Source organism: Paenibacillus sp. FSL R7-0216, from assembly GCF_037969915.1.
GTDB classification, from domain to species: domain Bacteria; phylum Bacillota; class Bacilli; order Paenibacillales; family Paenibacillaceae; genus Fontibacillus; species Fontibacillus rhizolycopersici.
In genome coordinates this window covers 105,001-157,500 of sequence record NZ_CP150222.1, presented here as the reverse complement: position 1 = coordinate 157,500, position 52,500 = coordinate 105,001, and the positions used below count along the sequence as shown (strand labels likewise).

47 protein-coding genes, 1 tRNA gene, 3 rRNA genes, 1 other RNA gene and 2 riboswitches (2 of these 54 cut by a window edge) are annotated in these 52,500 nt (G+C 51.8%); of the genes, 13 read left to right on the top strand and 39 right to left on the bottom strand.

The genetic code is table 11. The features are described 5' to 3' along the window. The 7 genes from MKZ15_RS00720 to ffs all read right to left on the bottom strand — a co-directional run. Nucleotides 1-320: ribosomal RNA gene (locus MKZ15_RS00720) — 16S ribosomal RNA — on the bottom strand; it reaches 1,233 nt to the left of the window's first position. 259 nt (nucleotides 321-579) lie between these two features. After that, a complete protein-coding gene (locus tag MKZ15_RS00715) occupies nucleotides 580-843 on the bottom strand; it encodes a pro-sigmaK processing inhibitor BofA family protein (RefSeq protein WP_339819040.1) in 264 nt (87 codons plus the stop codon). A 25-nt stretch (nucleotides 844-868) separates the two neighbouring features. Further along, entirely contained in the window at nucleotides 869-1,156 is a 288-nt protein-coding gene (locus MKZ15_RS00710) for a DUF2508 family protein (RefSeq protein WP_155608691.1), read from the bottom strand. 148 nt (nucleotides 1,157-1,304) lie between these two features. Then, a complete protein-coding gene (gene recR, locus MKZ15_RS00705; RefSeq protein WP_155608690.1) occupies nucleotides 1,305-1,904 on the bottom strand; it encodes a recombination mediator RecR in 600 nt (199 codons plus the stop codon). Nucleotides 1,905-1,931: 27 nt separating this feature from the next. Then, nucleotides 1,932-2,243 (bottom strand): YbaB/EbfC family nucleoid-associated protein, encoded by a 312-nt coding sequence (locus MKZ15_RS00700; RefSeq protein ID WP_193418760.1) that lies wholly within the window; start codon nucleotides 2,241-2,243, stop codon nucleotides 1,932-1,934. Nucleotides 2,244-2,342: 99 nt separating this feature from the next. After that, nucleotides 2,343-4,097 (bottom strand): DNA polymerase III subunit gamma/tau, encoded by a 1,755-nt coding sequence (gene dnaX, locus MKZ15_RS00695; RefSeq protein ID WP_339819038.1) that lies wholly within the window; start codon nucleotides 4,095-4,097, stop codon nucleotides 2,343-2,345. A 126-nt stretch (nucleotides 4,098-4,223) separates the two neighbouring features. Further along, an RNA gene (gene ffs, locus MKZ15_RS00690) (signal recognition particle sRNA large type) lies at nucleotides 4,224-4,490 on the bottom strand. Between the two features lie 171 nt (nucleotides 4,491-4,661). Here ffs and MKZ15_RS00685 point away from each other — a divergent pair. Beyond that, nucleotides 4,662-5,918, top strand: a complete 1,257-nt coding sequence (locus MKZ15_RS00685; RefSeq protein WP_213624154.1) for a stalk domain-containing protein — start codon at nucleotides 4,662-4,664, stop codon at nucleotides 5,916-5,918. 339 nt (nucleotides 5,919-6,257) lie between these two features. Here MKZ15_RS00685 and MKZ15_RS00680 read toward each other — a convergent pair whose 3' ends face one another. The 9 genes from MKZ15_RS00680 to rpoE form a co-directional block, all read right to left on the bottom strand. Further along, nucleotides 6,258-6,929, bottom strand: coding sequence for a hypothetical protein (locus MKZ15_RS00680; RefSeq protein WP_339819035.1), 672 nt, complete (start codon nucleotides 6,927-6,929; stop codon nucleotides 6,258-6,260). Between the two features lie 122 nt (nucleotides 6,930-7,051). Beyond that, on the bottom strand, nucleotides 7,052-7,249 hold the full coding sequence (gene rpmE / locus MKZ15_RS00675; RefSeq protein WP_155608687.1) for a 50S ribosomal protein L31: 198 nt from the start codon (nucleotides 7,247-7,249) through the stop codon (nucleotides 7,052-7,054). 101 nt (nucleotides 7,250-7,350) lie between these two features. Further along, the gene (locus tag MKZ15_RS00670; RefSeq protein WP_339819032.1) at nucleotides 7,351-8,619 is read right to left on the bottom strand and encodes a radical SAM protein; all 1,269 of its coding nucleotides are present in this window, start codon (nucleotides 8,617-8,619) and stop codon (nucleotides 7,351-7,353) included. A gap of 51 nt (nucleotides 8,620-8,670) precedes the next feature. Then, entirely contained in the window at nucleotides 8,671-10,038 is a 1,368-nt protein-coding gene (gene rho / locus MKZ15_RS00665; RefSeq protein ID WP_193418749.1) for a transcription termination factor Rho, read from the bottom strand. Between the two features lie 113 nt (nucleotides 10,039-10,151). Beyond that, a complete protein-coding gene (locus tag MKZ15_RS00660; RefSeq protein ID WP_155608684.1) occupies nucleotides 10,152-11,408 on the bottom strand; it encodes a UDP-N-acetylglucosamine 1-carboxyvinyltransferase in 1,257 nt (418 codons plus the stop codon). A 196-nt stretch (nucleotides 11,409-11,604) separates the two neighbouring features. Beyond that, complete coding sequence (fba, locus tag MKZ15_RS00655; protein ID WP_155608683.1) at nucleotides 11,605-12,459, bottom strand: class II fructose-1,6-bisphosphate aldolase; 855 nt, start codon at nucleotides 12,457-12,459, stop codon at nucleotides 11,605-11,607. A gap of 218 nt (nucleotides 12,460-12,677) precedes the next feature. Continuing rightward, nucleotides 12,678-13,055: a response regulator gene (locus MKZ15_RS00650; protein WP_059040443.1), complete on the bottom strand. Its 378-nt coding sequence runs from the start codon at nucleotides 13,053-13,055 to the stop codon at nucleotides 12,678-12,680. A 162-nt stretch (nucleotides 13,056-13,217) separates the two neighbouring features. Further along, entirely contained in the window at nucleotides 13,218-14,819 is a 1,602-nt protein-coding gene (locus MKZ15_RS00645; protein WP_193418747.1) for a CTP synthase, read from the bottom strand. A 339-nt stretch (nucleotides 14,820-15,158) separates the two neighbouring features. Then, on the bottom strand, nucleotides 15,159-15,725 hold the full coding sequence (gene rpoE / locus MKZ15_RS00640; RefSeq protein WP_193418745.1) for a DNA-directed RNA polymerase subunit delta: 567 nt from the start codon (nucleotides 15,723-15,725) through the stop codon (nucleotides 15,159-15,161). Between the two features lie 426 nt (nucleotides 15,726-16,151). Between rpoE and MKZ15_RS00635 the strand changes: the two genes are divergently transcribed. Beyond that, nucleotides 16,152-17,303, top strand: coding sequence for a S8 family peptidase (locus MKZ15_RS00635; RefSeq protein WP_155608682.1), 1,152 nt, complete (start codon nucleotides 16,152-16,154; stop codon nucleotides 17,301-17,303). Between the two features lie 111 nt (nucleotides 17,304-17,414). On the opposite strand, the gene argS is transcribed toward MKZ15_RS00635, so the two are convergent. From argS to speE, 4 genes are all read right to left on the bottom strand, one after another. Next, entirely contained in the window at nucleotides 17,415-19,094 is a 1,680-nt protein-coding gene (gene argS / locus MKZ15_RS00630; RefSeq protein WP_339819026.1) for an arginine--tRNA ligase, read from the bottom strand. Further along, nucleotides 19,095-19,514 carry a DUF1934 domain-containing protein gene (locus tag MKZ15_RS00625; RefSeq protein WP_193418741.1) on the bottom strand — a complete coding sequence of 140 codons (420 nt, stop codon included), beginning with the start codon at nucleotides 19,512-19,514 and terminating at the stop codon, nucleotides 19,095-19,097. A 158-nt stretch (nucleotides 19,515-19,672) separates the two neighbouring features. Beyond that, a complete protein-coding gene (locus MKZ15_RS00620) occupies nucleotides 19,673-20,599 on the bottom strand; it encodes a hypothetical protein (protein ID WP_339819022.1) in 927 nt (308 codons plus the stop codon). A gap of 179 nt (nucleotides 20,600-20,778) precedes the next feature. Then, complete coding sequence (gene speE / locus MKZ15_RS00615; protein WP_339819019.1) at nucleotides 20,779-21,606, bottom strand: polyamine aminopropyltransferase; 828 nt, start codon at nucleotides 21,604-21,606, stop codon at nucleotides 20,779-20,781. A gap of 209 nt (nucleotides 21,607-21,815) precedes the next feature. Here speE and MKZ15_RS00610 point away from each other — a divergent pair, with 209 nt between their 5' ends. Beyond that, complete coding sequence (locus MKZ15_RS00610; protein WP_339819017.1) at nucleotides 21,816-23,891, top strand: PBP1A family penicillin-binding protein; 2,076 nt, start codon at nucleotides 21,816-21,818, stop codon at nucleotides 23,889-23,891. Between the two features lie 90 nt (nucleotides 23,892-23,981). Continuing rightward, complete coding sequence (locus MKZ15_RS00605; protein ID WP_213624160.1) at nucleotides 23,982-24,692, top strand: DNA-3-methyladenine glycosylase; 711 nt, start codon at nucleotides 23,982-23,984, stop codon at nucleotides 24,690-24,692. 120 nt (nucleotides 24,693-24,812) lie between these two features. On the opposite strand, the gene MKZ15_RS00600 is transcribed toward MKZ15_RS00605, so the two are convergent. Further along, a complete protein-coding gene (locus MKZ15_RS00600) occupies nucleotides 24,813-25,325 on the bottom strand; it encodes a YwhD family protein (RefSeq protein ID WP_155608676.1) in 513 nt (170 codons plus the stop codon). Nucleotides 25,326-25,715: 390 nt separating this feature from the next. On the opposite strand from MKZ15_RS00600, the gene MKZ15_RS00595 reads away from it, so the two are divergent. The 6 genes from MKZ15_RS00595 to MKZ15_RS00570 all read left to right on the top strand — a co-directional run bounded on the left by MKZ15_RS00595 (nucleotide 25,716) and on the right by MKZ15_RS00570 (nucleotide 31,826). Further along, entirely contained in the window at nucleotides 25,716-27,716 is a 2,001-nt protein-coding gene (locus MKZ15_RS00595) for a M1 family metallopeptidase (RefSeq protein WP_193418734.1), read from the top strand. Nucleotides 27,717-27,769: 53 nt separating this feature from the next. After that, complete coding sequence (locus tag MKZ15_RS00590) at nucleotides 27,770-28,600, top strand: hypothetical protein (protein WP_339819009.1); 831 nt, start codon at nucleotides 27,770-27,772, stop codon at nucleotides 28,598-28,600. Between the two features lie 220 nt (nucleotides 28,601-28,820). Further along, a riboswitch (cyclic di-AMP (ydaO/yuaA leader) is annotated at nucleotides 28,821-28,957 on the top strand. A 4-nt stretch (nucleotides 28,958-28,961) separates the two neighbouring features. Beyond that, nucleotides 28,962-29,453, top strand: a complete 492-nt coding sequence (locus MKZ15_RS00585; protein ID WP_155608673.1) for a C40 family peptidase — start codon at nucleotides 28,962-28,964, stop codon at nucleotides 29,451-29,453. A gap of 240 nt (nucleotides 29,454-29,693) precedes the next feature. Next, a riboswitch (cyclic di-AMP (ydaO/yuaA leader) is annotated at nucleotides 29,694-30,048 on the top strand. 4 nt (nucleotides 30,049-30,052) lie between these two features. Further along, on the top strand, nucleotides 30,053-30,544 hold the full coding sequence (locus MKZ15_RS00580) for a C40 family peptidase (RefSeq protein WP_193418733.1): 492 nt from the start codon (nucleotides 30,053-30,055) through the stop codon (nucleotides 30,542-30,544). A gap of 260 nt (nucleotides 30,545-30,804) precedes the next feature. Continuing rightward, nucleotides 30,805-31,302: a GNAT family N-acetyltransferase gene (locus MKZ15_RS00575; protein WP_193418731.1), complete on the top strand. Its 498-nt coding sequence runs from the start codon at nucleotides 30,805-30,807 to the stop codon at nucleotides 31,300-31,302. A gap of 164 nt (nucleotides 31,303-31,466) precedes the next feature. After that, nucleotides 31,467-31,826: a cytochrome c gene (locus MKZ15_RS00570; protein ID WP_155608670.1), complete on the top strand. Its 360-nt coding sequence runs from the start codon at nucleotides 31,467-31,469 to the stop codon at nucleotides 31,824-31,826. 93 nt (nucleotides 31,827-31,919) lie between these two features. Here the strand turns inward: MKZ15_RS00570 and MKZ15_RS00565 are convergent, their stop codons facing one another. Together MKZ15_RS00565 and MKZ15_RS00560 are read right to left on the bottom strand one after the other, a co-directional pair. Then, complete coding sequence (locus MKZ15_RS00565; protein WP_155608669.1) at nucleotides 31,920-32,213, bottom strand: 4a-hydroxytetrahydrobiopterin dehydratase; 294 nt, start codon at nucleotides 32,211-32,213, stop codon at nucleotides 31,920-31,922. Nucleotides 32,214-32,384: 171 nt separating this feature from the next. Further along, nucleotides 32,385-32,678 carry a hypothetical protein gene (locus MKZ15_RS00560; RefSeq protein ID WP_193418729.1) on the bottom strand — a complete coding sequence of 98 codons (294 nt, stop codon included), beginning with the start codon at nucleotides 32,676-32,678 and terminating at the stop codon, nucleotides 32,385-32,387. A gap of 190 nt (nucleotides 32,679-32,868) precedes the next feature. Between MKZ15_RS00560 and motA the strand changes: the two genes are divergently transcribed. Then, nucleotides 32,869-33,672, top strand: a complete 804-nt coding sequence (gene motA, locus MKZ15_RS00555; protein WP_155608668.1) for a flagellar motor stator protein MotA — start codon at nucleotides 32,869-32,871, stop codon at nucleotides 33,670-33,672. After that, on the top strand, nucleotides 33,656-34,462 hold the full coding sequence (gene motB, locus MKZ15_RS00550) for a flagellar motor protein MotB (protein WP_193418727.1): 807 nt from the start codon (nucleotides 33,656-33,658) through the stop codon (nucleotides 34,460-34,462). The genes motA and motB overlap by 17 nt, the downstream gene beginning before the upstream one ends. Nucleotides 34,463-34,520: 58 nt before the next feature. Here motB and rluF read toward each other — a convergent pair whose 3' ends face one another. Together rluF and MKZ15_RS00540 are read right to left on the bottom strand one after the other, a co-directional pair. Beyond that, nucleotides 34,521-35,225 carry a 23S rRNA pseudouridine(2604) synthase RluF gene (gene rluF, locus MKZ15_RS00545; protein ID WP_339819005.1) on the bottom strand — a complete coding sequence of 235 codons (705 nt, stop codon included), beginning with the start codon at nucleotides 35,223-35,225 and terminating at the stop codon, nucleotides 34,521-34,523. A 41-nt stretch (nucleotides 35,226-35,266) separates the two neighbouring features. Beyond that, nucleotides 35,267-37,165 carry an ATP-binding protein gene (locus MKZ15_RS00540; protein ID WP_339819003.1) on the bottom strand — a complete coding sequence of 633 codons (1,899 nt, stop codon included), beginning with the start codon at nucleotides 37,163-37,165 and terminating at the stop codon, nucleotides 35,267-35,269. Between the two features lie 355 nt (nucleotides 37,166-37,520). Between MKZ15_RS00540 and tadA the strand changes: the two genes are divergently transcribed. Then, nucleotides 37,521-38,018: a tRNA adenosine(34) deaminase TadA gene (gene tadA / locus MKZ15_RS00535; protein WP_213624164.1), complete on the top strand. Its 498-nt coding sequence runs from the start codon at nucleotides 37,521-37,523 to the stop codon at nucleotides 38,016-38,018. 95 nt (nucleotides 38,019-38,113) lie between these two features. On the opposite strand, the gene MKZ15_RS00530 is transcribed toward tadA, so the two are convergent. The 14 genes from MKZ15_RS00530 to MKZ15_RS00465 all read right to left on the bottom strand — a co-directional run. Then, nucleotides 38,114-39,187 carry a hypothetical protein gene (locus MKZ15_RS00530; RefSeq protein WP_213624165.1) on the bottom strand — a complete coding sequence of 358 codons (1,074 nt, stop codon included), beginning with the start codon at nucleotides 39,185-39,187 and terminating at the stop codon, nucleotides 38,114-38,116. A gap of 105 nt (nucleotides 39,188-39,292) precedes the next feature. Next, nucleotides 39,293-40,108 (bottom strand): YitT family protein, encoded by an 816-nt coding sequence (locus MKZ15_RS00525; protein ID WP_239484092.1) that lies wholly within the window; start codon nucleotides 40,106-40,108, stop codon nucleotides 39,293-39,295. Nucleotides 40,109-40,422: 314 nt separating this feature from the next. After that, the gene (locus tag MKZ15_RS00520; RefSeq protein ID WP_155608663.1) at nucleotides 40,423-40,578 is read right to left on the bottom strand and encodes a small acid-soluble spore protein P; all 156 of its coding nucleotides are present in this window, start codon (nucleotides 40,576-40,578) and stop codon (nucleotides 40,423-40,425) included. A 296-nt stretch (nucleotides 40,579-40,874) separates the two neighbouring features. Next, nucleotides 40,875-40,963: transfer RNA gene (locus MKZ15_RS00515), tRNA-Ser, on the bottom strand. 62 nt (nucleotides 40,964-41,025) lie between these two features. After that, on the bottom strand, nucleotides 41,026-42,312 hold the full coding sequence (gene serS / locus MKZ15_RS00510) for a serine--tRNA ligase (protein WP_193418717.1): 1,287 nt from the start codon (nucleotides 42,310-42,312) through the stop codon (nucleotides 41,026-41,028). A gap of 141 nt (nucleotides 42,313-42,453) precedes the next feature. Further along, nucleotides 42,454-43,032, bottom strand: a complete 579-nt coding sequence (gene pdxT, locus MKZ15_RS00505; protein WP_155608661.1) for a pyridoxal 5'-phosphate synthase glutaminase subunit PdxT — start codon at nucleotides 43,030-43,032, stop codon at nucleotides 42,454-42,456. A 158-nt stretch (nucleotides 43,033-43,190) separates the two neighbouring features. Continuing rightward, nucleotides 43,191-44,072 (bottom strand): pyridoxal 5'-phosphate synthase lyase subunit PdxS, encoded by an 882-nt coding sequence (pdxS, locus tag MKZ15_RS00500; protein ID WP_339819000.1) that lies wholly within the window; start codon nucleotides 44,070-44,072, stop codon nucleotides 43,191-43,193. Between the two features lie 88 nt (nucleotides 44,073-44,160). After that, nucleotides 44,161-45,570 (bottom strand): D-alanyl-D-alanine carboxypeptidase family protein, encoded by a 1,410-nt coding sequence (locus MKZ15_RS00495; protein WP_239484093.1) that lies wholly within the window; start codon nucleotides 45,568-45,570, stop codon nucleotides 44,161-44,163. Between the two features lie 148 nt (nucleotides 45,571-45,718). Further along, nucleotides 45,719-47,176 carry an IMP dehydrogenase gene (gene guaB / locus MKZ15_RS00490; protein WP_193418712.1) on the bottom strand — a complete coding sequence of 486 codons (1,458 nt, stop codon included), beginning with the start codon at nucleotides 47,174-47,176 and terminating at the stop codon, nucleotides 45,719-45,721. Nucleotides 47,177-47,547: 371 nt separating this feature from the next. Further along, the gene (clpP, locus tag MKZ15_RS00485; RefSeq protein ID WP_155608658.1) at nucleotides 47,548-48,138 is read right to left on the bottom strand and encodes an ATP-dependent Clp endopeptidase proteolytic subunit ClpP; all 591 of its coding nucleotides are present in this window, start codon (nucleotides 48,136-48,138) and stop codon (nucleotides 47,548-47,550) included. An 18-nt stretch (nucleotides 48,139-48,156) separates the two neighbouring features. Next, nucleotides 48,157-48,978, bottom strand: coding sequence for an RNA polymerase sigma factor (locus tag MKZ15_RS00480; protein WP_339818998.1), 822 nt, complete (start codon nucleotides 48,976-48,978; stop codon nucleotides 48,157-48,159). A gap of 218 nt (nucleotides 48,979-49,196) precedes the next feature. Beyond that, nucleotides 49,197-50,030, bottom strand: coding sequence for an MBL fold metallo-hydrolase (locus tag MKZ15_RS00475; RefSeq protein WP_213624175.1), 834 nt, complete (start codon nucleotides 50,028-50,030; stop codon nucleotides 49,197-49,199). Between the two features lie 187 nt (nucleotides 50,031-50,217). Further along, a 5S ribosomal RNA gene (rrf, locus tag MKZ15_RS00470) occupies nucleotides 50,218-50,334 on the bottom strand. A 58-nt stretch (nucleotides 50,335-50,392) separates the two neighbouring features. Next, a 23S ribosomal RNA gene (locus MKZ15_RS00465) occupies nucleotides 50,393-52,500 on the bottom strand (it continues 819 nt past the right edge of the window).

The window sequence follows — 52,500 nt, the reverse complement described above, 5'->3', positions numbered from 1 at the left end:
CCGTTCACCCTCTCAGGTCGGCTACGCATCGTCGCCTTGGTGAGCCGTTACCCCACCAACTAGCTAATGCGCCGCAGGCCCATCCGTAAGTGACAGATTGCTCCGCCTTTCCCAAGCTCCCCATGCGAGGAACTTGCGTATCCGGTATTAGCTACCGTTTCCGGTAGTTATCCCAGTCTTACGGGCAGGTTGCCTACGTGTTACTCACCCGTCCGCCGCTAAGTCAATCAGGAGCAAGCTCCCGATTAACTCCGCTCGACTTGCATGTATTAGGCACGCCGCCAGCGTTCGTCCTGAGCCAGGATCAAACTCTCCAATAAAGTGTTTGACTTGCTCATTGAAACAAACTGACGAGATTTAAAATCTCATTGTATTACTCACTCGTTGTTCAGTTTTCAAAGATCAAACCATCTGTATTTCGTTATCGCTTCGTTTCAGCAGCGACCTTTATAATATATCACGCTGCCCATTCTTTAGTCAAGGACTTTTTGATTGTCATCATCTGGAAGACCTTGTCCAGCTTGTCCTGCCGGAGAAGCGAATTATAATGTACCATAGATGATCTGGCCGAGTCAACCGTCAAATCATAGTTAATTTAAGTCCCACCAACAGGGCGACACCAGGCAAGCCAAGCACGACTACTGTGCTTAAAGTGACCGGATTCAACGGAATGTACACTTCGGTTATTAACCCGGAGAAATTGATCACATAAATGCCCAGCGCCGCCAGTACGATATGGAGCCCGAACCGCGACAGCCAAACCAATCCGAGTTTACGCGAGAACAAAATGTATAACAGCAGCGCCAGCGACATGACAAGGATGCCGATCAGCACAAGCTTCATCTTTTTCCCCTCCTATATGAAATGTTCATGAGCCTTCCCCATAATAGGACCCGTTCCGAAAAGCATCCCAATCCACCTGCGCCTGCTTAGCCGCCTTGAGTTGGATTTGGTACCTTCGCTCTGCCGCCTCCAAGGTATAGATCGCTACATCTACCTCATCGTGCCCTACCGCTTCCTGAAAAGCGATCCGTGCTCGTTCCCACTCCCTCAGCGCATTGATCACTTCCGCATACAATTCCCGTTTGTAATCCATCGCCTCGTTTCCGCGAGCCTGGTTTAAGCGGCCTTCGCCCCAGCGTTTCAATATCTTCAAGCTTGATCGCCTCCCCATCCGGTTTATTTCATGTGTATCGGGGAGAGGACAAACTTAGAACCGTGACGGTCAGAAAACAAAAAGAACTTCAGGCCCCAAGCGAAAGCCCGGACCTAAAGTTCTTCAGTACCAAACGATAAGTAAAAATCTAATTTAGTTCTCGGCGCCCTTCCAGCGCCTTGGATAACGTCACTTCATCCGCGTACTCCAGGTCGCCGCCAACCGGCAGCCCATGAGCGATTCGGGTGACGCGAATATCGAAGGGCTTCACGAGACGAGAAATATACATGGCCGTCGCCTCCCCTTCGATGTTCGGATTGGTCGCCAAAATCAGCTCTTTCACCCGCTCGTCGCTCAACCGGTTTAGCAGCTCCTTGAGCCGAATATCATCCGGTCCCAAGCCTTCCATCGGCGAAATTGCCCCCTGCAGCACATGATAGTATCCATCGAATTCCTTCGTCCGCTCCATCGCCACCAAATCTCTGGATTCCTGTACGACACAAATGACGGATGCGTCACGGGTCTTATCCTGACATATCCGGCAAGGATCCGTATCCGTGATGTTGCAGCAGACGGAGCAATAATGAAGGTTACGCTTCACGCTAACCAGCGCTTTAGCGAAATCGATGACGTCATCTTCCTTCATGCGTAGCACGTGAAAAGCTAGTCTCGCCGCCGTCTTCGGCCCAATACCGGGCAAATGGGTAAATGCATCGATCAGCTTCGCGATCGGTTCGGGATAATACAATGGGGCCTTCTCCTTCAGTTTGTAAAATTAGAATAGGCCTGGAATTTTCATTCCGCCCGTAAACTTGCCCATGTCCTGGTTTGCCAACTCTTCGGCTTTCGTCAAAGCGTCATTCACTGCAGTAAGCACCAAATCTTGCAGCATTTCCACGTCGTCCGGATCCACCGCTTCTGGTTTAATGGTAAGTGCCAGTACCTTCTTATGACCATTCACCTCTACGGTTACCACGCCGCCGCCCGCGGTGCCTTCTACCGTTTTGCTGGCGAGTTCCTCCTGTGCTTTGAGCATTTGCTCCTGCATTTTTTTCACTTGCTTCATCATTTGGTTCATATTGTTCACGCTCGTTCACTTCTCCTTTAATTGGTCTGCATGTACATCATGCGATATATAGAAAAAACATAACCACGATTTTACGGTCTATACCTGGCCGATGGTTAGTTATTCCTTGATAACGACCAGGTCATCCCCGAAGATACTTAACGCTTCGTCCACCCAAGGTTCTTTCCCAGACCCGCCATCCTCTGGCAGAGGCTCCAGTTCGAGCGGTTCGCCGCCGGGCCGTTCTCCAGCACCTTGCAACGCATCGGTCCAATCCTTCAGCATCATGGTCACCAAATGGTACGGTTTGCCCAATTGGCGTTCCATTACCGTTTCAATGACCTGCTTATTGGCTGGCTTCTCCGTAGTCTCACGGTGGATATCGTTTTTGAACGCGACTAACACATTCTCCTCCGAAACCGATACGGGCTCGCCATTTACAAACCAGGCATGGATTGTAATCTTGGCGTCCTTGACAGCCTGAAGTACTTGGTTCCATTTTTGCTGGATATCCAGAAATTCCGGGCTATTGCGCGCAGCGAGATAATGATCCATCCCGGCTGGGATTTTTGCCTTCGAGGCCACACGTGGAGCGGCACTCCGCGAAGGCCGACTTCCTCCGGCCGCTGAACCTCCTGAGGCATTGACTCCTGCGGCAAGCCCGCCCTGCAGCGCCCGTTCCAGTTTCGCTTCCAATTCGCCAAGCTGACGCCGGAGCTGATGGACCTCGGATGCATCGGCAGACGCTCCTGTGCCGCGAGCCCCCGTCGGCTGCTCTTCGGCGCCCTCTCCTCCAAACGTACAGATCTTCAGCAAAGCGACCTCAAACAGCGTTTGTGGTTGGACCGCGTATTTCATTTCCGTCTGATAGTGATTTAACGTATCGATGATGCGGAATAACTGCGATTTTGTAAAAGCTTCAGCAATCTCCGCAAAATCCTGCGGATCCAACACGCGCTCCGTCAACTTGTCCGCCTGCGGTACCATTTTGACCATCAACAAATCGCGGAAATAGTATAGAAGGTTCTCCATACACTTATCCGCGCTTTTACCTTCCTGCATAAAGCCGTCGATCATCTGCAACATCCCGCCGATGTCACCGGCCAGCAAGGTTTTGGCCAGCTCTGCAAACTGCCGAGAGGCGATGCCGCCGGTCATGTCCAGCACCTGTTGGTACGAGACCTTACGACCCGAGAATGATGCGATCTGATCCAATACGCTTAACGCATCGCGCATCCCGCCGTCAGACAATCTGGCGATATAATCGATCGCTTCCTTCTCCGCTTCGATGCCCTCTTGTTCGCAGATCATCCGCAGTCGTTCACTTTGTTCTTCCAGTGATACCCGGCGGAAATCAAAGCGCTGACAACGCGAGATGACGGTTGCCGGCAAACGGTGCGGTTCGGTAGTCGCTAATATAAACATCACATGCGGAGGCGGTTCCTCCAATGTTTTTAGCAGCGCGTTGAAAGCTTCCGTGGTCAGCATGTGGACTTCATCGATAATATAAACCTTCTGCCGCACTTCCGTAGGGGCATATTTGACTTTCTCCCGCAGGTCGCGGATTTCCTCAACCCCCCGGTTGGAAGCGGCGTCAATCTCAAGTACGTCCATGACGGCGCCAGCTGTAATCCTCCGGCACGCATCGCATTCATTACACGGTTCAGCTGCAGGACCCTTTTCGCAGTTTACGGCTTTGGCCAAAATCTTCGCGGCACTGGTCTTCCCGGTTCCCCGCGGACCGCTGAACAGATAGGCATGCGACAGCCGCTGTTCGCGGATCGCATTCTGCAACGTGCGGATGATATGCTGCTGCCCCACCATGTCTTGAAACGACTGCGGCCGCCAAGCCCGGTACAGCGCAATATGCTCCATTATGCGGCACCTCTTTCTTTCCTCAAACGACGGTTGTCGTTTCCTTATTATACTATAGCCTTTTGGTCTATGTACAAAAAAACACCCCTGTCCGCAGACAAAGATGTATTTCTTATCGTATATTCACCGTGCACCTGTTATTGATCATTGCGATCCGAGCGGCACCTTTACGGCATGACTCGGGACAGGCTGCCCTCCGGCACAGGAGTAATACTGCTTATGGCTGCTTCCTTCCGGACCTGACCAGGTTCGCAGGTACTCCTTGCGGAGGACCCGTCCGTCAACATCTGCCGTAAAGACCGGCCTCACATCGACAAGACCTCTAACAGGACTTCAACCTCGCTACAGCGGATTGCGAGTTACAGGGCACCGCTACCTCCCCATCTAGCACGGTGAAACTAAGTATATCTTATGCCTGTACAAATTGCAACCGGAGGGAAGAAGTTGGCTGAGGTGCCTTGTCTATGCCTTGGCTGTCACTGATTTATGCCTTACCTCTCCATGCAACTCTAGCTTTATTTTGATATATTAATAGAATAAGAGAACATAAGAGAGGAGAAACACATGAAACCTATCGGGAAAATCTTGCTGGCCACTACCCTTTTGGCTGGAGGCCTGTTCGGAATGCAGCCTTCTCACTCTGAGGCGGCGTCATCCGTACGGATTCTGCTGGACGGATATCCGTTGGCCTTTTCTGGCGAACCTATGATCGTGAGTGGCACGACGCTGGTTCCGTTCCGCTCCATATCCGAAGCGCTCGGGATTACCGTCACTTGGAATCAGGCCTCTAAAACGATCACCGCTGTCAAAGGTACAGGAGCCGAAGCAATCCATGTGCAACTAACGCTGAACAGCAAAACGGCGAAGGTGAACAACGCTTCCATCCCATTGGCGGTTGCCCCTCGGTCCGTAGGCGGCAATACGCTGATTCCGCTCAGCTTCTTCAGTCAGCAGTTCGGAGCTCAGGTTGGATGGGACCAAACATCCAAGACCGTATCCATCGCCTCTCCGCAGGAGCGGATGTATACGCTGGGCTTCTACGCCATTTCCTCCTACTCGGACGTAGGAGCGGTTCCTGGTCTGGACGCCGTTGCTTTCGGCTGGAGTCGCATCGATGAGAATGGGCAGTTCACGCAAACCGGCGATGTCTTCCGACTACCGCAGTCCGCTGGCGATGTAACCCCGGACAGTCTCGTGAATGACGCAGCTGCCGCTCGAACCTTGCCTTATTTGATGGTCTACTCCAGCGACGTGAAAGGGGAGCTAACCCGGATCATTGAAGATCCTGCCCTGCGCCAGCAGGCGATCACCGACATGGTCAGTGCGGCGACAGAGAAAGCATTCCAAGGCATCATGCTTGATTTCGAAGGGCTCGGCTTAACGACGGACAAAGCGACTACGCGTCAAGCTTTTAACGCCTTCGTGAAGGAATTGTCTAAGCAAGCTCGGGCAGCCGGCCTCAAGTTGTCCTTGGCCCTCCACCCATTGAATTCGTCTTATCAGGGCTATGACTATAAGACCCTGGGGGCGCTGGCGGACGAAATCGTGATCATGGCTTACGATTACCTCCCGGGAGACAACAGCGGTCGGCCGCAGCCGGTGGATAAAGTAGATGAAGCGATACGTTTGGCCCTAAAAGAGACCAGCGCCAGCAAACTGATCCTCGGGCTCAACCTGGACAGCGAGGACCAAACGACCGTCAAGACGCTGACCGGTCTGGCGAAACGTTATGATCTGAAGGGCATCGCTTTATGGCGGCTGGGTATCATCAAGAGTGAGGAGTGGACCAGCCTCAAGCAAAGCGTGGAGTTTAAGAAATAATGGCTTGTTGAATAAGCAGGTTGGATCGAGGGCTGACAGATGTCGGTTATCGTCTCCGACCTGTTTTTATTTGATACGCGCCTCATCTCGACAGTCTGAAATGTAAAAGTGCAGTTTATTTCGCCAAATCGGCATATAGTTGCCGTTTCAAATGCAAAAGTACAGTCTAATTTCGCCTGTTGCTGCGAGTTTTCCAATTAACAGCCTTTTTGAACTGCACTTTTACATTCCAACAAGCAAAATATTCAATTTTAGCTCGAATCAACTGCACTTTTACACTTGGCGATTGGCATCGAGCGGTATTAGGAGTCCGTCGGGGTCGATGGGGCACTTCTCCGTCTACCAATTAAACGCATCCCAATCCCGCCGTACCACGTCATACATCAACACCCGGCCCGAATTCCCGCTGGAATGCGCATGCAGCCAGCCTTGCTGGCACAACTGCTGTAAATACCGCACCGCAGTCCGATGATTTACGCCAAGCTGCCTTTCTACGTCCTTCGGGCGAATAGATTTTCCTATTTGCACTGCTTGCAGCAACGTAGACTTCAACGCGATCTTAGCCAGATCACATTGTCCAGATACCTCAAACCGACTCATTAACATCCGAAGCAGCATAATGCAAATTTCAGGCTGTCGCTCCACATCGTCATAAGACAAAGAAATCACCCGGTAACCCAGAGCTTGCTGAAAAATTTCTCTGTTCAACTCCCGGCTATACATCGTGCGATCCATGTCGCGAACATGCGGTCCGAATCCTTTGATCTCAATGACGAGCTTCACGACTTCCGTTAACCAAGCGAAGTCCGCAAAATATGGCCGCCCCCGCCAATCCGCGATTTCATACTCCGGATGCAGGTTATCCAGACTCCCACGCAAAGGCCACCATACATTTCGTAAAAACAGCTGCTCGCCATGCCCATGCCCTCGATCCAAACGGTCTTTTCGTTCGCGGGAACGACGGTTGCGATGCGTGTCCAACCACAACCGATGCACCTGATCAAACTCCATATGTACGCCGCCTCCCTAAAACCGAACTTATATAATCACGTCAGTAAATAAGAAAAAAACGCCTCCGCCCATCATCAGATAGGCAAAGACGTTCTTCGTCATTTCGCTTGTGTAAGGGTATCTTAGATACCGTATTTCTTTTTGAATCTATCCACACGTCCACCAGCATCCAGGAATTTCTGCTTCCCTGTGAAGAATGGATGGCAGTTGGAGCAAATTTCAACGCGCAGGTCTTGTTTTACGGAACCTGTTTCGAACGTGTTGCCGCAAGCGCAAGTTACCGTAGTCACGTGATATTTCGGTTGAACTGCTTCTTTCATCACTTTCACCTCTTTCCGCCCTGAGCCTCAGTCGTGCCCAGAGTTGTAATGACACACAATCGCATTATAGCACGGGCCAACCTTTCACGCAATTGCCTGTTTTATCCTCGCACTTTGACCCGGGCCAATTCAGCCGGCGGTACATGCGTGTACGATCCGATCACAACATCCGGAAGCTCCTCCTGAAAAATCTCGATCGCCTGCTTCATGCCGAGAATCTCGCCCTTCGCCTTCGGAATCAACTCCAGATAGCTTTCAGGGTCGATGTTCAGGTTGCGCAGCTGAATCAGCTTTATCTTGCTGCGACGAGCAAATTCAATCATCGCTTCCACTTCTTCCTCACGGTCTGTTACCCCGGGGAAGATCAGATAGTTGATTGAGGTATATACCCCTTGATCCGCAGCATACTTCAACGACTTCTCTACATTCGCCAATGTATAGCCACGTGGTTTGTAGTAGGCGTTGTAATGATCATCCAGCGCGCTGATCGTACTAACTCGCATCAAATCCAAGCCCGCATCGACGATCCCGCGAATATGATCGGATAACCCCGCGTTGGTATTGATATTAATATACCCCATATCGGTCCGGCGTCTGACTTCGCGAATCGACTCAATGATGAGCTTGGCCTGCGTGGACGGTTCCCCTTCACAGCCTTGGCCGAAGCTGATGATCGACTCCGGCGTGGTCAAATGCTCCATCATGATCTCCACCAGCTCTTCAACGCGCGGACGGAAGTTCATGCGCGTCTGCGGGGAGACGAATCCGCTATCGTCCGGCTGTTCAGAAATGCAACCGAAGCAACCCGCGTTACAGGAATAGGAGACAGGGACCGCCCCTTCCCAGCGATTCAGAAACGTATTGGAAGCCGTTAGACACTCATAACCCAACGCGCAGTTGGATAAATGCTCGTATAGCCGATTCTCCGGATAACGGGAAGTATAGGTTTTCACTTGATTCTTCAGTTCAAGAGGATCGCAATTCATCGGATTCCACTTCTCGGGGTCGTCTGACAAGCGCGCCGTCACATATAACTGACCGTCTTTCCAGACAACCGCGGAATATCCGAACAAAGGGAGTTTATAATCCTTGTCGGTCTTCACATACCCCGGCAGACAAAGACGGGTATAGCCTTGCGGAAGCAAAGCTCCAACCGCCTGGACATTCCCGGGGAGCGGCTTCATTTCGCCAGTCTCCGGATCCATGCCGATCGGCCGGGTGGATGGTAAACCCACCAACGTCGCCCCTTCCGGAAGTGGAATCAGCTCATCCTCCATGATCTCCACGATCATATCCGCGCTGCGGGCTAAACCGTATAGCGAAGAGTGATCATAAACCTGTCCTTGTTCATCTGCATACACTAAGTACATGTTGTTCTCCTCTTTGTATTCATCGCGGAAGCAATGCTTCCCGATACACTTTTAGACTGTGGAATTATGCGGGGTCCCGGCGTTCGAAGAAGTCGAACTAGTCCGCGCAGAGGCGGAGCTTGATGAACGAACCGGACGACGTGCTCCGCCGTTACCGCCACCCGAAGGCGTGTTGCCGGAAACGTCAAAAGATGCCAGGAATTCAGCGTTGGTCTTGCAGTCACGCAGTTTCTTCAGGAACCCTTCGACAAAGTCGTAAGAGTCGTTCATATTCTTGCGAATCGACCAGATCGTATCCAGTTCTTCCTTGCTGAGCAGCACTTCCTCGCGGCGCGTGCCGGAGCGACGAATGTCGATGGCCGGGAAAATCCGGCGTTCCGCCAGCTTTCGATCCAGGTGCAGCTCCATGTTGCCGGTGCCTTTAAATTCTTCATAAATAATATCGTCCATCCGAGAACCGGTATCCACCAAAGCCGTTGCCAAAATCGTCAAGCTGCCGCCCTCTTCCACATTCCGGGCTGAACCAAAGAAACGCTTGGGACGATGGAAGGCAGCCGGATCGATCCCCCCGCTCAGCGTCCGCCCTGACGGTGGAACAACCAAGTTATAGGCGCGGGCAAGACGCGTAATGCTATCCAGCAAAATAACGACGTCCTTCTTGTGCTCCACCAATCGCAAAGCGCGCTGCAACACAAGTTCCGCAACTTTGATATGGTTCTCCGGCAGCTCGTCGAACGTAGAAGCAATCACTTCACCTTTGACGGAGCGCTGCATATCCGTTACTTCTTCCGGACGTTCATCAATCAACAATACGAATAACTCAATTTCGGGATTGTTGGTGGAGATGCTGTTGGCGATTTCCTTAAGCAGCAAGGTCTTCCCTGCTTTCGGCGGCGCCACGATCAAGCCACGCTGGCCAAGTCCGACCGGGGCAAGCAAATCCATAATACGAGTGGATAAGTGATTTGGGGAAGTTTCGAGCGCTAATTTGGTCTGCGGATATAATGGAGTCAACGCTGGGAAATGCAGACGTTCGGCCGCGATAGCCGGATTCTCGCCGTTAACGGCGTTCACTTGCAGGAGGCCAAAGTACCTTTCATTTTCTTTAGGCGTTCGGCATTTCCCGGAAACGAGATCCCCGGTACGCAGATCAAACTTGCGGATTTGCGAAGCGGAAATATAAATATCTTCCGTACTAGGCAAATAATTAATCGGTCTTAGGAATCCGTACCCTTCCGGCAAAATCTCGAGCACGCCTTCCATAAACATCAGACCGCTTTGTTCAGCCTGTGCCCTTAAAATAGCGAAAATCAATTCTTTCTTCTTTAATTGGCCGTAATAAGGGATCTGATACTGCTTCGCCAGCTTGTACAGCTCGGTAAGCTTCATCCCTTCCAGATCGGCGATTTGAAGATCCATATTAAAATAACCACCTATTCAATTTTATTGAAATCTATGAAGTCATGGCATAATGATAGACTTATTCGCCTAGTATGCCCTATCTTTGGCAACTTATGCGACGGAGAGGAAAGTTATTCTTCCGTTTCTCGCCAAACATCCGCGCCTAAAGCGCGCAAATTCGGAACCAGATGGTCATAACCCCGATCAATCAGCTCCACGCCGAAAACCTCGGTAATTCCCTCTGGAACAGTTAATCCGGCTACAACCAGCGCCGCCCCGGCACGCAAATCCGCCGCTTTGACCTTGGCTGCATTAAGCGGTCCGCCTTCAATGATGGCCGAACGGCCTTCCACGCGGATTTTCGCCCCCATCCGCACCAGCTCCGGCACATGCTTAAACCGGTTGCTGTACACAAAATCGCTAAGTACGCTGATCCCCTTCGCCTGGGTGAGCAGACTCGTCATCGGCGACTGTATATCCGTAGGAAACCCGGGATAGACTAACGCCTTGACATCGACATGATGGTAGTCTGGGCGTCCGATCACTCGAATGCTCTCATCAAGCTCTTCAACTTGGGCACCCATTTCCAGCAGTTTTGCCGTCAACGCCTCCAAGTGTTTAGGAATTACGCCATCGATTAAGACATCGCCCCGCGTCGCCGCGGCAGCTATCATATAAGTCCCCGCCTGGATCCGGTCGGGAATAATGGAATGGCGGCAGCCTTTCAGCTCGCTAACACCCTCTATCCGGATCGTCTCCGTGCCGGCCCCTTTAATCACGGCCCCCATGGAATTTAACAAAGTGGCCACATCTATAATTTCAGGCTCTTTCGCCGCATTTTCGATAATTGTAGCGCCTTTGGCTCTTGTCGCCGCCAGCATAATATTAATTGTCGCTCCAACGCTGCTGACGTCCAGGTAAACCTTCGCGCCATGCAGCTCTTTCGCATGCAAATGAATGGCTCCGTGCTCATTGGTTACGGTCGCCCCTAATGCTTCAAACCCTTTGATATGCTGATCAATCGGACGAGGCTCAAAGTTACATCCTCCCGGCAAGCCGATCGTAGCTTCTTTGAAACGCCCTAACATAGCCCCCATCATATAATAGGAAGCCCGTAACTTCTTTACCGGCCCATTGGGCATCGGAATCGAACGAATATGGGTGGGATCGATGCGCATTTGACTACCATCCCACATGACGCGAGCACCCAGCTCCTCCAAAATCTCCGAGTATACCGCCACGTCGCTCAAAATCGGCAAGTTATCCAGAACCACTTCGGATTCTGCCAAGATCGCAGCCGGAATTAGCGCGATTGCGCTGTTTTTTGCACCGCTGATCGAAACGCTTCCGCTCAGCGGACGTCCGCCACGGATCATTAATTTCTCCATAAGTCCAGGATCCCCCTACGTATTTGCGTCGGTACACAAGCCCATGATTTTTAGCGGCAGAAATGGAAAGACACCGTCTAAGCGGTGTACTCTCCAAGTCACCTTATTCAGCTGGACGGTCCAATCCCTTGTCCGCCCTATGGTTTGCGCCGCCCCCATCCTAGCGGAGTACGGCGCAAACGCTTGGCGTTGATCCTTAAGCCTTGTTGTTGGAACCAAACTCGCGGATTTTACCAACCACCGTAGACTTGATCGCGTCGCGACCAGGAACGATGTATTTACGTGGATCGTAAGCGTCTGGTTTAGCAGCCAATACATCACGAACCGCTTTGGTGAACGCAATTTGGTTCTCTGTGTTCACGTTGATTTTGGAAGTACCCAGCGAAATCGCTTTGGTGATATCATGCGTTGGAATGCCTGTCCCGCCATGAAGCACAAGCGGAAGCTTAACGGCATCGCGGATTTGTTCCATTTCTTTGAAGCCGAGGTTCGGCTCGCCGTGGTAAGGACCATGCACGGAGCCCAAAGCAGGTGCCAGGGTATCGATGCCGGTTTCTTTGACGATACGAACGCACTCGTCCAGGTTAGCGTATTGGATGCCGCCGATGACATCGTCTTCTTGACCGCCGACCGTGCCAACTTCAGCTTCAACCGAAACGCCTTTGGCATGAGCGTATTCAACAACTTGCTTCGTCATGGCGATGTTCTCGTCGATCGGATGATGGGATCCGTCGATCATAACGGAAGTAAAGCCAGCGTCGATCGCTTCTTTACATTTATCAAAGCTCGAACCGTGGTCGAGGTGAATTGCAACGGGTACTGTAATTTTCATGTCATGCAGCAAGCCTTCCACCATTTTAACAACGGTGTAGAAACCGCCCATATGGCGGGCAGCGCCTTCAGAAACGCCCAGAATTACCGGGGATTTCTCTTCTTCAGCTGCAGCCAGAATGGCTTGCGTCCATTCCAGGTTGTTGATGTTGTACTGGCCTACGGCATATTTGCCGGCAAGGGCTTTGTTCAACATGTCAGTCATCGATACTAATGGCATGGGTTTCAATCCTCCTAAGGATGTGGGATTTTATCTTATTTAGCCGACATTCACACACTTTCTTATTATACCACAACCTGTCAAAAATACTATTCATGCTTTCCTTTCGTTTGTGAACGCCTTGTGCTTATTTATTCCAGAAAAAGAGACCTTCTTTAGGAGACCGCGTGATTCCACGCCGCTCTTCTAAAGAAGGCCTTCTTTTCATCGCGGTCCGCCTAAAGGCGAGCTCCGCCCTTAAGCTGCATGTTGACCGCTGCGCGCATTTCATCAATGTCGAAGGGTTTCGTAAAATGCATCAGAGCTCCAAGATCTGTGGCTTCCTTGATCATATCGAGCTCGCCGTAGGCCGTCATCATGATGACCTTGATCTCCGGATTGGCCTCCTTGATATGTTTAAGGATTTCCAAACCATCCATGCCCGGGATTTTCATGTCGAGAAGCACCAAATCCGGCGAGTCGCTGCGGACGATTTCCAAAGCCATTTTGCCGTTGGCCGCCTGAAACGTTTTATACCCTTCGCTGCTGAACACTTCCATCAATAAAATGCGGATTCCGTTCTGATCGTCGACAATTAACACTTTCTTCTCTTCCACCGAAAAGCCCTCCTACAAGTCCACCCTGTAATCCTGGTCATACCTAAATACTTCGCTCCCGATTTGCAAAACCCTTCTCCACTGGAAAAAAGAGCCTTAAAAAATCAGTTGACCCATAATTGACAGAGTGTCCCCGGGCTGGCACTTGCGGTCAATCCGTGTTTAGGACAAATGCGCGATGGAGGCCTTCACGAACTCGCGGAACAGCGGCTGCGGACGGTTTGGCCGAGAAGTGAACTCTGGATGGAATTGCACCGCCAGGAACCAAGGATGGTCCGGAAGCTCCACGATTTCCACCAACCGCCCATCCGGCGAGGTTCCGGAAATACGCAAGCCGACGCGTTCCAGCGTCTCGCGATACGTATTGTTGAACTCATACCGATGACGATGGCGCTCGTACACCAGCTCGTCGTCATAACATTGCATGGCGAGCGATCCCGGTGCTAGCTTACAAGGATACAATCCCAGCCGCATCGTACCGCCGAGATCCTCGATATCCTTCTGCTCTGGCAACAGGTCGATCACCGGATATTCGGTGGACGGATTGATTTCCGAGCTGTTGGCGCCTTGAAGCCCAGCCAACGAACGAGCAGACTCGATCACGGCCACCTGCATCCCCAGGCAAATGCCAAAAAACGGAATCTTGTTTTCGCGGGCGTAACGGATCGTCGTAATTTTGCCCTCGATGCCGCGGTCGCCGAAGCCACCCGGAACGAGAATCCCGCCTACACCTTGCAGCAGCTCAGCCACGTTCTCGTCCGTTACTTCCTCCGCGTTCACCCAACGGACCTTCACGTCCGCATTGGCGTCAAAGCCGGCGTGGGACAACGATTCCACCACGCTAAGATAAGCGTCATGCAGCGCCACGTATTTACCGACGATGGCGATTTCCACCGTTTTCTCCAGCTTGTTGATCCGCTCTACGAGACCTTCCCATTCGCGCATATCCGGAGCCGGCGTCGTCAGTTTAAGGTGGTTAACGACAATCTCGTCGAGCCCTTCGTCGCGCAGGTTGAGCGGCACTTCGTACAGCGTGTCTGCGTCGCGGCATTCCACAACGGCGCTAGGATCAACGTCGCAGAACTGGGCGATTTTCCCCTTGATATCGTCCGAAAGCTCATGCTCCGTACGGCAGACAATGACGTTCGGCTGAATCCCGATGCTGCGCAGCTCCTTGACGCTGTGCTGGGTCGGCTTGGTTTTCACTTCGCCGGCGGCTTTGATATATGGAATCAGCGTCACGTGAATATACATCACGTTCTCGCGTCCGATGTCACTCTTGATTTGGCGAATCGCTTCCAGGAACGGCAAGCTTTCGATATCACCGACGGTCCCGCCGATTTCGGTGATGACGACGTCCGAGCCTGCTTCACGTCCGGCGCGGAAGACACGCTCTTTAATCTCGTTCGTAATATGGGGGATGACTTGAACCGTTCCGCCGAGATACTCGCCCCGACGTTCCTTGCCGATGACCGAGGAATAAATTTTCCCCGTGGTCACATTGCTGTTCTTCGAAAGATTAATATCGATAAAACGTTCATAATGGCCCAGATCCAAATCGGTCTCAGCGCCATCGTCCGTGACGAATACTTCCCCGTGCTGATACGGGCTCATCGTGCCCGGATCGACGTTGATGTATGGATCGAATTTCTGGATCGTTACCTTCAAACCCCTGTTCTTAAGCAGCCTTCCCAGCGAAGCCGCCGTAATGCCCTTCCCCAGTGAGGATACGACCCCGCCTGTCACGAAAATGTATTTTGCCACAGCCTAAAACCTCCTAAAGTAGTACGTGTTCATGAAAATGGGATCCCAGAAATCCAGGCAACTTAGATCATTAGCGTAACCTATTATCCGGTAAAACATAGCCAAAAAGGCTATAAAAAAACAAAAAAAGTGACACCCGAATAGGTCGGGGCACTTTCAAAAAAATGCATATGTTATAGGTTTGAATCATAAGCCCATGCAATAGTTTACCCGTTACCCCTGTTCGTGTCAAGTCAAGTCGAGAGGCATTCTCTGAACAAAATAAGACATAAAAAAGGACGGCTCAGGCCGTCCTCCAATTTGGTGCTCATAACTGCGAGTTCTCCGTCCAGAGGCAAATTAATCCTCGTCGCTGTCCTCGAAATCCTCCTCAGCGTCGAGTTCTTCCTCTTCTTCGGCGAGTTCATCCTCGTCCTCGAGTTCCTCGTCAGGCAGCAATTCCTCGTCTTCAACTTCTTCCACGTCGTCATCGTCGTCATCCGGGAACAGCTCGTCTTCGGTGTCCTCGTCGATCGCATCGTAATCCTCTTCGTCGTCGGAAACGTACGTATCTTCTTCTTCCACAAAATCATCGTCCAGATCATCGTCGTCGTCATTGATGATGCGCGGACGTTTGGAATTGCCGACCGGATCTTCCGAACGCTCGATTGGATACCAGCGCTTCAAGCCCCACAGGTTGGTGCCGACGCAGGCAAACCGTCCATCGATATTTATTTCCGTATAAAGCTGCGCAATCGCTCCGTTAATTTGCTCTTCCGTCATTCCGCGAAGCTGAGCAACCTCATTCATAAGGTCGCGGTAATAGTACGGCGTATTTGCCGCTTTCAAGATCATAAAGGCCAAATCGACCATCGGGATTTCTTGGACCTTCTCCGGGTCGATTTTCAAATTCAAAGGGGTACTCACGTTACGGACACTTCCTCTCACGCAAATAGTTCACTATAAAGTAAAGATGAAACCTTCTCCTTAAGGCCGGTTTCCTTCACTAACATATCCATATCACACAATAGTAAAACCTATTTGGACCCAAATTGCAAGTTTTAAAAACACACCAAAGCCCCGCCTGCCAAAAGGGAAGGAGCGGAGAACCCCCGGTTCTCCGCTCCTTGACTGTATCCTTCCCCAAAGAAGGCCCCGGCCTTCTCCTGGGTTGGCGAAAGCCGCAAGGCCTTCTCTTCATCCTATGTCCAGATTTGCACTTTGACACGCCGTATTGACGTCAAATACGGCAAGCTGGGCCCATTTCCGCAAAACAGGGCCGCTTCCCCATTCAATGAAAAAGGGAACCTCATACTATACTTCAACACGCTTCGTAGGAGGGGCTACTTATACATGGACTACTCTGGATTCCTCAGGTATTTGAACGATCATGTCGACGCCTCCGGAAAAAGCGGTCGTATCATCATCCGCTTTGCGCACCCGGCTGATTTCGCCGAATGCGTACGGCAATTGTTCAAGTACAAGCGCCAGCATCCCGCGCTGCGGCACGTCCGATCATCATCGCTACTGCAGGCGCTCATCTGCCCCCTTGGTTTGAGGGGGGAAGCCGCCCGCTCCCGCTTTGGCCTTAGGATCGAAGAAGACAGCCTCGTCAGCGTCCATAGCCCAGCCGCGGCTAATAAAGGGCAAACTACCGCAATTCCTTGGGGGGTACGGCGAATTGGTGCCCCGGAAACCTGGTCCATGTCCACTGGCTATCGGGTACGCGTTGGCGTCATCGATACAGGGGCCGATTTCAGTCACCCGGATTTACGCCATTCCCTGGCCCGAGGGATCAATCTGCTGAATCGAATCAGTCTACCGTACGACGATAACGGGCACGGCACCCATATCGCCGGAACCATCGCCGCTTCCGGCGGATCGCAGGGGATGATGGGGGTTGCCCCCCGGTCCTTAATTTTTCCGGTGAAGGCGTTTGACCATAACGGCTCCGCCTTTGTTTCCGATATCATTATGGGCATCGACTGGTGCGTACGCAACCGGATGCACATCGTTAATATGAGCTTCGGCATGAAGAGCAACAGCGCCTCGCTGCAAAACATCATTCGAAAAGCTCATAACGCAGGGATCGTTGTCGTCGCCTCCTCGGGGAACGACAAAAAGGGCCGCGGCGCCGATTACCCGGCGCGCTACCCTCAAACGATTTCCGTAGGTGCGACCAGCAAGGACGGCAAAATCGCCTCCTTCAGCAACCACGGTCCCAACATCGATATTTACGCCCCCGGCGAGAAAATCAGCTCTTCCTGGCTGGGCGGCGGCTACCGCGAAATGAGCGGCACCTCCATGGCGACTTCGCACGTCAGCGGTGCGGTTGCCCTGCTGCTTGCCATGAAGCCGGACATGAAGCCGGCTGAAATCAAACGGCGCCTGCGACGCACCGCCAAGCCATTAACCAGCACAGCGGCCAGAACCAAAGGCGGCGGCGCCGGCGAGCTCAGCGCGGCGCGCCTGTTGCGTTCCAAACCGGGGCGCAGCAGCAGCTAGGTGTGTAGAACGCCGTATCGGTGTTGTCGTCTTCGACGCTGCTTGCATGATTATCCCTTTGGTTAAGGGAGCCAGGTAAAGCGTCCAGGCAATGCTTCTAGATCCCGAAAGTTACATCTTGTCCGGAGCAGACACGCCGATCAGGCGGAGCACATTCGCGAGCGCGGTGCGCACCCCGCCGAGGAGTACGAGACGCGTTGCCGTTTGATCCGCGTCTTCCGTAATGACGCGCTCCGCCCGGTAATAGCTGTGGAACAGCGCCGCCAGTTCATACACGTAACGAACCAGACGGTGCGGCGCGTAGTTCTCTGCGGCCACGCCGATCTCTTCTGGCAGCTCGCCAAGCTTCCGCAGCAGATCGTATTCGTGCTCGGCGGTCAGCTTGCCGAGGTCCACGCTCTCCGCGGCCGGCACCTGGATCCCCTGCTCTTCCGCCTGGCGGAAGATGCTGCAGATCCGTGCATGCGCATATTGCACGTAATACACGGGGTTTTCGTTCGAAGTCGAAATGGCCAGGTCCATATCAAAGTCCAGATGCGAATCCATGCTGCGCATCGTAAAGAAATAGCGGATCGGGTCGACGCCGACCTCGTCCATCAAGTCCACCATCGTAACCGCTTTGCCGGTCCGCTTGGACATTTTCACCTTCTCGCCGTCCTGGAACAGGCTGACCATCTGTGCGATCAAAACGGTCAGCTTCTCCGGATCCTTGCCAATCGCCTGCATCGCCGCCTTCACCCGAGGAATATACCCATGGTGATCGGCGCCCCAGATGTTAATGATCCGGTCAAAGCCGCGGTCATACTTGTTGCGATGATAAGCAATGTCCGGCGTCAAATACGTATACGATCCGTCATTTTTCACCAATACGCGGTCTTTGTCGTCTCCGTATTCCGTAGTCTTCAACCAAGTCGCTCCGTCCAGCTCATAGGTCTGCCCTTTATCGCGCAGCTCGGTCAGCGAAGCCTCCACTTGACCGTCTTGGTACAGGGAGGTTTCACTGAACCAGACGTCGAAGCCAACCCGGAAGCGCTCCAAGTCGCGTTGGATCTTGGCAAGCTCTTTATCCAGTCCGAATTTGCGCAGGAACACCGTCCGCTCTTCCTCCGGCATGCTAAGCAGCTTATCGCCTTGCTCGGCGACGAGCTCCTTGGCGAACCCTTTGATGTCCTCGCCATGGTATCCGTCTTCCGGCATCTCCACATCCTGTCCAAGCTCCTGACGGTAGCGGGCTTCGATCGATTTGATCATATTGACGATCTGGTTTCCGGCGTCATTGATATAATATTCGCGCGTTACGTCGTAACCGGCAAAATCCAGCACATTGCAGAGCGCATCGCCCACAGCCGCACCCCGGGCATGCCCTAGGTGAAGGCTGCCCGTCGGATTGGCGCTGACGAACTCGACCTGCACCTTTTCCCCATTTCCCAGTCCGGTACGGCCATAGTTCTCACCTTCGCGGTACACTTGCAGCAAAATTGGATAGAGATAGCCCTTGCTTAACGTAAAATTGATGAAGCCCGGGCCGGCGATCTCCGCCTTCTCAATCCCAGCCTGCCCGTGATCCAACTTGCCGAGGATTTCCTCGGCGATTTGGCGCGGGTTCTTCTTCGCGATCCGCGACAGCTGCATGGCCGCATTCGTGGCGAAATCGCCGTGGGCCTTGTCCTTTGGCACTTCCAGCACGATAGCCGGAATTTCCTCCCGCTGCGCCAGACCTGCGGATACAATCGCATCCAAAATCGCTTCCTTCAGCGCCTGGTTCATTTGTTCCAACGGATTGTGTGGCATTTAAACGTCCTCCTGTATATGTAAACTGAGTTCAAAACGTCCCGATAATTCTTCGAACACGTATAAATCGTATTCCCATACCACGTGACCAACCTTGCCATCCCATCTCGACTCCAGCTTCACGGTATCGGTGGAGAGGTTAAACTGGGTGAAGGGGGAGCGGTAAAATCCCGGCAGGCGGCATCCGCTGCGGAAGGTTTGCTCGGCCTCCACGCCGCCGTGGCGCATGATTTTCAGTTCGTCGCCGGATAATTTGATCATCGTGCGCGTCTTGGCGCCATCCGGCCCTGGATCAGGCTCTTCATACCGAATATACACGGACTCGCCCCGGGAAGCGGCATTTCCCCGCAGGTGCTGTGCGGTTTCTTCCGTTCCCTGTCGGCTCGTCAGCACGAGGCTCACCGGCTTTGTTTCCGGCATAGGGCAAATCTCCTTCCGACTTCGATCCTTACTGTACTACTATAGCCAGTTCGTCCCGGCAATTCAATACATACGCGGCACAGCGCGCCTCGCTATCAAAAAGAAGCCGCTGCTTCAGCGGCTTCCTTCTCCTGATCCGGCTTCGCCTATCCATGAGCCTATAAGGGCTGGCTTAACGCGAGGTATTTGACTTTGCCATCTGCAAAATACACATGAAACCGAAAATAATCGCCAACTTTGTAGCTCCAACGGCTGACCAGCTTCAGTGCCTCCGGCCCCAGCTTCGCTGTCACGCCGTCCGTGCCGATCCCCGTCTTCACACCGTCCGCGGCCTGATGCTCCGACCTTGTAAAGACAATCATCCGATTTAAAGCGAGTACTCCGTCCTTAAACAAACGCGCCTGTTTCACCTGACCGGTGCCATCGTCGTAAAAGGGTTTCGTCCAGACCATATCCTCAGGTTTGGCCTTATCCAGTTGCTGCTCCCAGCCATTGAAATCGAGTCCGTCCACCAGGGCATCCTCCGCCGCAAGCGGGTCCGGATCTACGGTACCCGCTTGCTCCTGTTCAACCCTCGCACGCTCCAGCAGGGTATCCAGCGAGGCCAACTCCTCCCGCTCGTGGAACAGCCCCTGCATCAACAGCAGAACTTGGTCGTCGGCGTAGTAGTACTTCCCTTGGTACTCAAAGGCATTGCCGGTTAAATCATAGGTCAGCTCATAGTTAGTATCCGCCAGCTTGAATTGCAGAACGATCGGCTTCCGGGAGGCTGCCGGAATCGGATTCGCAAGCGCGCTCTTCATATCTGTATAACGAAGAGATTGCAGGAGGACAAACTGCCGTTCCGTCGGAACGTTGGCGTGCAGCCCGTTCCCGCCCGCCGTAATCGCCAGAACCTCCTCTTCCTTAAAGGGAAGATGATCCAGCAAATACGGAGATTTGGCAGCCGCCTCGATATTCGTTTCCTCGGCAGCTTCCCCCTGTTCCGCCGCCGGCGCTTGAACCGGTGCGTTCGTCGAAACTTCGGATGGAGCGTCAGGGCGGCCGTAAAAAATCCAACCCGCCACCATAACCACAATAATCATCGTAAGGCCCGCTAGCATACTCCGGGCCGGGTTATTCGTTTTGATAACAATCCCGCCCTATCCCATGAGAAAGTAGTGACATAAATCATACTACCATACTTTAATCCGGTCATTTATAGTTCGTACGGCATATTTTATTTCACCAACACAAGCAGGAAGTCCCGAATTAGTCCCCTCCTTTACTTCACGAGATCTTCCACGAATTTAGGCAGCACGAAGGCCGCCTTATGGATTCGCGGCGTATAGTATTTCGTGTCCAACTCGGGAATCTTCGTCTCATCCACTTGGAGCGGATCATGGACCTTGCTCCCCATCGTGAACGTCCACAGCCCGCTGGGATAAGTCGGAATATTGGCGCCGTAAACGCGGACGATCGGGAAGATTTCCTTGACGTCCTTATTTACTTTTTGGATCAGATCCGCTTTAAACCAAGGGTTGTCGGTTTGCGCCACGAAGATGCCGTCGTCCTTCAGCGCTTCGTAAATTCCTTGATAGAACCCGCGCTCGAATAATGGCGCCGCCGGGCCCACCGGCTCGGTTGAATCGACCATGATAACGTCGTATTGATCTTTGCTTTCAATAATATGCATGTAGCCGTCAGCCACCTGCACGTCCACCCGCGGATTGTCCAGCTCTCCGGCGATTTCCGGCAGATACTTCTTGGAATACTCGATGACCTTGCCGTCGATTTCCACCAATACCGCTTGCTCCACTTCTGGATGCTTGATCACTTCGCGAATGACGCCACCATCCCCGCCGCCAACCACGAGCACGCGCTTCGGACTTGGATGGGTGAATAGCGCCGGATGCGCCACCATTTCGTGGTACACAAACTCATCCCTGATCGTCGTCATAACCATGCCGTCCAGGACGAGCATGCGGCCGAATTCCTCTGTGTCCAGCATCGCCAAATCCTGGAATTCAGTTTGTTCGGTGACCAGGGTTTCGCGTATTTTTGCGGTAATCCCAAATACGGGCGTTTGTTTCTCCGTAAACCATAATTCCATTCTCTCAACCTTCTTTCATAAAGATCGTTGTATTTTCCGCCAAAACTTCATTCCCTATATTGTACCAAACGAAAAAATAATAACACATCTCCCGGGAAATCGGTGCCTCTGCCGCTCCTGGCGTGAATGATCTCTCCCAAACTTTCCCATACTAAAACAAAGATAACCGCAGCACGGATTTGTTTTAGGATTGGAAAGGAGAGTCCCTCGTGCAGAAACTCGTTCGCAGTGACCGACATCAACATAAGCGTAAACCTCGCCGTCCGTGGCTTCTGCTGTTTAAGCTTACCCTCGGCGCCGGATTACTTGGCCTATGCGCCGCCGGCATCCTGTTGCTTTACTTGTGGCAGGCTGAGCTACCGCTCGCCGATTCAGACCGGAACTCGCAGCTGATCAACAGCAAAGGAGAGACGATCGCCGTGTTCTCCGATGGCGGGAAGAACCGGGAAAGCGTTGAGTTGTCGAACATCTCACCCTGGCTCGTTAAGGCGACGCTGGCGACGGAGGACCGGCAGTTTTACAATCATTTCGGTTTCGATATGAAGGGGATGGCCCGGGCCGCTCTCGTGAACCTCAAGGAAATGGGTACCGTTCAGGGAGCTAGTACCTTAACCCAGCAGCTGGCACGAAATTTATACCTCTCGCATGAACGGACCTGGTCGCGGAAGATCAAGGAAGCGATGTACACCGCTCAGCTGGAAATGAAATATTCCAAAGACGACATTCTACGTATGTACTTGAACGAAATCTACTACGGGCACGGCGCGTATGGGATTGAAGCCGCGTCTCAGATGTATTTCGGCAAGCCGGCCAAGGATCTAAGTCTTGCGGAAAGCGCGCTCCTGGCCGGAGTTCCGAAAGGCCCCACCTATTATTCGCCGTTCAATCATATGAAGAACGCCAAGGACCGTCAGCGGACCGTGTTGTCCGCAATGGTCACCACCGGCGAGATCACGCAGCAGGAAGCCGACCAGGCGTACGAAGCCCTGCTGAAATTCCAATCGCCGAAGCAGCAAAGCCCAACCGATAAGGCCCCGTATTTCCGCGATTATATTCGGAATGTGGTGGTCGGAGAACTCGGCTTCGACGAGACGTTGCTCGAACACGGCGGGCTCAACATCTATACGACGCTGGATCCCGATGCACAGCAGGCGGCGGAGACGGCGGTCGCCTCGGAGCTTGGGAGCGCCCCAGAGTTGGAAGCGGCCCTGATCTCTATCGATCCGCGCAACGGCTACGTCAAAGCGATGGTCGGCGGCGCGAATTATAGGGAGAGTCAATACAACCATGTCTTTGCCGGGGCTCGCCAGCCCGGATCCAGCTTTAAGCCGATCATGTATCTAACGGCGCTCTCTTCGAGAAAAATGACCAGCGCCAGCAAGTTCAGCAGCCAGCCGACCTTGTTCCACTATGACGACAACCGTAAAACTTATAGCCCCAAGAACTTTGGCGACAAGTATTTGGGCGATATCGATATGCGCCAGGCGATCGCGGCCTCGGATAATATCTATGCCGTCAATACGATTTTAACGGTTGGGGCGGAGCAGGTCATCGAGATGGGACGAAAAATGGGCATAACCAGCTCGCTACAACCCGTGCCTTCGCTGGCACTTGGCACATCGCCGGTCAGTCCGTTCGAGATGGCTACGGCGTTCGCCGTCATCAGCAATCAAGGCCGCAGCGTCAAGCCGGTGGCGGTGCTGAAAATCACCGATGCCAGCGGACGCGTGTTATATGAAGCCAAGCCAGCCAAAAACGAGCAGGTCGTCGAGCCCTCCGCTGCCTACGTGCTGACGCATCTGATGGAAAGCGTGTTTGAAACCGGGGGCACGGGCAACCGCGTCTCGAACGAAATTAAACGACCTGTCGCCGGTAAGACCGGAACGACCAGCACGGACGCCTGGCTCGTCGGCTTTACGCCGGAGCTGTCGACGGCGGTTTGGGTCGGCTACGACAAAGGCAAAACGCTGGGCACAACCGAATCGCGGAAAGCTGCGCCGATCTTCGCCAAGTACACGGAGAAGGCGCTGGAAAAGGTACCACCGAAGATTTTTCCGATCCCCGATGGGGTGGTCAGTGTGTATATTGATCCGGAAACGGGGCTGCTGGCCACGAAGGATTGCCCGGATAAGAAGCTGGAAGTGTTCGTTCAAGGGACCGAGCCAACGGAATTCTGCACCGCACATGGGGAGGGTGAATCCGAACCGCTTCCGCCTCCAGCCGAGGAGGAGAAGAAGGAAAGCCATTCCTGGTGGAACGACTTGAAGCGTTGGTGGATGGACTAAAAGGGCTGGGGTTGGACAACTTATGCAATAGTTCTTACGATAAAGGAAGCGAACCGGAGTAGAAATATGGTGAAGGAGACTTCCTTATCTATGGACCCTATCTTGGAACAGATCAAACCGGGGGCGCCGCTGCCCCCGGCTTTTTATCGAATGACGGCCCTGGAGGCCGCCCCCCTTCTACTTGGGCAGACGCTCGTTCGCCGCACGGAAGAAGGCGATATCCGCTGCCGTATCGTGGAAACCGAAAGCTACGGCGGCGTGGAGGATAAGGGGAGTCACGCTCATGGCGGACGCCGGACGGCGCGGACGGAGATCATGTTTGGCTCTGGCGGGACAGCCTATATTTATCTGATTTACGGCATGTATAACTGCCTGAATGTCGTGACCGGCACGGAGGGGGATCCGCAGGCCGTGCTGATTCGGGCCGTAGAGCCCTTATCCCCGGCGGACGAAGCGGAAATGCGGCGCTATCGCGGCACCGCTGCCCGTAAGCCGATTGACCTGTCCGGCGGACCCGGCAAGCTGTGCCGGGCGCTGGACATCACCAAGACATTGAACGGCTTGCCGCTCGATCAGCCCGGAGGACCGCTTTGGTTGGAAGGCGGACCGGAGTCGGGTGGATCGGGTGCGGAGGAGGTCATCGTGCAGGCTCCGCGAATCGGTATTGCCTATGCGGAAGAGTATGCGGCGAAGCCGTGGCGATTTTATTTTCGCGGCAACCCTTATGTGTCGGCCATCGACAAGCAAGCCGAAGTTTGGCAGCTTCAAGAAACGGAAGCAACCACCGACCGTAGCCTTTAACAGGTTTGAGGTTCGCAAATCGTTGTATTTCGTGCAACCTTTCCACCCCACTACCTAAAAAAGAGCCCCCTCCGGCATCAAATCGGAGGGGCTCTTCTATTAGGAGCTTCATCTATTCCGTTACGCTTCCAATGCCGCCTTTAACTCTTCCGGCGAGCGGTCCCACCATTCGGCGTTGGTCTCGATCAGCAGCCGCTTCAGCCCAGCCTTCTGCTCGTCGCCTAACCCGTCCAAGACCACTCTGCGCTTCAGCGCGTAATCCATTTTATTCACATGGTCGGCGAGAATTTTCCAGCCGCGGCGCGCTTCCGTGTCGATCCACATCTCACAGGCCGTCATCCCACCGTAAAATTGCCCTTCCGGGCCGCGGTCCACCGCCACCCAAATGATCCAGACCTGCCGACCATTCGGAACGTCCTCGCGGTTCGTTGAGAACTTAATGCCTTTCTCCACCTTACTTTTGGCGTGCATCGCCCCAACATCGATGTACACCTCATCCCCATCGATAATAACCGGAGACATGCTGTTCAAATCGATCGAGCCCGCTCCAAACCCTTTATGTTTGCTCTTCTCCTCATTGCTGATAATATTGAGGGCAAAAATCTTTTTACCCGATTTTGGTGTCTGATCCATAATTCCCTCCATTTTCCCGCGAACCTGCCGCCTCATCATCCAAGGCCCGGTTGAGTCCAAGATTCGATGTCGATCAGGCCTCTAGAAACCACATCGTGAAACAAAGCGACTTTAGGATAATCCCTACCCTTAATTCAAAGTTCAAAAAGTTGGCTTTTCAGCACCGAGAAGGTTGGATGAAACTAGGGACCGAGTAGCGCAGCGTAGGCAAAACCTACGTGAGCAACGGAGGGCCCGGTTGAGTCCAAGATTCGATGTCGATTAGGCCTCTAGAAACCGCATCGTGATCAAAAGACGACTTTTTGAACTACCTCTCAATTTTAGCTAATAATCTTCCAATTGCAAACATATACATGCTGTAGATGCTTGTCAACGGGAGGTATCCATTGTATGACCCGACGTACTATTGTCTACAGCATTTCCATCCTTGCCTTGTGCCTCACCCTCGGAGCCGCCTGGCTGACCCTGCGAGGAGGCGGGGATTCGCTGACTTCCTTCGTCCTGGCTAAGGCGGGGCCCAAAGCGGTCCAAAAAACCGGACAAACCCCTGCGTCGCCACAGGTCGAAAGCATTCAACAACCGACCGCCGAAGTGCTCAGCAATCGGGTCGCCGAATATCACATCGACGTCACGCTAAACGAGAAGGACGGTACGTTGACCGGCTCGGAGACGTTGACCTGGACCCATCCCGGCAAAAAAACGATTAACGAAGTGTATTTGCATCTGTACCCTAATGCGTTTTCTTCCGAAGATACGACCTTTATGAAGGAATCGGGCGGGAAGCTCCGGGGCGACATTATGCCCAAGGACGGTTGGGGATCCATGGAGATCACCGAGCTGCGGACGACCGACGGCATCTCCCTGCTTCATCGGATTCAATACGTCCAGCCCGACGATGGCAACTCGAAGGACAAAACCTTGGCCAAGGTGCGCTTACCTGTGTCGGTCCAAGGCGGCGAAAGCCTGACGCTGCGGATGAAGTTTACCGTAAAGCTGCCCAAAATATTCGCCCGAATGGGTGTGGCTGACGATTTTGTCATGGCGGGACAATGGTTTCCAAAGATCAGCGTGTACGAGCCGGTGGGTACCCGGGGGCGGACGTCGGAAGGTTGGAACCTCCACCAGTATCACGGAAATTCGGAATTTTACTCCGATTTCGGGATTTTTAGCGTAAGAATCAACGTCCCTGAAACGTACAACGTGGCGGCAACCGGCTTTCAGACCAAAAAAGCGGTGTTAAAGGACGGGCGGAAGACCGTACAGTTCTACGCCGACGACGTTCACGATTTCGCCTGGTCGGCTTCACCGAATTTCATCTATGCGGAAGAGCCGTTCTCATCCGCGGAGGTTCCGGGCGTGCGGATTAAGCTATATCTTGATCCCACCCACAAGGACCTGAAAGAACGTTACTTCTATGCCGCCAAGGTGGCGCTGGCCAACTACAGCAAATGGTATGGCCGCTACCCTTACTCCACGCTGACGGTCGTCGTACCGCCGGCCAACGGCAACGGTGCAGGCGGCATGGAATATCCGACCCTGGTGACGGCGTTCGGAGCTGCCAGTGATTCTCCCAGCTACGACGAGCTGGAGCGGACGGTCATCCATGAAATCGCCCACCAGTTTTTCTACGGGATGATCGCCAACAATGAGTTCGAGGAAGCCTGGCTAGACGAGGCCTTTGCATCCTATGCAGAGGATAAGCTGATGGAACAGGAATTCGGGATCGCCCCGAATCTTCCGATCCAATCCGCCTTGATTACCTCCCCGGCTTCGCTGACTCAAAACGCCTGGAAGTACGGCTCCGGTGACGGTTACGCCAAAAACGCGTATTATCGCGGCAAACTGATCCTGCTTGATATCGAGCGGCAAGTCGGCAGTAAGACCATGAAGCGGATTCTGAGCACCTATAGTCATAAATACCGGTTCAAGCACCCGACAACGGCTGACTTCCAGCGGGTCGTTGAGCAAGTGACCAGCCGGAGCTGGAAGTCTTATTTTCAACAATACGTCTATGACGGAAAAATGGCTGATTTTGCGGTAGACCGAATTCAAGTCACTCCGGTCGTCCAGGAGGAGAACCGCCTGTACGAATCGAGTGTAATCTTCTCACGCAAAGGGGCGACGCATCCGAAGGTCCCACTGCTGTTCACTTTCACAGACGGACACACCACTCGCAAGCAATGGAACGGAGAAGACGCCCGCATTGAGATCAAGCTGCAATATAAAGCGCCGTTGGCCTGGGTCCAAATCGATCCGGATTACACTTTAACGGTGGAGAATATGCACATCAACAACTACTTAAAAGCGGAAGTTCCGAATTCCACGCTATCCCGCTCCAACATGAGCGTCACCAAGCTGCTTGAGGCGATTCTCGGAACGTTTCTGTGGTAAGGCTGGCTCGATGAGTAAAGTTTTGTTAATTCACCTCTAAAGGAGGGAAAGAAATGAGTTTCGTTCGTTTGGGGTGGACCGCCCTAAAAAGCCAATTTCCCTCAGTCATCATCTTGTTCCTGTATCAACTGTTATGGGGATTGTTCCTCTACCGATTGGTCGATACGGCGGTGACGGCACTGTTGCAAAGATACCCTGACCCGCCGCCCACCGCGCTGTCGCGAATTCTGTTCCTGTTGGAGGGGCAGATCAATTTATGGAGCAATCCGGATGTCCGGCTGTATTGCTGGCTGTTGGCGGGGATGGCGGTGCTGCGCATGATTTTAACCCCTTTGATTCAGGCCGGAATATTCTACGGTTTTATCCCGTCCGAAAGTCGGAGCCCGGGCTTCCCACTCTTCCGGGGAATGAAAGAATTCGGCAGGCCGGTAATCCTGTTTTATGCGCTGGAGCTTATGTTAACGTTGCTACCGGCCTTCTGGATTGTGCCGAAGCTAATATCCCTTTGGCCAGGACTGGCGGGGGTTGAAACACCCACCACAACCTGGCTGGTCGGGCTCGGCTTAATTCTAGGCTGGTTTATCTATGGCTGGCTCATCCGACAATGCCTGCTGTTTGCCCAATTCGGCTATTTGTTCAAAGCTGGCGTCTGGAACTCCCTGCTGATGTGCTTTCGGAGCCTCCTGCAAGCCGTCTCGATCTCTGCCATTCTCGGGTCTTTCGGACTAATTCTCTTCTTCCTGTTCGGGACAGCTTCTTGGTTTTGGACCGGTATGCTTGCCCTCATTCTGCAGCAGACGTATCCTCTTTTTCGCAGCGCATTCAAAGTCTGGAAGTTGGCCTCTCAATTTCACCTTTGGCAGTCAAAAACACAAAAAAGTTAAAATTTTTTTACTCCCCCAACCCCCAGAAAAATCAAGGCCTTCGCCAATTGGCGGAGGCCTTGAGTCCTATTTCCCCTCTTAATCTTGTGAATTAACCATTGCCAAAAGATACCTGGTTTTGTTACAATAACAGCAACGCAATTTCAGTAACAGTTTTGTAATTATTTTTGTCATCTTTGGCAGGAGAATGACGCCAGATGTCGAATATGTAAATTCAGGTGTGAAATCAAAGCCGAATTCCCTTCGCCAGGGAAACGGGGGAACCACTTTGGGTGAATTGATCTCGCTTTAGAGGGATCATAGGGAACCTTCAACCGAATCCTTAAGCTAACCTCGTAGGCATTGGAAGGAGCATAACTTCTTGAAAAAGCGTTTGACTGTAGCAGCAGTAAGTTTTGCATTGCTTTTCACCATTGGAACTGGTAGCGTTTTCGCCGATTCCAAACTGGACACCGTAATCGACGGCGCGCTTGGAAGCGACTACGTTTCCGGCGGAACCACCACAGCCGGTTTCGACTGTTCCGGATTTACCATGTACGTCTTCTCTAAAATCGGCATCAAGCTGCCTCACCAATCCGGATCCCAATACAAAATGGGAACCGCCGTTGAGAAAAGCGAATTGATCGCCGGCGATCTGGTCTTCTTCAATACTTCCGGTAAAGGCATTTCTCATGTCGGCATCTACGTCGGCGACGGCAAATTTGCTCATGCTTCCTCCTCCAAGGGCGTAGTCATCAGCAAATTAAGCGATAAGTATTACGTCGAGCGTTACGTTGGAGCCAAACGGATCATGAGCAACGACAAGTATGAAGATGTGACCGGTGAAGTTGCTGAGCACGATGATGTTCAATAAGTAAAACCACGAAGCCCGTGGGGATGTTGATAACAACGTCTCTGCGGGTTTTTTCTTTCTCCTCGCTCCGCTCCTTAGGAACCATTACCCACGAAATCCTTCGTCAAAACAGGCCAAAAGAAGCCTTTTTCCCTACAAACTTGTCAACTCTGGACGCCTTTGGTAAAATGAAAAACGTAAATAGTAACAACTTTGTAATGATTCTTGTAACTGTTCTTGTGCAGCATCTTGGGTGCAACCTACAATGAAATGCCGAATTCCCAGGCACCCGGGAAACGGGGGACCCACCAAAGGGTGAATTGATCTGCTTCGTGATGGAAAGAAGCCTTTTTGAACTGCCTTTCCAATCAAGGTTAAATAGTCAGGTTTGGAGCACCGAGAAGGTTGGATGAAGCTAGGGGCTGAGCAGCGCAGCGTAGCTGAAAGCTACGTGAGCAGCGGAAGGCCCGGCTGAATTCAAGATTCGATGCCGAATCCTCATCTTGAGCTGCTTCGTGATCTGAAGATAACTATTTAACCTACCTCTATAGTGAGATCATAGGGAACCTTCAACCGAATCCATAAGCTAACCTCGTAGGCCTTGGAAGGAGTATGACATCTTGAGAAAGACTTTGACAGCAGCGGTAACGAGTTTGGCCCTTCTGTTCACCTTGGGGGCAGGGAGCGCCTTTGCCGACGCGGAAGCCACGGAAACAACGCCGCTAGCCAGTATCGTAGATTCCGTATACGGGACGCCTTATAAATTTGGGGGCACCACGACAACGGGATTCGATTGCTCCGGTTTTACCCGGTATGTGTTCAGCCAAATGGGCATCAAGCTCGCACGCGTGTCGGCCGCCCAATATAAGCAAGGGACGCCGGTATCGAAGAAAGAACTCCAAGCAGGTGACCTCGTTTTCTTCAAAACCACGGGGACCGGCAAGGTATCGCATGTCGGTGTTTACGTTGGCGAAGGGGAATTCGCCCACGCGTCCTCATCCAAAGGCATCCGCATCGACAAGTTAAGCAACAGCTACTACCAGAACCGCTACGTTGGCGCGAAGCGTGTTCTCAGTAAATACGGTTATTCTGTTTACGCTACGGAATCCTGATCACCCGGGATTCGTCAAGTTCATTGTCTCTCGCCGCAAGCCGCGTTTCCGACTCGGAACAGCTTGCGGTCTTTTTATGTTCGTGGCCTTATCTATATAACGAGACGTCCGGCAAAAAGGTTACCGGAAAGTTGGAAATCCGCTGAAAATCCATGAATTCCCTCCTATCGGCAAAAGCCTTTACAAGCTGCGTAAATCCGGCTATTGTGAGGGTAATAGAGAAACTACGACGGATTTACCTCTACCAAAGGAGGGGCAATATGGATCAAGCGAAGTCTACGTTTCGAATCGTGCCAATGGAAGAACCGCATGGCGCGGAAATTTGCACTTGGCGTTACGATTCTCCTTACGATATTTACAGCTGGCTGCCCTGGGATCAAATGAAAGCGCTCGATGTAGAGTTTGGGAATCCGGCAATCCGTGCCGAGCAGTATGTCTCCGTGTTGAATGAAGCCGGCGAGCTGGCGGGCTTTGCCCAATACTTCCCGATGGAGGGGGTGACCCGGCTCGGCATCGGCATGAAGCCTGATCTTTGCGGTCATGGACTAGGCAAACTCTTCGTAAGAACCATCGTAGAGGAAGCCCGGCACCGCAAACCGGACAATCAAATCGACCTTGAGGTGCTCACCTGGAACACCCGAGCGATTCGAGCCTATCAAAAGGCCGGATTCGTCATTACCGACCTTTACGAGAAGATGACGCCTGGCGGGGTGTCCAAACCGTTTTACTGCATGGTACACAAGGGGCTGCCTGAATAAGGGCAAGCCCCTTTATACACCTCACTTTGAGCAACGCAATGAGATAAGGCACATATTTCCGGCGAATGTAATTATTTTTGTTCCTAATTTTGACACAAAGACTATGATCGGACCGCGTGTTCCGTTATAATGGATAGGTAGCATACATAGGAGGGGCGATTGGAATGCAAAAGTGGATCATGAGCGGTTTGTTCGTCATCGCAGGCGCTTTAGCCCTGGTATTGATGTTTACCTTGCCAAGCCGGGAACAGGCCGAGCAAGAAGCCAAACCGCAATTGCCTGAAATCACAATGAATGCGGAACAAGCTGAAGCCACCGTCAAAGCGAATTGCATTTCCTGTCATGGCGATACGCTGCAAGGCGGAGCAGGCCCGAATCTGCAGAAGATCGGCTCGCAATTGTCCGCGGACCAACTCTACTCGATTATCACCAAAGGAAAGGGCGGCATGATGCCTTCGTTCAAGGATCGCTTGAAAGAAGAGGAAATCGCCAACGTCGCCATGTGGCTTGCGGAGAAAAAATAAAGGCATTCAAAAAGCACGCCCGCCGGGAAACTTATGTTCCCGGCGGGCGTTTTTTCCCCATACCTATCCGTTCTTATGCCTAGTCAATCAATCTCACGAGCGCATCTTCTCGAAGGCCTCGTTGTATTGCTGCGCCTCTTTGATGTCAACGGCCGTAATGCCACCGTCCTCCCACGAGGTCAGACGGAGCGTTACCGTTTTATAGTCAATCGTGATAAAGGGATGGTGGTTAAACGCCTCCGAGATCGCCGCGACCTCATCGACAAACGCGATTCCCTTCATAAAGTTGGTGAACGTGTATTTGCGGAAAATCCATCGTCCTTCTTCAAGCTCCCAGCCATCCAATTTTTCCAAATGCGCTTCTACTTCTTGCGGTGTAAACGGCATTATTCTTCCTCCCCGTTCTCTTCAAGAACTCCTGTATATGTAAGCATCCCCGTCACGCACCAGGATCTGAAGTTGATTTGTCCTAGCCCCGTCTCCATTTATTGTATTCTCCAACCCATACCTTCATGCGTACCGGCCACTGATGGACCTAGCAGCGATGGAACTAAAGGTTCAAATCAAGGAAACTGAAGTCAGTTCTGCATCTCCGATAAGAAAATTAATGCGGTGGCCCTCAGGATCATAGATCACGATCGCACTCCCTACCTCAATCATGGGCTCCGTACCGAGCCCAAAGAACAAATCTTCGGCCAGTGCTTCGAGCACCTCGTTCCGATCTGCGTCGGATAATACTTCCCACTCCGAAGGCTCCATTTCGAAGAAAAGATAACTATCTTGAATCCGGCCAACCGCGTTCGTCAAATCAGCCAAAATAAATTCATAATCTCTGCCGTGTTTTACGCCCACTGCGATATCCTCCCTTTCGGCCTCTCCATTCCGGCCGTATTCTTATTATACCGGAAAAAACCACTTAAAAAAAAAGGGAAATCTGTCGATAAAATAGTTAATCGTTTCAGACTGTGCAGGAACGCCTCTTTCCGCAAGGATGCGGGGAGGCCAGGAAAGGGTTCAATTTCTCTCAAGGACGAGGTGTACAATGGAAATTTCAACAATTATTGGTTTGATTCTCGGATTTGTCGCCCTTATTTTAGGGATGTTTCTGAAAGGCGCGCCGATCGAAAGTCTGGTTTCTAACCCAGCAGCCTTTGTCATTATATTTGTCGGGACGGCGGCCACGCTCTTCATGGCCTTCCCAATGTCGGAAATGAAGAAATTCCCGACATTGCTCAAATTGACGGTCGCCAAGCCGAAAATGATTAGCAAAGCGGAATTGATCACCCTGTTCATGGAATGGGCGACGATTACCCGCCGTGAGGGCCTGCTGGCTCTGGAAGCGAAGGTCGAAGAGATCAATGATGACTTTTTGCGTGGCGGCATGCGGATGATCATCGACGGTAACGACCAAGAGTTCGTGCAAGACGTGCTGACAGAGGATATCGCTGCTACGGAAGAGCGTCATAAAGCCGGTGCATTGATGTTTTCTCAAGCAGGGATGTACGCGCCAACGCTAGGGGTACTCGGCGCCGTGGTGGGCCTGATTGCCGCCCTGTCCGATATGAGTGACATCGAGAAGCTGTCGCATGCGATTTCGGGCGCTTTTATTGCCACCGTATTTGGTATCTTCACCGGTTACGTATTATGGCATCCGATTTCCAATAAATTAAAACGTCTGTCCAAGAAGGAAATGGAAGTTCGATTGATGATGGTGGAAGGCCTGCTGTCGATTCAATCCGGCGTATCCACGATCGCGATTCAACAGAAGCTTGCCGTGTTCTTAACCCCTGCCGAACGAGCGGAAATTCTAGAAAAGGGGGCGGGTGAGGGTGAGCAAAAAGAATAAGCATCAGGATCACGAAGAACATAACGACGAAAGCTGGCTGCTTCCTTACTCCGACTTGATGACGCTCCTGCTCGCCTTGTTCATTGTCTTGTTCGGAATGAGTACCGTCGATGCCCAGAAATTCCAGGAGATGAGCGAAGCGTTTCAAAGCGTGCTGACCGGCGGATCAGGAGTTCTGGATCAAAACGCCATGTCCAGCAACACCAAGACATCCAACAGCGACAGTGAATTACCGAAGCCCTCCTCGGACGGCTTGATGACCAAGAAGAACGAACTGAAGCGGCAGGAACAGCAAAACCTAGAGGCTTTGAAAAAACAGCTTGATACCTATATCAAAGAAAACGGTTTGACCGACGACCTGGAGACCAAGCTGAATCAATCCCAACTGATGATCACGATCAGCGACAAAGCGCTTTTCGCTTCCGGGGAAGCCGTGGTCAAGCCGGAAGCCCGTCAGTTGGCCAAAGCGATCTCAACCATGCTGCAGAAATTCCCCGACTATGAGATCATCGTATCCGGACATACGGACAACGTTCCGATCTCAACCTATGAATTTCCGTCCAACTGGGATCTGAGCTCGGTTCGGGCTTTGAATTTCATGAAGATTTTGCTGATTAACACGAATTTGGATCCGAAAAAATTTAGTGCGATCGGTTACGGCGAATACCACCCCGTTGCCGGCAACGATACCGCGGTCGGGCGGGCACAGAACCGCCGGGTCGAGGTCTCGATCATCCGTAAATATGCGGACAGCAGCGAGCAGCTGGGCGTAACGGCTGCTCACGAGTAAGACGCAAAAGGACAGGCTCCTCCTCCGAGGCAAGCCTGTCCTTCTTTGTTATCGTACGTTAAGTAAGCTCGTAGTTCAGAGATAAGCCCAATTCTCGCTTCTCTTGCTCGGTTAAATCGCGCCATGTACCGATCTTCTGCTGGCCCAGGTGAATGTTCATGATCCGGATGCGCTGAAGCTTCCGGACATCATAACCTAGGGCGCTGCACATGCGGCGGATCTGACGGTTTTTGCCCTCGGTCAGAATCATTCGGAATACGCGGTCCGAGATCCGCGTCACTTTGCACGGAAGCGTCATTTCGCCGAGAATTTTAACCCCTTCACTCATCGCCTTCACAAAGCTGGGTGTAATCGGCCGATCCACCGTGACGATGTATTCCTTCTCATGCTTGCCCTCCGCACGTAATATCTTGTTGACGATATCACCGTCGCTGGTTAGCAAGATCAGTCCTTCCGAGTCTTTATCCAATCGTCCGATCGGAAAAATCCGCTCCGAATGCCCGACAAAATCGACGATATTGCCTTTCACATGGGCTTCCGTCGTACTGGTGATACCCACCGGCTTGTTTAAAGCGATATACACGTGTGTGGAGCGCTTGGTCTCGATAGGACGCCCATTTACCCTAACGTCGTCCCCTGGCTCCGCCTGGCTGCCCAGAACCGCTTTGACGCCGTTTATGGTCACCTGGCCCGACTCGACCAGCTTGTCCGCTTCTCTCCGAGAACAAAATCCCGTTTCACTAATAAATTTATTGATCCTCATGATGATGCTTTCGGTCCCTCCGCTTGGCCTAGCAGCCCACCTCATTTAGCGATATCTGCTGCCCCTTCGTTATGATCTTCCTCCTCCTGCACGCGCGGGAGGGTGATAGTTACAGCCGTTCCTCGTCCGAGCTCGCTGTCGATCTTCAGCGTCCCACGATGTCCCTCAATGATTCGCTGGCTGATCATCAAGCCAAGTCCGGTCCCTTTCTCCTTGTTCGTATAGAACGGCTCCCCAAGCTTCTGGAGCCGATCTTTGGCGATCCCCTCGCCTTCATCGATCACCCGCAGCACGGCCTGCCCTTGGTCGTCCTCCTCTACCTGCAGAAGGATCCTTCCACCTTTAGGCATGGCCTCCATCGCATTCTTCAACAGGTTGATGAATACCTGCTTCAATTGGTTCTCTTCACAGTGTACCAGAATTGGGCTGGGGGAGAAATGAACCTCGAATACGATATTATGTAAATGAGCTTCGCTATCCAATAAGGACACGACGTCGCCCATCGTAAAACGAACGTCCCTGGTCTGGAATTGCACCGCCTGCGGCTTGGCTAAAATGAGAAACTCACCGACGATGAGATTAATCCGATCCAGCTCCGCGAGCATCACATCGGTATGCATGATATTAACTACTCGGGCTCGTTGCTGCATTTGAAGAAATCCGCGCAACGTCGTCAGCGGGTTGCGAATTTCATGCGCCACCCCGGCAGCAAGCTGTCCGACGGTCGTCAATTTCTCTGAGCGCCGGAGCAGGTCTTCCATTTTATTGTGTTCCGTCATGTCCCGGGAAATGCTGATCAGTGCGGTGATTTTTCCCGCTTGGTCAAAGATAGGGGACACGCTAATGCTTACTTCCACAGGGCTGCCGTCCTTCCGCAATCGGACGGTTTCGGCGATTACCGATTCGGCGGTAGCGATTACGTCGGTTTCCGGACGCCAGATCAACCTTCCGTCCATCTCGGAATCCGGGAGAAATTCCAGAACGTTCCCGACAATTTCATCACTCCGCCAGCCGTATAACCTTTCGAAAGCGGCATTCACCTGCAGGACCTGACCCTTGATATCTGTAATATGGATGGCATCTGCGGTCTGGCTGATAATCGACTCCAGATACTCCTTCATCGACCGATTCTCTTCGTTCTTCCGCTTCATCTCAGCGGTATATCGGCCCAGATTATCAGCCATGATGTTAATTTTATGAGCCAGCAGTCCGAGTTCATCAAAACTGCCGACTTTCAGCCGGGTCTCAAGCTTACCCGAAGCTAATACATTCACTTGGTCCAAAATATGACGGATCGGACGGATCAAACCTCCGGCCATCCCGTAGCTCCCCATGATCATCAATACGAGCAAGGAAAGGGAAACGATCAGTTGGCTGATCATCTGTTTAGCAATCGCTTCGGCGATCGGGGTATAACTGGAGACGATCCGAATAACGTAGGGTTTCTCGCCTCCATTCGTAATAGGGACATAACTCTCCAGGACGCGCTTGCCGTTGATGCGGGTATCCACCAACAAACTGCGATTTTGGGAGATCGCCTCCGCAACGGAACGCTTCAATACCTGATCATTCTTATATCGGTACGTTCCAAACAACAATTGCCTCTCATCCAAGCGATTCGGGTCAATCCCCGTTATCTCCATCAGACTAGGATTCGTACCTAACGATTTTTGGGAAACCCGTTCCGGGCTTGTCATGGTCAGAATCGCATCCGTCATATCGCTGCTCATTTTGCCGCCTAACGTGAGCTTGACATAGTTATATACCGACCGACTTTGTTCGACAGAAATGGCTATTTGATTGGCCGTCAGCATCATGTTCGCTTCGCTGTCCAGGCGCAAATTATCCCGTACCGTAAAATAACTTAGCACGATATTCAGAGACAGGATAATTAGCGCAAAACAAGATATAATCAAAGCAAGCTTTGTTTTTATAGTCAAGCGTTTATCCCACCCCTAGAGCTATTTTTATGGATATATATGGGATTGTAAAAAATTCTAAATCCATCATACCTTTTACGACAAGTTTTGCAAAGACGTTGAAATTCCCAGTTCGTTTCCCTACAATATGTAGAAATGCCTACTCGTCTGGTCCATAAGACTCAAAGAAAAGGGTCCGTCATACGATAGTTATCCACAGGATATTAACATACTCACAGCTCATTGGGATAATATGTGTATAATAATGGGGATAATCCAGCGGTTATGCACAATGTTACCCACAACATGTTAACAACGAATGCTTGTTCGTTGGACAAGACTTGTGGATACGCTGATAAGGAGTTGATTTGTTCACATGCCATCCTCATTTCCTTTAGTCCCTGAACCGCCACCCTCAACTTATCCTCACGAGCATTGGATGGCAGAGGCTATACGTGAAGCACGCAAGGCGGAAGCCATCGGCGAAGTGCCGATTGGTGCGGTCATCGTCCGAGGTGACGACATCGTTGGACGTGGCTACAATCTCCGTGAGAGCTCCCACGATGGTACCGCCCATGCCGAGATGATTGCGATCCGCGAGGCCAGCGAGCATCTCGGGGCCTGGCGACTGCTTCACTGCCGCCTCTACGTCACGCTGGAGCCTTGCCCGATGTGTGCAGGCGCGATCGTCCAATGCCGCGTTCCTCATGTGATATACGGTGCTCCGGATCCGAAGGCAGGTTGCGCCGGAACTTTGATGAACCTGCTGCAGGAAACGCGATTTAACCACCGCACCGATATCACAGCCGGCGTCCTGCAGGAAGATTGCGCCTCGTTGTTAACCGAGTTTTTCCGTCGGCTTCGGAAGAAATAAAATCTACTGTAACGACAAGAACCTCCAGCCCCATGAGATCATGGAACTGAAGGTTCTTATCGTTTATGCACAATGTTTGAATCGTACGCTTAAGCTTAATAGCCAAACTGGCCCATTTCTTCTTGTAGCTGCTCCAAAGTCAGCGTGTCTGTCGGAATGCCGATTTCAAAGGCCGGTTTCTCATTAATTTGAGTAAAGCGGCTGGTCATTTGGACAGCAACCTTGATGTTCTCCTTCGTTTCCGGATCGTTTACGGCGACATCTGCCTGAACGTTGTAATACGCCGGGTAGTTGTTCTCGTCGATCGCGGTATCCACCGTGAATTTGTTGATTTGTAGATGATTCTTCATCTCGTCCAACGCTTTGCCCAGTTCGTCCTGGTTACCTTCTTGCAGTTCTTTCTTCGCCTGCTCAAGTTCTTCTGGCGTCAGCTGCAACATCGAACGGTATTCTTCTTTGGACAATATATCCAGCATCTTCGGCAACGCTTGATTCACCAGAATCGTCACCGCTTCTTTTACATTGTCATTCGTAATGGCGAATTGGACCACCTGCTTCGCTTTGAAACCTTCCGGCAACGAAGCCTCTTTTGGATCGATGTTGGTGAAGTAAGCTCCGGATTCATACTCAGCAAATAAAGCTCCCATTAATTCCGTGCTGAGCTTTTGGCTCTTCTCCGGATTGAACAGGTCCGGATTAAACTCCTCGCCGCTCTGCTCCGCCAGCTCTTTCATGTCGAGAACCAGGAATTTCCCAGTCACCGACTCCGGCATTGGCAGGAACGGAATGCTTGGTACCTTAACGTACAATTTCTCCGGCGTCACGACGAGCGGAATCGTAATTGTCGTCGTCATATCCCCTGTCAATTTGACTTCCAGTGTTGCTTCGGCTTGCATCGGGTCCTTCTGGAAAATTTGCTTGATGTTGATCTCAGCGTTCTTCAGCATGGATAATACGGCGCCCACTTCCGGGGACTCTGCCTCTTCCATTTCAACGGAAAAATCCAAGATCTTAATTTGATTCTCCAACACGTACGAGTTCATCTCAAGCGCCTTCACAGCTGCGCTGCTCAAGGCTTCCTTCGGTTCCTTCTTGCTGCTGCAGCCGGCCAAGACCAGCACGACAGACAGCATGACCAGCAAGCAGGACGTCAATAACTTTTTAAACATACCTTCTCCTCTCTCCTACCCATTCATCCTCAGTAAAAGCAAAATTTTTCTAAACATAACATATCATAAACCATTTGCAAGGATTTCGGAATACGTTCCGCTGAACTAATGAATTGCTTTCTTCTTGAAACGTCCGCCCTTAACATCATGGATATTTCCGACTGCCAAAAATGCATTTTCATCGTAATGATTCACGATTTCCTTCAGCTTGGCTTCTTCCAAGCGGGTAATGACGCAGAAAATCACTTTCTTCGGGTCGCCGGAAAAACCGCCTTCTCCCGACAAATACGTAACGCCGCGTCCCAAACGGCTTAAGATCGCATCACCGATTTCATCGATCTGGTCGCTGATGATCCAAACCGATTTCGACTCGTTTAAACCGTCTACGACGATATCGATGGTCTTATAGGCAATATAATAGGCTAATAACGAGAACAACGCGCGCTCCCAGCCAAACACGAAGCCTGCACCGAGCAGGATGAAGAAGTTGAAGAACATGATGATCTCGCCAACCGAGAATGGAGTTCTTCGAGAAATGAGAATGGCCACGATTTCAGTCCCGTCCAGCGATCCGCCAAAGCGAATAACTAAACCGGTGCCTAAACCAAGTAAAATGCCGCCAAACACAAAGGCAAGTAAGGTATCACTGACAAAAGCAGCAACCGGGTGCAGCAGCGCCGTGCCAACCGACATCACGGTAATGCCCAGCAGGGTGGATACGGCAAATGTCTTGCCGATTTGTTTATAGCCGACAATGAGAAAAGGGAGGTTGAAAAGGAAGAGGAAAACCCCGAGCGGGAAGCCCGACAAGTAGGAAGTCATTACGGAAATACCGGTTATGCCACCGTCCGTAATTTTGTTAGGTACCAGAAATAGTTCCAGCGCAACGGAGACGATAATCGCTCCGACTACAATAAACATAGACCTGAATAAGTTGCTCTTCAGCGTACGCTGTTTATGTTGGCGTACTTGGGTTGCTGTAGGTGGAATCAGTTGGTTTGGATTAACCGCGTTCAAATGGCATCACGATCCTTTCAGTATGTTTTATAGTTCTTCCCTCTCACCATTCTTTCAAAAAAATTCATGTTCCCGTATAAGAACACACCCTAACCTTTATTATGACATTTTCTCCGCTTGTTGTCTTGCTCTAAATCTGATAAACACCGTGCATCTGAACGGCAAAAAACCCCAGCCGAGGCTAGGGCAAGGTTCGTGGTAACCCTTCCAATAAGAGCTTATCCTTCCGGGTTAAAGTTACCGTCTTGTTTTCTGATTTTCGCCTTTTTTGAACCAGACAGCGGTTCAGGTCCGCCTTTGCCCTCGTTCCGTTGGCGTTCGCGATTCTGTCCGTTGCCGGAGCCCGAGGTTTGGTAGGTTTGCGGTTTTGTCATAACGAATAATGCCTCCCTTGATTTGATCAACAGAGTTAATTTGCGAAGAAAGGGCCTCCGTTATGCATGAAAAAAGAGAGCATCTCTGCTCTCTGGATGATCGATGTATGGCGGAGAGGGTGGGATTCGCTCCGTCGGACGTAGCCGCACAAGTGCAGCAATGCTGTGCGACTATCACGCCGGGGCCTACGGACATGCCTTAGGGCATGTCCGCTTCACGGCCCGTTCGAATCCCACCTTTTCGCCATACACAAAAAAACCGACTCCTTTTCAGGAATCGGTTGATTATTCTCGTATGGCGGAGAGGGTGGGATTCGAACCCACGTGGGCTTGCACCCTAACGGTTTTCAAGACCGCCCCGTTATGACCGCTTCGGTACCTCTCCAAAGGTGAATCCGATTTAGCGTAACAAATCAGATTCTACCATATCGCTTGCCGCTACGCAAGCTAATTACGCTTGGTAATCTTCTGCAAATTCCCCATATAAGGGCGCAGCGCCTCTGGAATCTCCACGCTGCCGTCTTCCTGCTGGTAATTCTCCAGGATCGCAGCCACGGTGCGTCCAACCGCTAGTCCCGAGCCATTTAACGTATGCACGAACTCCGGCTTCGCCTTCGGCTCCGGACGGAACCGAATGTTCGCCCGACGGGCCTGGAAGTCCTCCACGTTGGAGCAAGAGGAGATTTCGCGGTATAACCCGCTCTCCGGAAGCCATACTTCCAGGTCGTATGTTTTGGCAGCCGTAAAGCCCATGTCGCCCGTACACAACGCAAGCACACGGTAAGGCAGGTTTAACAGCTGCAGCACGCGCTCGGCGTTGTTCGTCATTTTCTCCAGCTCGTCATAAGAGTTGTCCGGATGAACAATTTTGATCATTTCCACCTTGTTGAACTGGTGTTGACGAATCAAACCACGGGTATCGCGGCCAGCTGCACCAGCCTCAGAACGGAAGCAGGAGCTGTAAGCCACATAATTGCGCGGTAAGTCTTCCGCATTCAGAATTTCATCCCGATGATAGTTCGTCACCGGCACCTCAGCCGTAGGAATCAAATAATAGTCGCTGGCGCCCGATAGTTTGAACAGATCCTCCTCGAACTTCGGTAGCTGGCCCGTTCCGTATAAGCTGTCGCGATTAACGATGTAAGGTGGCAGCATTTCCTCATACCCATGTTCGTTGCTGTGCAGGTCCATCATAAAGTTAATGAGCGCACGTTCGAGGCGAGCCCCCAACCCTTTATAAAAAGTAAACCGCGAACCGGTCACCTTCGCTGCGGCTTCAAAATCAAGAATTCCGAGGTCCGCTGCAATATCCCAATGCGCTTTCGGAGTAAACTCAAAGTTCCGCGGCTCGCTCCAACGGCGAACTTCGACATTATCTTCTTCCGAAGCGCCTACCGGTACGCTTGCATGAGGGATGTTCGGAATGGAGAGCATCAGCTCGTCGATTTTCACCTCAAGCGTCCGAACCTCTTCGTCCAGCTCCTTGATGCGATCTCCGACTTCGCGCATCTCTACGATTAACTCGTCGGCGTTCTCCTTGTTTTTCTTGCGCTGTGCAACTTCTGCGGAGACGGTGTTCCGGCGATTTTTGAGCGCTTCGCTTTCTTGAAGCAACACCCGGCGTTTCTCGTCCAGCGGCGCAAAACCGGAGATGAGCTCCAGCGATTTCCCCCGATTCTTCAGCGCTTCCTCAACGCGTGTATATTCATTTCGCATGATTTTCACATCTAACATGAGTAGTCCCTCCTAGAATGATCCCGCACAGACCTGCCGACCTTCATCTGGGGAGACCCGCGGACGGAAAGGCTGCTATCGGAAGTTCAAAACGCCGGTAAAACAGATAAAACCTCAACCCGCAAAGGAGTCAAGGCCTGTTTACGGCTGCTTGGCTTGCTTGATCATCTCAACAAAATACGTATGTAGCGAGAAGTCGTCAGTCAGCTCCGGATGGAACGACGAAACGAGCAGATGCCCCTGGCGTGCCGTCACAATTTCATCGTGATAAGTCGACAACACCTCTACCCCTTCTCCAACTGCCGTGATCAGCGGGGCCCGAATGAATACCGCCCTCAGTGGAACCTCAAGTCCCTTCACGTCAAGATCGGTTTCGAAGCTTTCACGCTGACGTCCAAACGCATTGCGCGATACCTTGATATCCATCAGTCCGAGATGAGCTTCCTCGCCGCCCTCGATCTCCTTAGCCATCACGATCAGTCCGGCACAGGTCCCGAATACCGGTTTACCTTGTCCGGAAAAGCTTCGAATCTCATCCATAAAGCCGTATTTACGCATCAGTTTGCCGATGGTCGTGCTTTCGCCGCCAGGAATGATCAGTCCATCCAGCTCAGCAAGCTGTTCGGTGTGCTTCACGGTTACAGCTTCAACGCCGGTCTTCTCCAAGCTGCGGATATGCTCCGCAACCGCGCCTTGCAGCGCTAACACTCCTACTTTCATGACAAACCTTCTTTCTCTAGAGGTAGTTCAATAAGTCATTTTTTGATCACGAAGCTTCCGTTGCTCACGTAGGTCACTATGATGTACCCCGGCCATCGGAAAGAGACAGCCGGGGTGAAGGACTTGCTTTAGATCCTACGGTTCTTGGCGATAGATGATTACCAGCCGCGATCCGACATCCGCTCTGCCGCGGACAATTTGGAAATCTCGATGCCTTTCATCGGTGTACCCAAATTTTTGGATACTTCCGCAATCAATTTATAATCCGTATAATGCGTCGTCGCTTCGACGATCGCACGAGCAAATTTCTCGGGACTGTCCGATTTAAAAATACCGGAGCCGACAAATACCCCGTCCGCGCCCAAATGCATCATCAAAGCCGCATCGGCCGGTGTTGCTACACCGCCCGCCGCGAAGTTAACGACCGGCAGCTTGCCGTTCTCATGTACTTCGAAAAGCAGGTCGTAAGCCACACCAAGGTTCTTCGCCTCGGCATAAAGCTCATCCTTCGACATGTTCTGCGCCTTGCGGATTTGGCTGTTGATCAGACGCATGTGACGTACCGCTTCAACGATGTTGCCCGTTCCCGGCTCCCCTTTCGTCCGGATCATCGATGCGCCTTCGCTAATGCGACGAAGCGCTTCGCCCAGATCCTTCGCCCCGCATACGAACGGTACGGTGAAATCCCGTTTATCGATATGGAATACTTCATCCGCCGGGGTCAGCACTTCACTCTCGTCCAGATAGTCTACCCCAAGCGATTCCAGAACTTTCGCTTCCACGTAATGACCGATCCGCGCTTTTGCCATGACCGGGATGGAGACAACCTTCATGACTTCCTCAACGATCGTCGGATCCGCCATGCGGGCTACGCCGCCGGCCGCCCGGATATCGGAAGGCACACGTTCCAATGCCATAACGGCGGTAGCTCCAGCCGCTTCGGCGATTTTGGCTTGTTCCGCATTCATGACGTCCATAATGACGCCGCCTTTTTGCATCTCAGCCATACCTCTTTTTACACGCGATGTTCCTGTTTCCATGTCCAATCCTCCCGATAATAATCTAACTAAATATTTTACAAGATACAGTTGAAATACACAACCCGTTTACTCGGATATGAAAGGACGCTTAGAAAAGATTTTTGATGCCGTTGAACAGATCGCTGAAGAAATCGCCGATGGCTCGCATCATCAGCTTAAACCAACCGGCTTTTTCCGCATCTTCCGCTGTAATCAGGTTCACTGTCTTCTCAAGCGTTTGGTCCATGCCTGGAGCCTTAAACGAGTAGGTTACGGTTCCGACCTTCGTCCCCTGCTTCAACGGAGCTGTCAAGGTGCTCTCATCGGCCAACGTCACTTTAGGTTGTACCGCGCTCGTGTCCGCGCCTTTCGGTACGACAAAGCTAACCGCTTGATCCGTTACGACCGGAATCTCCGTGTTTTTCGCTTTTTTCACCGTCACGGTTTCTGTCCCTGCAACCGTTGTTTTCGGTGGTACGATTTGCTTCGTTTCAAAGTTATTGAAGCCGAAGTCCAGGACTTTGCGGCTTTCAACGAAACGAGAGCCTTCGGTTTTAGCACCCATTACGACGCTGATCAAGCGCATTCCGTTACGGACGGCCGTCCCGGTAAAGCAGTTGCCCGCATTCGTGGTGTGTCCCGTTTTGAGCCCGTCAAGACCATCATAGGCGTATTGCTTAAAGTTAGTCACGTTTTTATTGGCTTCCAGCATCCAGTTCCAGTTGATCATTGGAGCGGTATCTCGCTCACGGAACTTGTACGATTGGATCGTTGTGAACCGAGTAAAGTCCGGATGGTCCGTCACAATGTATCTTGCCAGAATGGCTGCATCCATTGCTGACATCACGGTCTCTTCGGTATCCGAAGGACGGAATTGTTCCGGCATATCCGCAATGTCCAAGCCGGTGGAGTTCGCAAAGTGCGCGGTTTTCATCCCCATTCGCTTGGCTTCGTCATTCATCATTTTCACGAAAGCTTGCTCGGAACCTGCAACATGCTCAGCCAAAGCCACCGTCGCATCGTTCGCGGAGCCGACGGCCATCGCGATATATAACTCTTCAATAGTATGTTGATCCCCTTCGGCCAGAAAAATCCGCGAGCCGATCGTTTGGGCGGCATTTTTTCCTACCGTCACCACGTCGTCCCAACTGAACTTCCCTTGCTTCACGAGGTCAGCCACGATATATTCGGTCATCATTTTGGTCATGCTGGCCGGAGGCAAAGGAACATCCCCGTTGATGTTCATCAATACTTGCCCGGATACAGGCTCCAGCAAAACCGCGGACTTCACTTCCAAGCCTAGGGATTCCACGGAAGGAATTGAGGTGGCTGTTTGCACTGTCGTCGTTTCGGTTGTCGTAGATTCAGTAGAAGTAGATTCCGTTTGCTCTCCCTCCGCCAGTGCCATCACCGGTGCAAGAGAGAAACATAGTAGATTTAGCAGCAATACAGAAGCTACGCTTTTGCGCAGGAAACGCCGTTTGGTTGTCGACTTGCGTTGTGGTTGTTTGTGTTTCAATGCCTTAAAGCTCCCCTCATATTCTTTCATTTGCTTTATCTATTCTATCACAGGGGTACCCGCAAAAAAAGACAAGCAGGACGGAAAACGCCCTGCCTGATGTGGAAAATAATGGTTTAAACCCTTTTGACTTTTTGAATTACCCCTATTACAGCGAGTAGTTTGGCGCCTCTTTGGTGATCTGAACATCGTGCGGATGGCTTTCGCGCAAGCCTGCACCCGTGATGCGGATAAACTGCGTATCGTTCCGAAGCTCATCCAGCGACTTCGTGCCGCAATACCCCATCCCGGAACGCAGGCCGCCAATCAACTGATGAATCGTATCGGAGATCGGTCCTTTGTAGGCAACACGGCCTTCGATCCCTTCCGGTACCAGCTTCTTGTCGTCGTCTTGGAAGTAGCGGTCCTTACTACCTTGCTTCATCGCGCCCAACGAACCCATTCCTCTATACACCTTGTAGCGGCGACCTTGGTAGATTTCCGAATCCCCAGGGCTTTCTTCTGTACCGGCAAACAAGCTGCCCAACATCACCGCATGCGCACCGGCCGCGATCGATTTCGTAATCTCGCCGGAGTACTTGATACCTCCGTCTGCGATGATCGGAATCCCGTATTCACGAGCTACCGTCGCGCAATCGTACACCGCCGTTACCTGCGGCACGCCGATGCCAGCGATCACGCGAGTCGTACAGATCGAGCCAGGTCCGATACCGACCTTCACCACGGAAGCTCCCGCTTCAATCAAGGCTCTCGTCGCCTCGCCTGTCGCTACATTACCAGCGATAATCGTCAGCTCTGGAAACCGTTTGCGAAGCTCGGCTACCGCTTCAATAATATTGATATGGTGACCATGCGCCGAATCGACCGTAATTACGTCAACTCCAGCTTTAACCAGCGCGTCGGTCCGCTCAAACGTATCCTTGGAGATCCCGACGGCAGCACCAACGAGCAAGCGTCCCTGCGCATCCTTGGCAGCGTTCGGGAATTGGATCGCTTTTTCGATATCCTTGATCGTAATCAGGCCCTTTAACGTATTGTGGTCGTCGACCAGAGGGAGTTTCTCGATTTTATGTTTTTGCAAAATGACTTCGGCTTCCTGTAAAGAAGTTCCTACCGGTGCGGTAATTAAGTTGTCACGCGTCATGACTTCGCTGATCTTGATGCTGTAATCATGTACAAAGCGCAAATCCCGGTTTGTCAAAATCCCGACCAACTTGTGCTCCTCATTCACAATCGGCACGCCGGAAATACGGAATTTTCCCATAACCTCCTCTGCATCGGACACGAGATGATCCGGAGTCAATGAGAAAGGATTCGTGATGACGCCGCTCTCGGAGCGTTTCACTCGGTCGACCTCTTCGGCTTGCTGTTCGATCGGCATATTCTTATGAATGATACCGATGCCGCCTTCCCGTGCAATCGCGATTGCCAGCGCGGATTCCGTGACCGTATCCATTCCCGCACTGATGAGCGGAATATTCAGCTTGACCTTGTCGCTGAGCCGAGTGGACACATCCACCTCTTTCGGCAATACCTCCGATTTACGGGGAACCAAAAGCACATCGTCAAACGTTAAGCCTTCCTTGTCAAATTTACTTTCCCACACCGTGATGAATCCTCCTTCGATTTGGTTGTTTTGTTGGGCCCTTTCCTGAAATCCGGGTATAAAAAAAACGACTACCTCTGTAATCCCTTAGAAGAACATAACCCTTATATATCAAGACAGAATAGGCACTTACGAAAATATATTGTTCCCATCTTAGCAAAGCCCCCCTAGGCTGTCAAGGACAACCGCAGCCAAAAAATCACTCGGCCGCCCACCGAATACGAGTGTCTATTTGACGCGCACATTAGGTTCATTTCATGGATTCTGATGCTAATCCTGCCCCATTCCTCCAGCTTTGATTCGGCAAAAAGAAAAAGGACGGAGAGGCCACATTCGCCTTCTCCCTCCTATTCTTCCGATCCAGTGCTTCGTTACCGCTTGTCGTGGGTAATGACCTGGTCGATGATTCCGTACTCGCGAGCTTCGTCTGCGCTCATGAAATAATCTCGATCCATATCCTTTTCAATTCGCTCCAGCGGTTGCCCGGTACATTCCGCCGCAATGGCGTTGAGTCGTTCCCGGATCCCTAAGATCCGTTTGGCACTGATCGCAATATCACTGGCCTGCCCTTGCGCGCCTCCATGCGGTTGATGAATCATAATCTCACTGTTGGGCAGGGCAAACCGCTTCCCTTTGGCTCCAGACAATAACAGTATCGCGGCAAAGGAAGCCGCCAGCCCGGAGCAGATCGTTTGCACGTCCGGCTTCACATATTGCATCGTATCGTATATGGCAAAGCCTGCTGATGTTGAACCACCTGGACTGTTGATATAGAAGTAAATATCCTTCTCCGGATCTTCAGCTGCCAAGAACAACATCTGCGCTGTAATGCTATTGGCGACCTGATCGTCAATCGCTGAACCGAGGAACACGATCCGATCCTTCAGCAAACGCGAATAAATATCATACGACCGTTCACCTCGTCCGGTTTGTTCGATAACATAAGGGATTACTGAACTCATGGCATACCCTCCTTTGAATCAGGCGGCAAGACCGAGGGACATGAAACTTTGCCGGTTTTGTACCGGATCGGTAGCAGGGGAGCCTGATTTGCTCCGTAGGGAGTTGCGGCGATACGATTGGAGTGTTAACACCGGGACTATATCCTGAGGCCGGACGTCGTTATACAGCATCGCAAGCGCAGCGGCGTCTTCTCGGCGGACCGCATCCATGTACGCATAAACAAGTACGTCATTGGATGTGTCTGGGGATGCAGCCTCCCCAATGGAAGTCCCTTTACCTGAGGTGTCTCTCCCTTCTCGTCTGGAACCCTCCACGGCATTTCGCAGTCTGACCCTCGCTCTGTGCAGGGCGGCTTTGACAGCCCCTTCCGTCGATGAAATAAACTGCGCAGCTTCACCGGCCGTATACTGTAAAATATCGATCAGCAGTAGCGCGGTTCGTTGAAGGGGCGAAAGCTCGGAGACCAGGGTCTCCATCGCGCCCCACACTTCAGCGGGATCGTTCTGTCCCGGCGCTTGCAGAAGTTCGTCCATGGGAAGCGACTCTGCCCGAAGCCGCTTTCTCCGGCTGCGGTCAATCCACGCATGCTGAGCCGTGCGATACAGGTACGTTCGTGTGATTTGAACGTCGTCTCCTTTACCTTGCGTCGCCGACCAAATCTTGAGCCACGTATCTTGCGCCAAATCGTCGCCTTCCCAAACCGAGCCGGCTAACGATCGGCAGTAATTGCGTAATGCTGCACCATGCATCTGTATCCATATCGGGAAATTCACCTGTTCCATATTGGACCTAGTTCGCTTAGGGTTTCGCTTAACCAGCTCTTTAGCTAACGTTGGCATCTCGGGCACACCTCCCATCTGTAGACGGACATTATCATATACCGGCCTTCCATCCCTGCTCCACGCCTTCACGTCACGATCGGTTCATTTCCAACCTGGAGTAAGCTAAATTTCTTACTCACCGGTATAAACGTAAATTTCGGCGAAATCGATACGCGGGATAAAATTTTGATGTTATGGATCGTTTATTCATGTTATTCTCAATCCTTCGATGAGGTTTAAGCCTTGGCCGCATTCGCTGATCCCCAAAGTGAGCCTGGGTTTACCCGGTTTGGGTAAAGATGAAGCATGCTGTTGTATAAATCTGAAGCGGTGTCTGTCTCTTTCTCCATTCGATTAAAGTCTAACAGATATTGCTGAGTCTCACCTAAGATTTTGGGGTTATTCTCATTCTCGGGGACTTTGTGCCCCGCCACAACAAATTTTGGATTTAGTTGCATTAGACGATCTATGGCTTGAATCCATTCGATTCGAGAACTTTCCGTGGTTTCAGCTAGATAGGGATGGATTCCGTTATAAACAACATCCCCGGTCACTAGTAATTCAAGATCCGGAATCCACAATGATGTTGTATTCGCGGTATCCGTATACCCCGCTTCAATGATTTCCAACTTATGTCCTTCGAGTTCAAAAGAATTCATATTGATAACATCAGGAAAGACCTGAGGTTGAGGTATTTGATCAGGGAATAATTTATCCCAAAAGCTTTCAATTAGGTTTCCTTGTTTCAAACTCTCTTTTACTGTTCCTTCTATTGCCAATGCTTTAGCATGGGGAAAAGCTTCTTTTATTTGTTTGATTCCAAAGAAATGATCACCATGACCGTGCGTAATATAGATGTATTTTAGGTCACGGTTAAATGTCTTTATCCAATCGATCAATTTTTGGTTATGTTCAATAGTAGTAAAAGTATCGACTAAAACTGCCTCTTTTTCTCCATAAATAAGAACAGCCGTATTGGAAACCCATTGAAGTTCCTCTTTTCCTTCTGGCAAGGTCCTTGTGAGGCTGGCACGTTTTACGCAAAGTTCAGCGAATTGTAAGTGTGACATTTTAACCCTCCTTAAAATAATTTCTTTGACCCTTTTTCATCTGTGATCTATTTATACCGCATTGAGAATGATCAGTAAATAACTATTTTTTACTAATCGTTCTCTTATCGGCAGCACGCTTTTTGTAGTTTTTACTTGAGAATGCAAAAAGAGCACTACCGAATGAACGGTAGTGCTCTTTCCCTTTGCTTGGCGGCGTCCTACTCTCCCAGGACCCTTCGGTCCAAGTACCATCGGCGCTGGAGGGCTTAACGGTCGTGTTCGGGATGGGTACGTGTGGAACCCCTCCGCCATCGCCACCAAACGATTCAAGGTTTAATCCTTGAAAACTGGATACGAAACGTATTTGCTGTTTTAGATATTTGGATAAGCCCTCGACCGATTAGTACCTGTCAGCTCCATACATTGCTGCACTTCCACCTCAGGCCTATCAACCTCGTCGTCTTCAAGGGGTCTTACTAATTGGGAAATCTCATCTTGAGGGGGGCTTCACGCTTAGATGCTTTCAGCGCTTATCCCGTCCGCACTTAGCTACCCAGCTATGCTCCTGGCGGAACAACTGGTGCACCAGCGGTGCGTCCATCCCGGTCCTCTCGTACTAAGGACAGCTCCTCTCAAATTTCCTGCGCCCACGACAGATAGGGACCGAACTGTCTCACGACGTTCTGAACCCAGCTCGCGTACCGCTTTAATGGGCGAACAGCCCAACCCTTGGGACCTACTTCAGCCCCAGGATGCGATGAGCCGACATCGAGGTGCCAAACCTCCCCGTCGATGTGGACTCTTGGGGGAGATAAGCCTGTTATCCCCAGGGTAGCTTTTATCCGTTGAGCGATGGCCCTTCCATGCGGTACCACCGGATCACTAAGCCCGACTTTCGTCCCTGCTCGACTTGTCAGTCTCGCAGTCAAGCTCCCTTTTGCCTTTGCACTCTTCGAATGATTTCCAACCATTCTGAGGGAACCTTGGGGCGCCTCCGTTACTCTTTAGGAGGCGACCGCCCCAGTCAAACTGCCCACCTGACACTGTCCCCGTACCGGATCACGGTACCAGGTTAGAACTCCGATACGATCAGGGTGGTATCCCAACGGCGCCTCCACCGAAGCTGGCGCTCCGGCTTCCTAGGCTCCCACCTATCCTGTACAAATCGTATCAAAGTCCAATATCAAGCTGCAGTAAAGCTCCATGGGGTCTTTCCGTCTTGTCGCGGGTAACCTGCATCTTCACAGGTATTAAAATTTCACCGGATCTCTCGTTGAGACAGCGCCCAAGTCGTTACGCCATTCGTGCGGGTCAGAATTTACCTGACAAGGAATTTCGCTACCTTAGGACCGTTATAGTTACGGCCGCCGTTTACTGGGGCTTCGGTTCATAGCTTCGGGTTACCCCTAACCACTCCCCTTAACCTTCCAGCACCGGGCAGGCGTCAGCCCGTATACTTCGCCTTGCGGCTTCGCACAGACCTGTGTTTTTGCTAAACAGTCGCTTGGGCCTTTTCACTGCGGCCCCCTCGAGCTATTCACTCTACCGGGGCACCCCTTCTCCCGAAGTTACGGGGTCATTTTGCCGAGTTCCTTAACGAGAGTTCTTCCGCGCGCCTTAGAATTCTCTTCTCGCCTACCTGTGTCGGTTTGCGGTACGGGCACCTTCTCCTGACTAGAGGCTTTTCTTGGCAGTGTGAGATCATGACCTTCGGTACTATAATTTTCCCTCCCCATCACAGCCCAGCCTTACGGTGTGCGGATTTGCCTACACACCAGCCTCACTGCTTGGACGAGCATCCATCAGCTCGCGTCACTACCCTACTGCGTCACCCCATCGCTCATAACGGATTACGGTGGTACAGGAATTTCAACCTGTTGTCCTTCGACTACGCCTTTCGGCCTCGCCTTAGGTCCCGACTTACCCTGAGCGGACGAACCTTCCTCAGGAACCCTTAGGCTTTCGGCGGATCAGATTCTCACTGATCTTTTCGTTACTCATACCGGCATTCTCACTTGTATGCTGTCCAGCGCTCCTTACGGTACACCTTCTACCTACATACAACGCTCCCCTACCCCTGATGCAAAGCATCAAGCCATAGCTTCGGTGGTGTGTTTAGCCCCGTTACATTTTCGGCGCAGAGTCACTCGACCAGTGAGCTATTACGCACTCTTTAAATGGTGGCTGCTTCTAAGCCAACATCCTGGTTGTCTGTGCAACTCCACATCCTTTCCCACTTAACACACACTTGGGGACCTTAGCTGATGGTCTGGGCTGTTTCCCTTTTGACAATGGATCTTAGCACTCACTGTCTGACTCCCGGTTAATCAGTCTGTGGCATTCGGAGTTTGACTGAGCTTGGTAACCCTTGGCGGGCCCCGCACCCAATCAGTGCTCTACCTCCACGACTATCCCACCGAGGCTAGCCCTAAAGCTATTTCGGGGAGAACCAGCTATCTCCGAGTTCGATTGGAATTTCTCCGCTACC

Excerpts from the sequence above, each read along its gene's own strand:
- MKZ15_RS00715 (WP_339819040.1), bottom strand. The coding sequence starts at position 843 with ATGAAGCTTGTGCTGATCGGCATCCTTGTCATGTCGCTGGCGCTGCTG.
- dnaX (WP_339819038.1), bottom strand. The coding sequence starts at position 4,097 with ATGGAGCATATTGCGCTGTACCGGGCTTGGCGGCCGCAGTCGTTTCAA.
- MKZ15_RS00685 (WP_213624154.1), top strand. The coding sequence starts at position 4,662 with ATGAAACCTATCGGGAAAATCTTGCTGGCCACTACCCTTTTGGCTGGA.
- MKZ15_RS00680 (WP_339819035.1), bottom strand. The coding sequence starts at position 6,929 with ATGGAGTTTGATCAGGTGCATCGGTTGTGGTTGGACACGCATCGCAAC.
- rpmE (WP_155608687.1), bottom strand. The coding sequence starts at position 7,249 with ATGAAAGAAGCAGTTCAACCGAAATATCACGTGACTACGGTAACTTGC.
- MKZ15_RS00670 (WP_339819032.1), bottom strand. The coding sequence starts at position 8,619 with ATGTACTTAGTGTATGCAGATGAACAAGGACAGGTTTATGATCACTCT.
- rho (WP_193418749.1), bottom strand. The coding sequence starts at position 10,038 with ATGGATCTTCAAATCGCCGATCTGGAAGGGATGAAGCTTACCGAGCTG.
- MKZ15_RS00660 (WP_155608684.1), bottom strand. The coding sequence starts at position 11,408 with ATGGAGAAATTAATGATCCGTGGCGGACGTCCGCTGAGCGGAAGCGTT.
- fba (WP_155608683.1), bottom strand. The coding sequence starts at position 12,459 with ATGCCATTAGTATCGATGACTGACATGTTGAACAAAGCCCTTGCCGGC.
- MKZ15_RS00635 (WP_155608682.1), top strand. The coding sequence starts at position 16,152 with ATGGACTACTCTGGATTCCTCAGGTATTTGAACGATCATGTCGACGCC.
- argS (WP_339819026.1), bottom strand. The coding sequence starts at position 19,094 with ATGCCACACAATCCGTTGGAACAAATGAACCAGGCGCTGAAGGAAGCG.
- MKZ15_RS00625 (WP_193418741.1), bottom strand. The coding sequence starts at position 19,514 with ATGCCGGAAACAAAGCCGGTGAGCCTCGTGCTGACGAGCCGACAGGGA.
- MKZ15_RS00620 (WP_339819022.1), bottom strand. The coding sequence starts at position 20,599 with ATGATTATTGTGGTTATGGTGGCGGGTTGGATTTTTTACGGCCGCCCT.
- speE (WP_339819019.1), bottom strand. The coding sequence starts at position 21,606 with ATGGAATTATGGTTTACGGAGAAACAAACGCCCGTATTTGGGATTACC.
- MKZ15_RS00605 (WP_213624160.1), top strand. The coding sequence starts at position 23,982 with ATGGACCCTATCTTGGAACAGATCAAACCGGGGGCGCCGCTGCCCCCG.
- MKZ15_RS00600 (WP_155608676.1), bottom strand. The coding sequence starts at position 25,325 with ATGGATCAGACACCAAAATCGGGTAAAAAGATTTTTGCCCTCAATATT.
- MKZ15_RS00595 (WP_193418734.1), top strand. The coding sequence starts at position 25,716 with ATGACCCGACGTACTATTGTCTACAGCATTTCCATCCTTGCCTTGTGC.
- MKZ15_RS00590 (WP_339819009.1), top strand. The coding sequence starts at position 27,770 with ATGAGTTTCGTTCGTTTGGGGTGGACCGCCCTAAAAAGCCAATTTCCC.
- MKZ15_RS00575 (WP_193418731.1), top strand. The coding sequence starts at position 30,805 with ATGGATCAAGCGAAGTCTACGTTTCGAATCGTGCCAATGGAAGAACCG.
- MKZ15_RS00570 (WP_155608670.1), top strand. The coding sequence starts at position 31,467 with ATGCAAAAGTGGATCATGAGCGGTTTGTTCGTCATCGCAGGCGCTTTA.
- MKZ15_RS00565 (WP_155608669.1), bottom strand. The coding sequence starts at position 32,213 with ATGCCGTTTACACCGCAAGAAGTAGAAGCGCATTTGGAAAAATTGGAT.
- motA (WP_155608668.1), top strand. The coding sequence starts at position 32,869 with ATGGAAATTTCAACAATTATTGGTTTGATTCTCGGATTTGTCGCCCTT.
- rluF (WP_339819005.1), bottom strand. The coding sequence starts at position 35,225 with ATGAGGATCAATAAATTTATTAGTGAAACGGGATTTTGTTCTCGGAGA.
- tadA (WP_213624164.1), top strand. The coding sequence starts at position 37,521 with ATGCCATCCTCATTTCCTTTAGTCCCTGAACCGCCACCCTCAACTTAT.
- MKZ15_RS00530 (WP_213624165.1), bottom strand. The coding sequence starts at position 39,187 with ATGTTTAAAAAGTTATTGACGTCCTGCTTGCTGGTCATGCTGTCTGTC.
- MKZ15_RS00525 (WP_239484092.1), bottom strand. The coding sequence starts at position 40,108 with ATGTTTATTGTAGTCGGAGCGATTATCGTCTCCGTTGCGCTGGAACTA.
- MKZ15_RS00520 (WP_155608663.1), bottom strand. The coding sequence starts at position 40,578 with ATGACAAAACCGCAAACCTACCAAACCTCGGGCTCCGGCAACGGACAG.
- serS (WP_193418717.1), bottom strand. The coding sequence starts at position 42,312 with ATGTTAGATGTGAAAATCATGCGAAATGAATATACACGCGTTGAGGAA.
- pdxT (WP_155608661.1), bottom strand. The coding sequence starts at position 43,032 with ATGAAAGTAGGAGTGTTAGCGCTGCAAGGCGCGGTTGCGGAGCATATC.
- pdxS (WP_339819000.1), bottom strand. The coding sequence starts at position 44,072 with ATGGAAACAGGAACATCGCGTGTAAAAAGAGGTATGGCTGAGATGCAA.
- clpP (WP_155608658.1), bottom strand. The coding sequence starts at position 48,138 with ATGAGTTCAGTAATCCCTTATGTTATCGAACAAACCGGACGAGGTGAA.
- MKZ15_RS00480 (WP_339818998.1), bottom strand. The coding sequence starts at position 48,978 with ATGCCAACGTTAGCTAAAGAGCTGGTTAAGCGAAACCCTAAGCGAACT.
- MKZ15_RS00475 (WP_213624175.1), bottom strand. The coding sequence starts at position 50,030 with ATGTCACACTTACAATTCGCTGAACTTTGCGTAAAACGTGCCAGCCTC.